The following is a 56,010-nucleotide window of genomic DNA, read 5'->3' on the forward strand; positions in this document are numbered from 1 at the left end:
CAGAAGTGAAACGCCGTAGCGCCGATGGTAGTGTGGGGTCTCCCCATGCGAGAGTAGGGAACTGCCAGGCATCAAATTAGTTCCTTTTCCCCTGACAAGGAAAATAACAGGAACAAACAGGTATCAGACGATTGCTGATACGTGTGAAAGAACCGGTGGAGCGGTAGTTCAGTTGGTTAGAATACCTGCCTGTCACGCAGGGGGTCGCGGGTTCGAGCCCCGTCCGTTCCGCCAATTATTGCATAGTCCCTGAATCGAAAGATTCAGGGACTTTTTGCATTTATTTTCCAGTGAAAATGCAAACCGGACTCCTTTCTTTCTCTGATATATTTATTATCTCACAGGCTCACGTTTATCTCATCGGCGTTTCTTACAGGATTTAATCCTGAGGAGTTAACTGATATTAAACTATTATCTTTAACTAAATAGAATGGTTATCAGTTTGAATTTATCAAAGAATAAGTATATCCAGACATCCAGGGAATACTTTGTATCAAATTGAAAAATTTGTGTGTTCAGATAAACCTGCAAAGTACTAATAAAGCTCATAATAAATGAGTACTAAAATTCTTAATCCAGTTCAATAAGTTGTCAGATTACAGATGCAAGTTCCAATAAAATACCATAAAGTCTCAATTTGGAATAATCACAAAGATCATCATTATGAAATTCTCATTGGATATACTGGACTGGCGGGCAGTGGCTCCGGGAGTCGATAGTTGTGAGCACTGGATCCAATGGGCTCAGTGCTCAGATATAAATACATTTTCCGGTGAGAACCCCAAAAGCCAGCAAATTCCAATGATGTCAGCACGTCGAATGAGTACCGGCAGTCGTTTTGCTGTTGATGCCGGGCTTGCATTGCTCGCCAATAACAACGTAGATGCGGCAATTTTTACCAGCCGCCATGGTGAGCTGGAGAATACAGGGCGCATTTTGCATTCTCTGGCAGAGGAAGACGCTTTATCTCCGACTGAATTCTCCATGTCAGTACATAATACCGCAGCAGGTTGGCTTACCATTATTAGCAAAAATCCGTTGCCGGTAACCTCATTAGCAGCCGGAAAAGACAGTTTTCAGCAAGGGATACTGGAAGCTCAGTCGATGCTGGCAACCGGTGCTTCCAGCGTCATGCTGGTCGATTTTGATGGTGAAATCCCAGATATATATAACGAATCGGTAAATTCTGAGTTTCTACCTTACGCTGTAGCAATAATATTAACTTCTGGCGATAGTTTGCAGTGCCAGCGTATTTCATTGCCGGGTGAGGATCTGAATTCAGAAATTCCGCAGAGTCTGCAATTTCTGCGAGGTTATCTTTCTTCCTCTTCTTTATTCAATGTCAGTGCAGATAGCCGCCATAGCTGGCAATGGGTTCGGGATTTGTGATGAGAGAAACGCTAGTACCCGAAGAAAAGTCTTCTCTGGTAAATCGCATCTGGCGATGGCTGGCAACTGGATTCTTTTTCGCACTTTTCGGAATTGGCGGGCTGTTGCTTTCTATTATCTGGTTTAATCTGTTGCGACTGATCATCCGGCAACCCGACAGATTGCACCGAATGACGCTAAACAGCATCCGTAATAGTTTTAGGTTTTTTCTGAGTGGATTACGGAGGGTGGGAGTGATGGATTACCGGTTTACCGGTGATGAAAAGTTTCAGCAAGATACCGGGTGTCTGATCGTGGCGAATCATCCCAGCCTTCTTGATTATGTGATCCTGGCATCCCGGATGCCGCGTTGTGACTGCATCGTCAAACAGGCTTTGTTGCAAAACCCATTCTTAAGCGGAGTGATAAAAGCGGCGGGCTACCTGATTAACTCTGGGTCTGACGCTCTGTTGCAGGCCTGTGAAACCCGGTTGCAAGCAGGCGGTACGCTGTTAATTTTCCCGGAAGGAACGCGCTCCTTACCTGAGAAACCGATGACGCTGCAGCGTGGTGCCGCTAACATTGCTCTGAGGGCGGGGTGTGATGTCAGGATTGTCCATATTTCATGTCAGCCACCCATGCTGACAAAAAATGGGAAGTGGTACGAAATTCCCCGTGTAAAACCTCAGTTTGTGATTACCGTTGCCGATAAGGTAAAGGCTGAAGACTTTTTAGATGAAAGCGATCTTTCACCTGCTTTGGCTGCACGGCGTCTGACGCAGTATTTGTGCACTGAGTTGATGCGCAGCAATATGCAAAATAATGAGAATTAAGTCATGGATTCATTAAGTAACGACATAAAAGCACTTATCATTGAGACGCTGAATCTGGAAGGAATGACGCCAGATGAGATAGAGACGCAGGCCCCACTTTTTGGTGACGGATTAGGGCTGGATTCTATTGATGCCCTTGAGCTTGGTCTGGCATTAAAGAAGCAATACGGTGTGATCCTTTCGGCGGAAAGTCAGGAAATGCGCGAGCACTTTTATTCTGTTGAAAGTTTGGCCAGATTTATATCAGTACAGCGTGGTTAAAGAGATTCCTATGCAGAAGCAAGAAATTTACCAGCAGATTAGCGCGTTATTAGTCAAGCTATTTGAAATCGATGAAGATGATATCCGCCCGGATGCAAAACTCTATGAGGATTTGGAATTAGACAGCATTGATGCTGTTGATCTGGTGGTTCATTTGCAGAAAATCACTGGCAGAAAAATTAAGCCTGAAATGTTTAAATCTGTTCGCACCGTTCAGGATGTTGTTGATGCCATAGATGAATTACTTAATTCCCCGGCGCCATAGTATGTGTGGGTATCTTTTTTGTGGATAAACCCCGGCGCTTCTCATTTTCTCTGGTTGCGAAGATTGCCCGCTGGGCGATGCCGGTGGCGGTTATTGTCTATCCGCTAACCGTATGGTGCGGTTTAAAAAGTTGGGGAATTAGCGTTCTGGCACCTGTGCTGATTGCTGTCTTTATTCTGCGATTACTGACTTTTCGCGGAAAATTATCCCAGTTAACTTTTTTTGGAAAAGCGATTGCGGCCTCAGGGATTGTGCTGGTCGCCAGCAGCCTTTTATTACGCGAAACCTCTATGCTGTTGTATTACCCGGTCGCGGTAAATGCTTTATTACTGGGGGTATTTTTCAGTTCCTTATACGCCCGGCAATCTTTGGTTGAACGTCTTGCGCGACTGAATGAACCCGATTTACCGCCCGAAGGTGTTGTTTATACACGCTGTGTCACCCAGGTCTGGTGCATTTTTTTTCTGTGGAATGGATCATTTGCTTTATATACCTGCCTGAAAGGCGATATGGCCCTATGGGCTCTTTACAACGGCGGGATCAGTTATCTGCTGATTGGCTTATTAATGGGTATTGAATGGATAGTCAGAAAGCGTCTGCGCCAGCCATGACGCTGCCAATGTGCAAATGGCTAAGCACGGAAAGAGCAGATGATTATCTGGTTGCCTGGAGCGAAAGCCGGGAATGGCGTCAGTGTGATTTCCGCCAGGACGTATTATCTCTGCTGACTCATATCAGCGCGACATCGCATACCCGCTGGGCATTGTGTTTTGAAGATAACTATTCATTTGCCGTGGCGCTGCTGGCAGTGCTTTACAGCGGTAACACGCCGGTTTTACCTGGACATTTTCGCCCGGCCGTTCTGGCTGAACAACGCGATGAATTTGATGCGTTAATAACCGATCTTGATTTGACGATTGATTGCCCTGTTCTGCGTTTGCCTTGCTCAGTGGATCAGCCATTGACTGTTTTACCCAACTGGCCAGAAAATCCCGCGCTTCACTTATTTACCTCCGGTTCGACCGGTAAACCGCAAAAAATAATCAAACCAATTACCTGTCTTGAACTGGAGAGCCAGTGGCTTTCAGCGCGATGGGGCGATCAATTCGCAGATGCACACTTTGTTGCCACCGTGGCGCCTCATCATATGTACGGCCTGAGTTTTGCTTTTATGTTGCCGCTGTCGCTTGGCCGGCCTTTTGCGACGAAAAGTGTGGAGTATCACGAACAGTTGCAGTCACTTGCCAGTAAAAATACTTTGGTGCTGACCAGCAGTCCGGCTTTTCTTAAACGCCTTGATCCGGCTTTGGAGCCAACCCACTGCCGGCATGTCTTTTCTGCCGGAGGCCCGCTAAGTAATGAGGCCGCCTTGCTGGTAGAAAATGTCTGTGGTTGTCTGCCGACAGAAATCTATGGCACCAGCGAAAGCGGCATTATTGCTTTTCGTACGCAACATCAGCCAGACGAAGCCTGGACGCTTTTTGAAAATATCCGATTCTCTTCCTGTGCTGATGGCAATATTTCCCTGATTTCTCCGCTGATCCCGCAGCCGGAAGGCATGATCCTCAGTGATAAAATCCAGCTATTGCCCGCCGGACAACGCCAGTTTGTTCTTTTAGGCCGTAAGGATCGGATCGTTAAGATTGCAGAGCAGCGGATCTCACTGACTGAAATTGAGCAGCGTTTGTGTGCGTTGGATCTTTTAAGCGACGCCAGCGTGCTGACACTCGAAAAACAGGGGCGGCTTTATATCGCAGCCGTACTGGTATTAAGTCACGGTGGAGAGCTGTTATTACAGGCGCAGGGGCAGGCCGCGCTGCTTGGGCAGATTCGCCTGACGCTGCACCAGTGGTTATCGCCGGTCTCTGTGCCGCGATACTGGCGTCTGGCGTCTGCCATTCCTCTTAACCAGCAAGGCAAACGCGCGACTGCTGAATTACAGGAACTGTTCTTATGATTTTGCCGCAAGTGCTGAACCAGCAACTCGTCAGCGACACCCGTCTGCTTCTCACGTTCCGGTTGTCTGCGGATTTATTCTGGTTTAAAGGCCATTTCCCGTCGTCTCCGATTTTGCCTGGCGTGACACAGGTGAACTGGGCCATGGGCTACGCCGAAGAACTTCTGGGGCTGGATAAAGCGTTTTCCGGCATGGAAGTGGTGAAATTCCAGCGACCACTTTTGCCTGAAGAAACCGTAGATTTGCACATCGACTGGCTGAAAGAAAAAAACCGGCTGGTATTCCGGTACAGCGTAGGTGATGCCGTCGCCAGCAGTGGAAAAATTACCTTATGTCCATAATGCTGTCAGTTTCTTTTTCTCCCTGCCTGATTATTCCCTGCTACAACCACGGGCCGATGATGGCCGGTGTACTGGAGAGTCTCCGGCCATTCGGTTTGCCCTGCATTGTGGTGGATGATGGCAGCGACGAGCAGACAGCAGAAGAGTTGCAACGCCTGGCCAGTGTGACGCCGTGGATGAGCCTGACGCGATTAACTGTAAATCAGGGGAAAGGTGGGGCTGTGATGGCGGCCCTGCGGCTGGCCGTTGAAAAAGGCTTTACGCACGCCTTACAGGTGGATGCCGACGGCCAGCATCAGCTTTCAGATGTTCCCGCGATGCTGTCTGAAGCCAGAAGTCATCCGGATTGTCTGATCTCCGGGCAGCCGGTTTACGATGACAGCGTGCCGAAATCGCGCCTGTATGGCCGCTATATCACCCATTTCTGGGTCTGGATTGAAACCCTGTCATTCTCAATCAAAGACAGTATGTGTGGATTTCGCGTGTATCCTCTCAAACCTTGTCTGCAACTGATGGCGGAAAAAACACTGGGTTTACGGATGGATTTCGATACGGAAATCATGGTGCGCCTTTACTGGCAGGGCACGCGCAGCCGTTTCCTGCCCACGCGGGTGACCTATCCCGAAGATGGCCTCTCGCATTTTGATGCAGTGAAGGACAATCTGCAGATTTCCTGGATGCACACGCGGCTGTTTTTTGGCATGTTGCCGCGTATTCCTTATTTGCTGCGTCAGCGAAGAAAATGTCCCCGGCACTGGTCTGCTACACAGGAACGCAAAGGATTGTGGGGTATTCGCCTGATGCTGGCGGTTTACCGGACACTGGGATATCAGGCTTTTCGTCTGCTGCTTTATCCGGTCATCACCTATTTTTGGCTTACCGGCCGCAAACAGCGCAATGCCTCTGCCAGCTGGCTGGAACGTGTCCGCGTAACGGCCGCACATCGCAATATTTCCCTGCCTTATCCGCTGAGCACTTTCCGGCATTTCATGCGGTTTGGTGAATCTATGCTGAGTAAACTGGCGAGCTGGCAGGGTGATAAAACCCTGACCGATGCGGTACTGGTCAATCCCGAAATTTGCGAATCGCATATTGCCTCGGGGCGTGGCACGGTGATCCTCGCCTCGCATTTAGGCGATATCGAATCCTGCCGCGCGATTGGCGCGCTCAATCACCGCATTACCGTTAATGCGCTGGTATTTACCGAACATGCCGAGCGGTTCAATCAGGTAATGAAAGAGATTAACCCGCAGGCCGTGGTTAACCTTATCCAGGTGAACAAGATGGGGCCGGAGACCGCCATTTTATTGCAGGAAAAACTGGATGCCGGTGAGTGGGTGGCGATTGTCGGCGACCGGACATCTGCCAGTCCTCATCAGCGTGGAGAGCATGCCCGCGTGATTTACAGCGAGTTTCTGGGTGAACCCGCCGCATTCCCGCAGGGGCCCTTTATTCTGGCTGCAGCGCTACGCGCGCCCGTCATGCTGATGTTTGGCATCATGCAGCGACAGCGTCTGCATATTTACTGCGAATCTTTTGCGGATCCTCTGATCCTGCCGCGTACCAGCCGCCTGTCTGCGTTACAGTCTGCCGTCGATCACTATGCCGCACGACTTGAGCATTACAGCCTGCTGGCGCCTCACGACTGGTTCAATTTTTATGATTTCTGGCAACATCCTGCGGATGTTGCCCCTGACAGGAAACCTGACTGATATGACTTCCAAACTTGATCCGCGTTTTAACGATCCGCGATTTTCTACCCGCGTTGAAATCACGGTTCCTTTCCACGACGCAGATGCAATGGGCGTGGTCTGGCATGGCAACTATTTCCGTTATCTGGAAGTCGCGCGCGAGCAGTTACTCAAGCAATTTGATTACGGTTATCGTCAGATGCAAGCGTCAGGTTATGTCTGGCCGATTGTTGATACCCGCGTGAAATATATCGCGCCGCTGCTCTTTGAACAGCGTATTGCCGTTCATGCGCAGCTTGAGGAAATCGAAAACCGTTTGCGCATCGGCTATCAGATTTACGACATCGAAACCGGTAAACGCACAACGACAGGTTACACGTTACAGGTCGCGGTAGACGCTGCCACCAAAGAAATGTGTTTTGTCTCGCCGCAGGTTCTTTTTGATAAAACAGGAGCCAGCCTGTGAAAGCCTTTTTGCTATTTGTACTGACGGTTTTCAGCGTAACGGCAAACGCTGTTACGCTGGAAGAATTACAACAGCGCTTCAGTCAGGTGCCGGTACTCCGTGCTGAATTTGCGCAGCAAAGAACCATCAGCGGGATGGCGCAACCGCTCAATTCCAGCGGAAATCTGCTGATTGCCCGGCAACAAGGGCTGTGGTGGCAGCAGGAAAAACCGTTCAGCCTGACATTATTACTGACTGAAAACCGCATGGTGCAAATCATGGCGGGGCAGCAGCCACAGGTGGTCACGGCGGAGACGAATCCGCAAATGTTCCAGTTTAATTCCTTGCTCAGCGCGCTGTTCCACGCAGACCGCAAGGTGCTGGAAGAGAATTTTTCGCTTGATTTTACCGATCACGGTAAAGGCGCCTGGACGCTGATTCTGACGCCGAAGGTCTCGCCGCTAAACCGTCTGTTCCGCAGTATTACGCTCAATGGCGAAACCTTTCTGAACAATATCGATATTAATGACATGCAGGGCGACGCCACGCATATTCGTTTCTTCAATCAGAAAACGACGCCAGCCATGCTGACTGACGCAGAGAAACGCCATTTTGCATCCTGACCTTCATCGAAAACTGGCGCAAAGCTGGCTGCTGATTATCGTGCTACTGGTCGCGGCGCTGTTCTGGTTACTGCCACGCAGCCAGATTAACAGCAGCGTTCTGGCGCTGTTGCCGCAGCAGCAGGAAACGGATATTCCGCAGGCTTTTTCTGACGGCTTTACTCAGCGTCTGGATCGCCAGCTTATGTGGCTGGTCAGTCCGCCGCCGGGAGCCGGTATTCAGCCCGCTGCTGACTGGCTGAAGCATTTGCAGACGCTGCCTGAACTGAGTCAGGTACAGGGCCCGATGGACGCACAGCGTCAGCAGGAGTGGGGCACTTTCTTCTTCAAACACCGTAATGCGTTGCTCGATGACGCCACACGCCAGCGTCTGACGGCAGGTGCTGAATCGCAAAGCCAGTGGATCCTCGGCCAGATCTATTCGGCATTTTCAGGCGTCAGTGGCAAAGAGCTGGCAAACGATCCGTTATTGCTGGTTCGTGCCTCGCAGATGGCGCAACAGCAGAGCAGCGGCGGTATGACGCTGGATCAGGGCTGGCTGATGGTCCGTGATAAAAAGGGGCGTAGCTGGTACATGGTGCATGGCGAGCTGAAGGCGTCTTCTTATGACATCACGTCGGCTAAACAAACCGTAGCGGCTCTTGGTGCGGTGAAAGAAGCTTTTGAGGCGCGCTGGCCGGGTGCAAAAGTGCTTGAGCGTGGCACGATTTTCTACAGCAATTATGCCAGCCAGCAGGCTGAGCACGATCTTTCCACGATTGGTGCGGCGTCAGTAACTGGCGTGTTTGTGCTGATTTTACTGATGTTTCGTTCGGTCCTGCCGATGCTGCTCAGCTTACTGTCAATCGCCATCGGCGCGCTGTCAGGCACGGTGTTTACCCTGTGGGTATTTGGTGAAATCCATGTGATGACATTGGTGCTGAGCACCAGCATTGTTGGTATTTCTGCCGATTACACGCTGTATTTCCTGACCGAACGGCGGGTGCATGGCGATTCCAGCACACCGCTGGAAAGTCTGAAAAAACTGTTCCCTGCGTTATCGGTGGCGCTGCTGACCACGGTGGTGGCCTATCTGATGTTGCTGATTGCGCCATTCCCCGGCTTGCGGCAGCTGGCAGTGTTTGCCGCCGCCGGGCTGAGTGCGGCCTGCATCACCGTGATGTGCTGGTATCCGTATTTGTCCAGGCGTTTGCCGACAGGGCCAGCGCCGGGGCTGACGCTGATCATGCGCTGGTTACTGGCCTGGCGTAGTCGCAAAGCTGTGCGCATTGGCCTGCCGTTACTGATTTTAGTGCTGGTGGTGGCAGGAATATCGCGGCTGAAAATCAATGATGACATTGCGGATTTGCAATCTCTTCCGGCTGGTTTGCAACTACAGGAACAGCAAATCGCCGCGCTGACCGGGCAGACGAACGATCAGAAATGGCTGGTGGTATACGGCGATAGCGCAGAGCAGACACTGCAACGTCTGGAAGCATTGCGGCCAAAGCTGGCGCAGGCCAAAGAGAAGAGGGTGATTGACGGATTCCGGGCGATCACTCTGCCTTCTCAGGCACAGCAGCAGCGGGATTTATCGCTGCTTCGCCAGCATGCACCGCAAATTATTGCGCAATTGCAGCAGGCGGGGATCCAGATGGCTAAGCCGGATCTCAGTGCGCAGACGGTTGATGTGCCGGAATGGCGCAACAGCGTGGTCAGTGAGGGCTGGCGTTTGTTGTGGCTGTCCCTGCCGGACAGGCGCAGCGCCGCACTGATCCCGGTGAATGGCGTTCATGACAGCGCAGCCATGGCGGCGCTGGCGGCATCCATGCCGGGAACCGGCTGGATCGATCGTAAAACTGAATTCAGCGAACTGTTTTCGCAATACCGTGTTTATCTGACCTGGCTACTGGCGCTCGCCGTTGCAGTCATTGCGGTCACTTATCTCTGGCGTTTTCGCCTGCCACACGGGCTTGTTTGCCTGGTTCCGACCTTACTTTCCCTTGGGATGGGCGTCGCTGCGCTGGGCTTCAGTGGCCATAATCTTAATTTGTTTTCCCTGCTGGCGCTGATTCTGGTGCTGGGGATCGGCATCAATTACACCCTGTTTTTCACCAATCCACGCGGCACGCCGACGACATCCATGTTTGCCATTTTTATGGCTGCGGTCACCACGTTGCTGACGTTCGGTATGCTGGTGTTCAGTTCCACGCAGGCGATCAGCAGTTTTGGCATCGTGCTGAGCTTTGGCATATTAACGGCATTTCTGTTGTCGCCACTGACCTTGCCAGCTAAAAAAAGAGGACGCAAAAAATGACCCGGTTTATGCTGCCAGCGCTGACACTTCTGATTTTTATTCTTGTCGGGTGCGCGACAAATCCCCCTTCAGATACGCAGCCGCAAGCCTGGCTGAAACGCGGCGTGCAGGTGAAATTACCCGCGCCCACCCTGGATAAACCGGTCAGCCAGCAGCAGTTGCTGACAGCCACGGTGAAAGGTAAACAACAGTCTTTGCTGGTGCTGCTCAATGCAGATGGAAAGTCGTTACAGCTTGCCGGGCTTTCCCCTCTGGGGATCCGCCTGTTCAAAGTGGTCTACGATCAAACGGGGATCCACACCGAACAGGCCATGAAGATCGACGGTTTACCTCCAGCAAATCAAGTTCTGGCCGATATTATGCTGAGCTACTGGCCAGCGCAGCGCTGGCAGCCGCTGTTGCCGGCGGGCTGGAAACTGGACGATCAGCCGCTGCGCCGCACGTTACTGGATAATCAGGGCAAAACGATCACCCGCATCGACTATCTGCCACAGGGCAGCGGACGTCAGCCGGTATCCATCACGCAGATGGCGTTCCACTACCAGATAACTATCCAGAATGTGGGTGACTAACATGATTTATTTTTCGGCCGTGGGCATGGTTAACGCGCTGGGAAACAGCAATGCGCAAATCGCTGCCAGCCTGACATCAGGTGCCGCGCCGGGAATGTCGTTGCAGGAAGGCTGGCTGACGGAAGAACGGCCGGTCTGGCTCGGCGCGGTGACCGGCGAACTGCCCGCGATCCCCGGCTCTCTGTCAGCGCACCGCAGCCGCAACAACCAGTTGTTGCTGGCTGCGCTGGCACAGATTGAGCCTCAGGTTCACGCGGCTGTCAGCCGGTACGGTAAAGATCGTGTCGCGGTCATTATGGGCACCAGTACCTCGGGCATTGCCGAAGGTGAAGAGGCGGTGCGCCATCTGCACCGGCATGGGCAATTTCCGTCGGGCTATGATTACCAGCAACAGGAACTGGGCGATCCTTCACTTTTTATGGCGGAGTTGCTGGATCTCTGTGGCCCGGCTTACACATTATCAACAGCCTGCTCATCCAGCGCGCGAGCGATTATCAGCGGGAAACGCCTGATTGACGCCGGGCTGGCCGACGCGGCGCTGGTGGGTGGCGCTGACAGCCTGTGCCGGATGCCGGTGAACGGCTTCAACAGCCTGGAATCTTTCTCCCGCGGACGCTGTACGCCGTTCGGGCAAGATCGCGATGGCATCAATATCGGTGAAGCCTCGGCGTTGATCCTGCTGACCCGTGAGCCCGCAGACGTCGCATTACTGGGGGCTGGCGAATCATCCGATGCGTGGCATATGTCTGCACCGCATCCGGAAGGTCTCGGCGCGGAACGGGCAATCCGCATGGCACTGGCGCAGGCCAGGCTGAGTGCGGCAGACGTGGGTTACATCAACGCACACGGTACCGCCACACCGCTCAATGATCAGGCAGAAGCCGCTGTCATACACCGGCTGTTTGGCAGCCAGACGCCGTGCAGTTCGACCAAGCATCTCACTGGCCATACGCTGGGCGCGGCGGGTGCGACAGAAGCGGCGCTGGGCTGGCTGATCCTGACGCAAAATCTTAACCTGCCGCCACAGGATTTCAGCGTGATGCCCCGTGATACCCGTCTGGCGGCGATCCGGCTGGTGGAAAAAGGCGAAGCGCTGGTGAAACCCGTTATTCTCTCCAACTCGTTTGCTTTTGGCGGTAATAACGCCTGCATTGTGATCGGGAGGCCGTCATGAGTAGGCTCAGCGCGGAGCATTATCTGCCGCATGAATCACCGATGGTTTTGCTGGATAAGGTACTTAGCGTCACAGAAGAGACTGCGCTGTGCAGCGTGGTGGTGTCCGAAAACAGCGTGCTGGCGCCGTTTCTCAATGTCCGTGGCGCGTTACCTGCGTGGTATGCCCTTGAGCTTATCGCGCAAACGGTCGGCGTCTGGAGCGGCTGGCACGGTGCACAAAGTGGCGAACCGCCTCAGGTTGGCATGTTGCTGGGCGGCAGGGCTTTGAAATGCAGCGTGCCGGAATTTGCGGCAGGCAGTGAATTATTCATCAGCGTCTCAATGGTGCTGCGCGATGAAAAACTCGCCAGCTTCGAAGGCGTGATCTGCATTAAACAAGAAAAAGACAACCTGCAGGTTGCAAAAGGACGGCTGAATACATACCAGCCAGACAAGGATGAACTTATTAAGTTAACTCAGGGGAAACAGGAATGATGCGTTCGGTATTAGTAACCGGTGCCAGCAAAGGGATCGGCAAAGCCATTGCCAGCCAGTTAGCCGGCGATGGTTTTTTGGTGGTCATTCACTACCACAGCGATAAAGCAGGGGCAGAAAGCACCCTGCAACAGATAACCGACAACGGCGGCAGCGGGCGAATTGTGCAGTTTGATATCAGCAACCGCCAGCAGTGCCGCGACGTTATTGAAGCCGATATTGAGGCGCATGGCGCGTACTACGGTGTGATCAATAATGCCGGGATTACCCGCGACGCGGCATTTCCGGCACTGACCGACGAAGACTGGGACGGCGTGATCCACACCAATCTCGACAGCTTCTACAATGTTTTACAGCCCTGCGTGATGCCGATGATTGGGCTGCGTCAGGGCGGGCGTATAATCGCGCTTTCCTCGGTTTCCGGTATTACGGGCAACCGCGGACAGGTCAACTACAGCGCGGCGAAAGCCGGAATTATCGGTGCCTGTAAAGCGCTGTCGCTGGAACTGGCGAAACGCAAAATCACTGTTAACTGTATTGCGCCGGGGCTGATCGACACTGGCATGCTGGATATGGAAAAAACGGCACTCGATGCCGCAATGGGTATGATCCCGCTCAAACGTATGGGCCGGGCAGAAGAAGTTGCCGGACTGGCAAGTTATCTGATGTCAGATATCGCCGGTTATGTGACCCGCCAGGTGATCTCCATCAACGGAGGCATGGTATGAGCCAGCGCGTAGTCATTACCGGTATGAAAGGCATAACGGCGTTCGGCAATCATTGGGACGAGATTTCCACCCGCCTGCAACAGGGTAAAAACGCTGTCCGCCACATGGACGAATGGCTGATTTACCAGGGGCTGAATACGCATCTGGGTGCGCCGGTGGATGATTTTGTTATCCCGGCGCATTACACCCGCAAGCGCATCCGTTCGATGGGCCGCGTCTCCCTGCTGTCAACCCGTGCGGTTGAACTGGCGCTGGAGCAGGCCGGTTTACTGGAAGATCCGGTGCTTACTGACGGCGAAACCGGTATTGCCTTCGGGTCATCCACTGGCAGCACGGGTCCGGTCAGCGAATTCGCGACCATGCTGACGGAAAAGCACACTAACAATATTACCGGTACGACTTACGTGCAGATGATGCCGCACACCACAGCGGTGAATGCAGGTTTGTTCTTTGGCCTGAAAGGACGGGTGATCCCAACCTCCAGCGCCTGCACCTCGGGCAGCCAGGCGATCGGTTATGCCTATGAAGCCATCAGACACGGTTACCAGACGGTGATGGTGGCAGGCGGCGCGGAAGAACTTTGCCCGTCAGAAGCTGCTGTGTTTGACACGCTGTTCGCCACCAGCCAGCAAAATGAGCACCCTGAACTGTCGCCGCGTCCGTTTGATACGCAGCGCGACGGACTGGTGATCGGCGAAGGTGCCGGGGCACTGATCCTCGAGTCACTGGAACATGCACAGGCGCGCGGTGCGAAAATTTACGCCGAGATCGTGGGTTTTGCCACTAACTGCGACGCGTCCCATATCACTCAGCCGCAGCAATCGACGATGCAGATTTGCATCGAAAAAGCGCTGAAAAATGCCGGTATACCTGCTTCTGAAATCGGTTATATCAGTGCACATGGCACGGCCACCGACCGCGGTGATATTGCCGAAAGTCATGCGACCGCTGCGGTGTTTGGCAATCAGACGCCAATCTCGTCACTGAAAAGCTACTTTGGTCATACACTCGGTGCCTGCGGTGCACTGGAAGCGTGGATGTCGCTGGAAATGATGCGCGAAGACCGGTTCGTGCCGACTATCAACCTGACGCAGCCGGATCCGCTTTGCGGCGAACTCGACTACGTAATGGGCGAATCACGTCATATTCAGACTGAATTTATCCAGTCGAATAACTTTGCATTCGGTGGAATTAATACCTCTTTAGTTTTCCGTCGCTGGCCGTAACGATGAATTTTGCGCGTGTCATTACTGCGTCGCTGGATGACAACTTTTCGTTGTCACGTTTGCCCGCAGAATGGCTCGAAAAAAGTGAAGGGATGAATCCTGCCCGCCGCCAGCAATGGTACGCGGGCAGGGCGCTTCTGGCCGAGGCCATGTCAGTTTTCAACGGCTGTGACAACTTACCCGTCCTGCAGATTTCCGCGCAGGGAAAACCGTCTTTTGCGGATGCTTCTCTGCCACATTTCTCCCTCAGCCACAGTAAAAATCATCTGCAACTGTTGTTATGTCCGGCGGGTGAAAGCGGCGGCGACGTGGAGCAAATCCGCCCGCGCCCACGTTATCTTGACGTGGCACGTGCCGCATTCAGTGATATCGAATGTCAGTGGCTGGTGGAGCAGGCTTGCCCGCAAACGGCGTTCTGGCAGCTGTGGTGTCTGCGTGAGGCGTGGCTGAAACAGCAGGGCGGCAGTGTGTGGCAGATGGACAGGCTTCGCCTGGATCCAGACAATCAGCGGTTTACTTCACAATCTGCCGCTGAAAGCCGGTTATGGTGCGCTGCGGATGAGTCCGTGATGCGCGCGCTGGCGTTGCCTGCCGGTGTCTCTGACGTTGATGAATATCGGTTTGATGCCGCGTCAGGCGGTTTTATCTGGCAGGTTTCACGGCACTGGACCCGTTTTTCCCTTTCCTGATTATTGCGCTCACATCAAAAGTCTTCTGGCAAAGCGGTCGTTTTTATCCATGAATGCGCAGTCCATACTCTCTCCAAGATTTATCTTCCTGAAACATTAAAAGAGAGAACACGATGAGTATTCCTGCATTCGGTCTGGGCACATTCCGCCTGAAAGATGACGTGGTCAAAGCGTCCGTAGCCACCGCCGTGGAACTGGGCTATCGCGCCATCGATACCGCACAGATTTATGACAACGAAGCGGCTGTCGGCGATGCACTGGCTGAAAGCGGTGTCTCGCGTGAAGAGTTTTACATCACCACCAAAATCTGGATTGAAAACCTTGCGGCTGACAAAGTCATCGACAGCCTGAAAGACAGTCTGCGCAAACTGAAAACCGATTATGTCGATCTGACGCTGATCCACTGGCCGTCACCGAATCAGGCCGTCAGCGTGGCAGAAACAATGCATGCGCTGGTTGAGGCGAAGAAAATGGGCCTGACCCGTGAAATTGGTATTTCCAACTTTACCGTTGCACTGATGCAGGAAGCGATCGACGCGGTGGGCGCGGATCAGATTGCGACTAACCAGATTGAACTTTCACCGTTCCTGCAAAACCAGACCGTAGTCGATTTTGCCCGCCAGAACGGTATTGCCGTGACGTCTTACATGACGCTGGCTTACGGCGACACGTTGAAAGATTCGACGATTATTGAGATTGCCGCCCGCCATAACGCAACACCTGCACAGATCGTTCTGGCCTGGGCATTGCAACTGGGTTACGCAGTGATCCCGTCATCGACCAAACGTGAAAACCTGCAAAGTAATCTGCTGGCGCAACAACTGACGCTGACAGATGCGGATATGCAGCAGATCGCTGCGCTTGAACGCAACGGGCGTCTGGTCAGCCCTGAAGGTCTGGCGCCTGCGTGGGATTGATCCACAACGCCTCCCCCTGCAAAGGGGGAGAAGCAGGCATTTAAGCTCTTCCAGCCCCAAGCTTCTCACTCAGAAAATCAATAAAACACCGGATACGTGTGCTGACGGTCTGATCGCTGTAATACACCGCGTGCAACGGCATGGCGATGCGCATAATGTCCGGCACCAGCAGTTTTACCAAATCACCCCGCGCCACATCTTCATCAGTCATAAAATCCGACAGACAGGCAATACCATTGCCCTGCAAACACAGCCTGCGCAGTGTTTCACCGCTTCCTGAACTGATAAATGGTGTGACCGTCAGTTGCTGACCGTCAGCGCACAGCAGCGGCCATTTATTCAGCGCAACCACTTCGTTAAAGCCCAGACAACGGTGTTTCAGTAAATCATCGGCGCTTTGCGGCGTTCCCCATTTTTTCAGGTAATCCGGCGAAGCCAGCACGCTGCGATAGCTCAGCATCAGTTTGCGCGCCCGCAGGCTGGAATCTTCCAGCTCACCGACGCGGATCGCCACATCCACTTTATGGTCGATCAGATTGATATTGCTCTCGGAGGAGAATAGTGCGAGCGACATCTTCGGGAAACGTTCAGTAAATTCGGCCACCAGCGGTGAAATGACATGCAAAATGACCGGGGTTGCGGCATCGATTCGCAACAGCCCCTGCGGATCGTCGCGGTTCTCCAGCAAATCATCTTCTGCAGCCGCCATCTCATGCAGGATTTTTTGTACCCGGACGAAATAGCGCTCGCCTTCGTGCGTCAGGCTGATCTGACGCGTGGTGCGGTTGAGCAGGGTGATCCCCAGCTTTTGTTCCAGACGTTTTAATGTCCGGCTGACCACTGAATTATCCTGACCCAGTTGTTCAGCGGCACGGCTGAAACTGCCACTTTCCACCACAGTCACAAACGTAATCAACTCTTCGGAACTGGCTCGCATTGTTGTTACTCCAGCATAAATAAATTGATACTTTGGTTATTTAAGTCATTTAAGCACAAGCTGATAATCGTCGCCATCAAATCGATATTCATGTGGAGTAAAGGTTATGCCGCTTGCACTATTAGCACTGACCATCAGTGCGTTTGCTATAGGAACAACAGAGTTTGTCATCGTCGGGCTGGTGCCGACTATCGCGCAGCAACTGGGGGTTTCGGTCCCGTCAGCCGGTTTGCTGGTGTCTATATACGCCCTCGGTGTGGCGATTGGCGCGCCGGTTCTGACGGCGCTGACCGGCCGCGTACCGCGCAAAGCGCTGCTGATTGGTTTGATGGTGTTGTTCACGCTGGGTAATCTGCTGGCGTGGCAGTCACCGAATTACAGCACGCTGGTGATGGCGCGTCTGCTGACCGGTCTGGCGCATGGCGTTTTCTTCTCTATTGGCTCGACGATCGCCACCAGTCTGGTGGCGAAAGAAAAAGCGGCTTCTGCGATTGCGCTGATGTTTGGCGGTCTGACCGTCGCGCTGGTGACCGGTGTGCCGCTCGGGACATTTATAGGTCAGCATTTTGGCTGGCGCGAAACCTTCCTCGCCGTGTCAGTTATTGGTGTCGTGGCGATTATTGCCAGCGCTATTCTGGTGCCCAATAACATCAAAAACAAACCTGCGTCACGCATTGTAGATCAGGTAAAAGTGCTGATGAATCCGCGACTGTTACTCATTTACGCCATTACCGCGCTGGGTTACGGTGGCGTATTCACTACCTTTACGTTCCTTGCTCCGATGATGCAGGAACAAGCCGGTTTCTCAGCCAGCATGGTGAGCTGGATCCTGCTGGCGTATGGCGTGTCGGTGGCCATCGGGAATATCTGGGGCGGCAAACTGGCTGACCGTCATGGCGCAGTCAAAGCGCTGACGATTATTTTTGCCGCACTCGCTGTGCTGCTCCTGATTTTCCAGTTCACTTCAGGTTTCGGTATTCCGGCGTTAATCACGCTGTTGGTGATGGGCATCTTTGCTTTCGGTAACGTACCGGGATTACAGGTTTATGTGGTGCAGAAAGCCGAAGAGGTGACGCCAAATGCGGTCGATGTTGCTTCCGGCCTGAACATTGCGGCCTTTAACGTCGGTATTGCCCTGGGGTCAGTGATTGGCGGGCAGGTGGTTTCCACCCTTGGCCTGGCGCAAACGCCATGGATTGGAGCGGTTATCGTCGCGGGTGCGCTGCTGCTTATCTGCCTGAGCGGCCATCTGGACCGAAAACCCAAAGCGGCGCTGGCCTGATTATCCTGTCATTCTGCGTCTGCGTCTGCACGGCTCGCCTCTGGCGGGCCGTTTTTATTTTTATGCTAGCCTATAGATGTGACCAGGTTGTATACCAATGTAAACAGATTTGGCCTGAGCGCTTGCGGGCGTATACTGAGCTTTCGCTGTGAGAATCTCTCTCATATAGCAACGATATAACGGGTAAACAGGCGATTAGCGTGCGGAAAAAAACATATGCAATGAGGTATGTCGCAGGTCAGCCCGCAGAGCAAATCTTTCCGGGAGTCCTCGCACATTTAGGACCAGATTTGCCGCCGGGTGCTGCACTGCCCAATTCGAATATTTTGCGCGTGATGGTGTGGAATATCTTCAAACAACAGCGGGCTGACTGGTTGTCAGTTCTGCGTGATTATGGCAAAGATGCGCAACTGGTCTTGCTTCAGGAAGCCCAGACAACCCCTGAACTGATCCGTTACGCGACCTCAAATTATCTGGCCGCCGATCAGGTGCCTGCCTTTATGCTGCCTCAGCACCCCTCTGGCGTGATGACACTCTCTGCGGCACATCCGGTTTATTGTTGCCCGCTGCGTGAGCGTGAGCCGCTTCTGAGGCTGTCTAAATCGGCTTTAGTTACGGTGTATCCGCTTGTAGATGGTCGTTTATTGATGGTGGTGAACATTCATGCGGTCAATTTCAGCATTGGCATCGACGTTTACAGCAAGCAGTTGGATCCGATTGGTGAGCAGATTGCTAATCACAAAGGGCCGGTGATCATGGCCGGGGATTTTAATGCGTGGAGCAAACAGCGTATCAATGCCTTGTTTGGCTTTGCGGGAAATATCCATCTGGAGGAAGTCCGTTTTCCTTCTGATTACCGCAAGCGGGCGTTCGGCAGACCGCTGGACTTCATTTTCTACCGGGATCTCAGCGTCACCAGCGCATCGGTGATGGAAACACGAGCCTCTGACCATAACCCGTTGCGGGTAGAATTTATGGCGGGAAAACCGCTGACGCAATAACGCTTAATTCGTCCGCTAAAAAACGCAGACATAAAAAAAGCACCCGGAATATTCAGGGTGCTTTTTTATTACCGGTACCTTTCGAATCAGGTATCAGGACTCATTTTGTTGCTGACGAACAACGTTAACTTGTTGCCCGGTTGCAGGTTGTCGGCATTGGTGTTCCAGCGCATCACATCCTTGATGTTGACGCCGTGACGCTTAGCAATGCTCGACAATGAATCACCTTTACGTACCTGATAAGTGATACTGCCGCGATTGGCACTGGTATTGCTGACGCTGTTATCCGCCACCTGCAGTGTTTGCCCAACTTTTAACGCGCCTGCTGAGCGCAAATTGTTCCAACGCTGTAAATCACGGGTCTTCACATTCAGCCGGGCTGCAATGCCAGACAAGCTGTCGCCGGAGCGAACCTTGTACTGTTTTGCACCTGACGGAGTGTTGCTGGCCAGTTTGGTTTCCTGTACTGCGGCAATATCGCCATCAGCCAGTGAATCTTTTAACTGGTCGGCATGCGCCTTCGGCAGAACAATGTAATGCGGGCCATTCGGCGCGGTTACATTTTTCTTGTAGCCAGTGTTAAACGACTTAAGCTTGGTCAGGGACATGCCCGCCATCTCAGCCGCCTGGGTCAGTTGCATCTGCTGTCCGACTTCAACACGCGCAAGAGCACGGTCTTCACTCGGTTTCGGCAGATTGATACCGTATTTCTTGCTGTGCTTGAGAATGTCGCTAAGGGCTAACATTTTCGGCACATAAATCGATGTTTCACGTGGCAGCGCCAGTGCCCAGAAATCCGTGGAACGGCCTCTGGCTTTGTTCGCTTTCACCGCTTGCATGACACGGCCTTCACCGCTGTTATACGCAGCAACGGTCAGTAACCAGTCGCCACCAAACATCTTGTTCAGACGTTGCATCATATCAAGCGCAGCAGTTGTCGAAGCCACAACATCACGGCGTCCGTCATACCACTGGTTTTGTTTCAAACCATAGTTTCGACCCGTCTGCGGCACAATTTGCCACAACCCTGCAGCGTTAGCTGATGAGGTTGCTTTGGGGTCAAAAGCGCTCTCCACTATGGGTAGCAGTACCAGTTCCATCGGCATATTACGTTTCTTAATCTGCTCGGTGATCCAGTACATGTACGGCTCTGCCCGTAATGTTACATCGTGGAGATAGCTCTTATTTTTTAAATATTTAACTCTTTGCTCGCGGATCCGGGGATTATCCGGAACCTTCATCTTCAGCTCGTCGCCTATGAAGTTCCACAGATTTTGTTGGGAGACGGTGTCGTTTCCATCCAACCATCCCCCAGAGGCCGCTCGGCCATCACCTGTGAACTGTCCTGCTTCTTCACTTTGACTTGCTGAAGACAAACTCTGTGCATGTTGTTCCGGTACCTTCACGCCCTGCCTGGACGCCTGGCAACCTGTGAGCAACATGGAGGCGATTATTAGGATCGCGTTTGCCTTCATGTGTGTGTCATAGTTGCTTAAAAGACGAGCGATAATACTTTGCTTCGGAAAAAAACACAACCTTTGGGTCTAGTAGCTATCCTTGAGTGCCCTTAAATAGGCAAAAACCTGCCAGTCAGGCTTTAAGGGATCGTTAAGGTTTAATTTGTTTTGTAAATCAACGTCATCGCATCGTAAAAAGAGGTTGATTTTACGCTCAAGACCGAGGGTTGAAGGCAGGGAAGATTGTCCCTTTTCACGCATTTGTTGCACTTTGTGCTCATGAGAAAGAATATCATCATCCTCCGGTAAAATAGAGCGCGCAAACTTAAGATTTGAAAGAGTGTACTCATGTGCTGCGCAGACTAATGTTTCGTCAGACAACGCCGCTAACCGTTGAAACGACTGGTACATTTGCTCCGGCGTCCCTTCGAACAAGCGACCGCATCCGGCGGAAAACATCGTGTCTCCACAGAAAAGATAAGGCGCGCTATAGTATGAAATATGACCAAGTGTATGACCGGGCGTAGCAAAGATCTGCCATTCCAGACCGCCAATTACCCTTTTTTCACCATTTTTAAGACTAGTCTGACTAAATTTATTCTCAGTTTCGTGAGGTCCGTATACTTTTAGACCCGGAAAATGGCTCGAAATCTCATCAACGCCCCCCACATGATCGTGATGATGATGTGTCAGAAGGATGGCTGTCGGGGTTAAATTGGCCTTTTTCAACGCGGCCAAAACTGGCGCTGCTTCGCCGGGATCGACGATCAGGCAATGCCCCTGCTGGTCATCGAGCATCCAAATGTAATTGTCCTGCAACGCCGGAATACTGATAAGATTCATGGCAACCTCTCTTTGGCAACTGCTTGAAAGAAGATAATAAACTATGCGACCAGCCCGCATCCGCAAGACCATTGTTGCTCCGGCTTCCTGGGATGAGATCCCGTGCGGCGGCTACTACCGTGCCGCGCTTGAGCAACAACTGCAACCCTGGTGGGGGAAACTTTACGGTTTCCACCTGCTGAAAATCGGCGCATTAAGTGCCGAAATCGACGCCCGGGCATGCCCGATCTCGCATCAGGTAAACTTTGCCCAGGAAGGCGAGGGGCTGCATGTTCGGGGTGATCCGTACCATTTACCTTTCGCAGCAAAATCAGTGGATGCCTGCCTGCTCAGCCATACGCTGGCCTACGCGGATGACCCGCACCGCATTCTGCGCGAAGTGGACCGCGTGCTGATTGATGATGGCTGGATGGTGCTCAGTAGCTTTAATCCGCTCAGCCTGCTGGGCATTGGCAAACTGATGCCGCTTTTTCGCAAACGTCAGCCGTACAGCAGCCGCTTGTTTACCCAAATGCGTCTGCTCGACTGGCTGTCGTTGCTTAATTATGAAGTGATGGTGCACCGGCGTTTTCACGTGCTGCCGTGGAAAAAGAATGGCGGAAAATTGCTGAGTACGCACCTTCCCGCGCTGGGGTGCATGACGCTGATTATTGCCCGTAAACGGACTTTCCCGCTGACGCCAACCGCGAAAAAAGTTCTTGCGCAGAAACAGAAAATACCGCAGGCGGTGGGCGCAACGAAGAGTTACCGGAAGGAGCATCGGGACTGAAGTCTTGCACCTTCCCCTTTCACAAGGGGAAGGTTGGGATGGGCTGTGGGGCCTGCGGAATTAATTCTCCGCCTGATAGCCTAAATCGTCCAGCGTCGGATTCCCTGCGGCTTCTTTCGCCAGCACATCACAGCGTTCATTTTCAGGGTGTCCGGCATGGCCTTTCACCCACATCCAGTTCAGTTCATGCGTCTGGATCGCGGCATCAAGACGCTTCCACAAATCGACGTTTTTCACCGGTTTTTTATCGGCAGTTTTCCAGCCACGTTTTTTCCAGTTGTGGATCCACAATGTGATCCCCTGACGAACATACTGGCTGTCGGTGCTCAGCGTCACTTCGCATGGTGTGCTCAGAGCTTCAAGCGCCACAATCGCCGCCATCATTTCCATGCGGTTATTGGTGGTCAGACGAAAACCCGCGCTGAACTCTTTTTCGTGTTGCTTATAGCGTAAAATCGCGCCGAAACCGCCGGGGCCGGGATTACCCAGGCAGGAGCCGTCGGTGAAAATTTCTACCTGTTTGGTCATATCTGGCAGGCTCTTTCATCAAATGTAAAAACCAAGTCTGACATAAACCGCCGTGCCGGGCACAGCAATATCTTGAGGTGTAACTGTCTGAAAGCGGGGGGATGTAACAGGTTGCCCGGGCATTCATCACTCTTTTGGCTGGAGAGCGCTGTCTTTTGCAATATAATAGGAAAATGCAGAGTGCCAGTTCAAAACTCTGAGCGAGTTGAGCCTTTCATGGTTTTTTCACTGCCAATTTTTCAATGCTTTAAGGATGTCTGATGAGAAATGTAACGGTTTCTGCAACACAAATGAGCTGCAGCTGGGATCTGGAAAATAATATTGTTAACGCCGAAAAGCTGGTTCGCCAGGCACATGCCAAAGGCGCGCAAGTTATTCTGATTCAGGAACTTTTTGCTGCACCTTACTTCTGTATTGATCAGAGCCCTGAGCATTACAGCCTGGCACAGGAGCTGGACAACAGCGCGCTTATCCGCCATTTCTCTGCGCTGGCGAAAGAACTGGAAGTGGTGCTTCCTCTGAGCTTCTTTGAGAAGTGCAATAACGCCTATTATAACTCGCTGGTCATGATTGATGCTGACGGCAGTGTGCTGGATGTCTATCGCAAAACTCACATTCCGAACGGCCCGGCCTATCAGGAAAAACAATTCTTCATTCCTGGTGATACCGGCTTCAAAGTGTGGAATACCCGTTACGCGAAAATCGGCGTGGGTATCTGCTGGGATCAGTGGTTCCCGGAAACTGCCCGCTGTCTGGCATTACAGGGCGCGGAAATTATCTTCTATCCGACAGCGATTGGTTCCGAACCGGCCTATCCGGAAATTGACAGCCAGCCACACTGGACCCGTGTTCAGCAGGGCCACGCTGCGGCAAATCTGGTGCCGGTGATCGCCTCAAACCGCATTGGTACTGAAAAAAGCAAATTCATTCCTGATTATGAAATGACCTTCTACGGCTCTTCCTTCATTGCTGATCAGACCGGTGCGCTGGTTGAGCAGGCCAACAAAACGGAAGAAGCCGTGCTGGTTCATACCTTTGATCTGGATGCTATCGCTGCACAGCGCGCATCCTGGGGTCTGTTCCGCGACCGCCGTCCTGAAATGTATGGCGCAATCGCGACGTCCGACGGTTCAACAAGGAAATAACTGATGTCTTCTATTGATATCAATCCTCAGGCTGAAGGTTTTGCGATGCCCGCTGAATGGGCTGCGCAGCAGGCTGTCTGGATGATCTGGCCTTATCGCACCGATAACTGGCGCTCAAACGGGCGTCCGGCCCAACTGGCTTTTGCTAACGTAGCGGCAGCGATTGCGACCAAAACGCCGGTATTTATGGCGGTTCCGGCAGCAGAAATGGCAAATGCACGCGAAGTGATGCCAGCACAAATTACGCTGGTGGAAATGGAAAGCGATGATGCGTGGATGCGTGATACCGGCCCGACCATTGTGGTCAATCCGCAAGGTGAACGTCTGGCTATCGACTGGACATTCAACGCATGGGGCGGCTTGCACGGTGGCCTTTACTCAAGCTGGGAGCGTGATCAGCGGGTGGCGCGTCAGGTGGCGAACTATCATCACATTCCTTATGTTTCAACGGATCTGGTACTGGAAGGTGGCTCCATTCATGTTGATGGTGAAGGCACTTTGCTGACCACCGCTGAATGTTTGCTCAATCCTAACCGCAATCCTGATTTGTCGAAGGCAGAGATTGAGGCGAAATTGCGGGAACTCCTCGGTGTTAAGCAATTCATCTGGCTGGAAGACGGCGTATTTAACGACGAAACAGACGGTCACATTGATAACATGTGCTGCTTCGTGCGTCCGGGAGAAGTTGCATTGCACTGGACTGACGATCAGCAGGACCCGCAGTACGCGCGTTCGGCGGCAGCGTTGAAAGTGCTGGAAGCGGCGAAAGATGCCAAAGGGCGCAGCCTGAAAATCTGGAAAATGCCCTCACCTCCGGTTATGCATGCCACTGCGGAAGAAACGATCGGGGTGTTGCCGGGCACAGCCATTGAGCGTGTGGAAGGTAACCGTCTGGCGGCGTCTTACGTCAATTACCTGATCAGCAACAACCACATTATCTTCCCGCTGCTCGACGCTAAAACGGATAAGCAAGCTGAGAAGTTGCTGGGTGAAATGTATCCTGAGTACAAAATCACGGGTATTCCTGCCCGTGAAATTCTGCTGGGTGGTGGTAACATCCACTGCATTACACAGCAAATCCCTGCGTAAGAAAAAGTGCCCGGCGCGTCACCCTGTCTCGCGCCGGGCAGATCGTTTCTGTAATTGACTGTCAGCGTTGGATAAAAAGCCATGGATTTACAAAACACCTCTAACAGGATCGTCGTTCTCGATACTGAAACCACCGGTATGAATAAACTCGGCGTCCATTATGAAGGGCACCGGATTATCGAAATCGGTGCTGTTGAAGTGGTTAACCGCCGCCTGACAGGGCGCAATTTCCATGTTTATCTCAAACCCGATCGTCTGGTGGATCCGGAAGCCTTTGGCGTTCACGGTATCAGCGACGAATTCCTCGCTGATAAACCGACGTTTGCCGACGTGGCCGACGACTTCATTGAATACATTCGCGGCGGCGAATTAGTCATTCATAACGCGACGTTCGACATCGGCTTTATGGATTACGAGTTCGACATGCTCGGCCGTAATCTGCCGAAAACCGAGACGTTCTGCAAAATTACCGACAGCCTGGCCATGGCGCGCAAGCTGTTCCCGGGCAAGCGTAATAACCTCGATGCCCTGAGCGATCGCTACCTGATCGACAACAGCAAGCGTACGCTCCATGGCGCGTTGCTTGACTCCGAGATTCTTGCCGAAGTCTATCTGATGATGACCGGCGGCCAGACCAGCATTAAATTCACCCACGAAGGCGAGCAAAATACTGGCGCTGACGGCTTGGGGATCCAGCGTGTTGCGCGGCCAGCCTCCGGGTTAAAAGTCATCGCCGCCACTGATCAGGAACTGGCGTGGCATGAAGAGCGTTTAGATTTAGTGGTGAAAAAGGGCGGTAGCTGTTTGTGGCGTTCGTAAGCCGTTTTTCTGACTTTTGGATTGAAATTGTCCAGCCTGCGGAAAAACTGTGCGGTTGATTGAAAATATCAGGAAAAGCATTGACGTAACGGCGGCCATTCCTTAATATCCGCTCCGTTCTTAACCAGAACACAACGCGGAGCGGTAGTTCAGTTGGTTAGAATACCTGCCTGTCACGCAGGGGGTCGCGGGTTCGAGCCCCGTCCGTTCCGCCACTATTCAGAAGCCCTGAGTGAGAAATCACTCAGGGCTTCGTCGTTTCAGCCGTCCTGGCTATTTCCTTCCTGTTATTCCGCTTCGGTTTTCATATAGCCAATTGCACCGCTGGTCGCACGATCATGACGGGCGATGTAACGATAGAAACCGCCAGCCAGGAAGGCACCAATAAACCAGCTGAAGTTCGCTACCTGATGCAGGCTCGGCGTAAAGCTTATCACCAGACCAATCACCACCGCCGGCACCAGCGCGGCAATCGCTTTCGGGTTGAACCCGTTGCGGTACCAGTAACGGCCGGAAGGCGTGGCGTTAAACAGCGCATCCACATCCATATGACCGCGTTTAATCAGGTAATAATCCGCCAGTAAAATCCCGAACAGTGGCCCGATAAAGGATCCCAGCACGTCCAGCGTATAGTGGATAATTTCCGGTGACTGGAACAGGTTCCACGGTGTCAGCAGAACAGAACCGACTGCGGCGATCATCCCGCCGGTACGGAAACTGATTTTCTGCGGCGAACAGTTAGAGAAGTCGAACGCAGGAGACACGAAGTTCGCCACGATATTGATACCGATGGTCGCGATGATCATGGTCAGCAGGCCGAGCGCCACAGCCACGCTGTTACCCACACGGCTGACGGTTTCGATAGGATCGGTGATCATCTGCCCGAACAGTGATTGTGTCCCTGAAACGATCACTACGGTCACAATCGAGAACAGCAGGAAGTTAAACGGCAGGCCCCAGCGGTTACCACGACGGATTTCGCCCATGCTTTTCCCGTAACGTGAGAAGTCGCCGAAGTTCAGCAGCGGACCGGAGAAGTAAGACACCACCAGCGCCGTGGCGGTCAGCATTTCCCAGCCTTGCTGGCCGACCGTCAGGGTTTTGGTGGATAACGTAAAGGAGATATTGCTCAGCCCGGTTTTATACAAAATCCAGCCCGCCAGCATCAGCATAACGACATATACCGCCGGACCCGCCACATCGATAAAACGCTTAATCGCGCTCATCCCGTGCCAGAACACCATCGCCTGCAACACCCACATAATGCCGAAACACACCCATCCCAGCGCCGACAATCCCAGCCAGTGCGGAAGGGTCATAGGTGTCAGCGATGGGAAGAATTTGAGCAGCACCAGCATTAACGCATTAGCCGCCAGATAGGTCTGAATGCCGTACCAGGCGAAAGCGATCAGCCCGCGGATCACTGCCGGTATATTCGCTCCGAATACGCCAAATGCCTGACGGCAAATGACCGCGTAAGGCACACCGGCCTGCTGGCTCGGTTTCGCCACCAGGTTGGCACAAATCTGCACGATACAAATCCCGCACAACAAACACAGCAGAACCTGCCAGCTGGTCAGGCCGAGCGTAAAGAAGCTCGCGGCCACCACATAGCCGCCCATACTGTGTACATCGGACATCCAGAAAGAAAATATGTTGTACCAGCTCCAGTTTTGGTCACGGGTGGGCGCTAAATCATCGTTACACAGCTTCGGGCTGTAATAAGGTTTGATGATCCCGGCGCTCTGTTCTGATGACGCCGTGGCGGAGGTGATTTCCTGATTTGGCATAAATCGTGCTCCTGTCATAAACAACATGTGAAAGTCGGAAGCCGGATGCCGGCTGCCAAAAGTTAAAAAGCAGTCACAGGAGCACTGCATGAATCAGGCCAAATTTCATTTTTTGTATACAAAAATTAACTTTCATGTATACGATTAAATTCTCGAACGGTATACGGAGTAACGGCAATGACCAGTTGGAACGGGCTTAATACGGCCTATTTTACCGAGGATAAGGACGACCATATTTATAACGCGCTGGTGAAATCTATTGTGGAACACCAGCTTTTGCCGGGCAGTAAATTGCCGGAAGAAGCGCTGGCTGAGGTGTTTTCAGTCAGCCGCACGGGGATTCGCCGCGTCCTGCAGCGCCTTGCCGCAGTGCAACTGGTGACGTTATTGCCCAAGCGTGGTGCGCATGTCACCACGCCGGACGCTGAAGAATCGCGCGATGTCTTCGCAACCCGTAAAATCCTGGAGTGCGCCAACCTGCCGCTGGTGATTGCGCATTGCCAGTCGCCACATCTGGTGGCGCTGAAAAAACTGGTGCAGGAAGAAAAGCGTGCGCACGATGAACGTGACGGTGCCGCTGCGATCCGCCTTTCCGCCGCCTTCCATGTTCAGCTTCAGGCTATTTCCGGCAATAAAGTGCTGACTGAGTCTGTCTCGCAACTGACCCTGCGTTCCTCGCTGGCGATTGCTGCCTGGGGCGCACCGTGGCAACAGGGCTGCCGTTGCCATGATCACGACGACCTTATTGAGTTGCTGAAAAAGCGCGACGTCGCCGGGCTGACGGCAAGCATGGCGCATCATTTCGACACCATCGTCGCCAGTCTGCGTTTTGAGCAACATAACGGGCAGACCCCCGATTTTGCGCAGATATTTGCGGTTCAGAAGCCGGTTGCAGGTAAGGAGCCAGGCTGATGGTCAAATCACTTTGTATACAACTGATCAATCCGAACACCAGCCAGGCGATGACCGAAGTGATGGCGCAAACTGCCCGCTCGGTTGCGGGGATGGATACACAAATTCTGGCCGTTTGCCCTGAAGAAGGTGCGCCGTCAATTGAAGGCCATTTCGATGAAGCGATTGCCGCGTTGGGCGTGTTGCAGCAGATAAAAGCCGGACGCGATGCCGGTGTCGACGGCCATATTATTGCCTGTTTCGGTGACCCCGGATTACTGGCTGCCCGCGAGCTGGCGCATGCGCCGGTTATCGGTATTGCGGAAGCGGCAATGCATCTGGCGACGATGCTGGCGACGCGATTTTCTATCGTGACGACCTTGCCGCGTACACTGACGATCGCCCGGCATTTACTGCATCAGTACGGGTTCGAACGCCATTGCGCGGCCTTGCACGCCATCGATCTGCCGGTGTTATCACTGGAAGACGGCAGCGGGCTGGCGCAGGAAAAAGTGCGCGAGCAGTGTATCGCGGCGAAAAAATCTGACGGCAGCGGGGCGATCGTGCTCGGTTGTGGCGGAATGGCCGATCTGGCGCAGGAACTGACGCGCGAGCTGCGTATACCGGTGATCGATGGCGTCAGCGCGGCGGTCAAAATGGTCGAGTCACTGGCAGCTCTTCGCCTGACGACCAGTAAACACGGTGATCTGGATTATCCGCTGGAAAAACCCTTGTCTGGCCGTTTTGCCGGGCTGAATCTGAGAGAACACTATGTCTGATACTGAATACGGTTTTACTGATGCTTACCCGCGCGATTTAATCGGTTACGCCGGACGCCCGCCCCACGCTAACTGGCCGGGCAACGCGCGCATTGCGGTACAGTTTGTGCTCAATTATGAAGAGGGCGCAGAGAATAACGTTCTGCATGGTGATGCCGGTTCTGAACAATTTTTATCGGACATTATCGGTGCCGCCAGTTTCCCCGACCGCCACATGTCGATGGATTCGCTGTACGAATACGGTTCGCGTGCTGGTTTCTGGCGCATCCACAATGAGTTTCAGAAACGCGGCTTACCGCTGACCGTTTTCGGCGTGGCAATGGCACTGGCTCGCAATCCGGAAATCGTCAGTGCGATCAAAGCAGCAGATTACGATGTTGTCAGCCACGGCTGGCGCTGGATCCATTATCAGGACATGAGCAAAACCGAAGAGGCGGAGCACATGCAAAAAGCCATCACCGTGCTGCGTGACCTGTTCGGCAAAGCGCCGTCCGGCTGGTATACCGGACGCGACAGCCCGAACACCCGTCAGCTGGTGGTGGAATCGGGCGGGTTGCAGTATGACAGCGATTATTATGGCGATGACCTGCCGTTCTGGACGCCGGTAAAACTGGAAAATGGCGAAACCAGGCAGCATCTGGTCATCCCTTACACGCTGGAAACCAACGACATGCGGTTTGCCTCTCCGCAGGGTTTCAACACCGGCGAACAGTTTTATACCTATCTGAAAGACACATTTGACGTGTTGTACGCCGAGGGCGAAACCTCACCGAAAATGATGTCGATTGGGATGCATTGTCGGATCCTGGGACGCCCGGGGAGATTTCGCGCTTTACAGCGGTTTCTCGATTACGTCGAATCGCATGATCGCGTGTGGGTGTGTAAGCGGCAGGAAATTGCGGAACATTGGGTTAAACATTTCGGTGTTTAATCTCGAAATTCAAATTCAAATTCAAATTCAAATTCAAAACCTTGGGCTCGCCGCCCAAACTGGCCTTAAGGGGCGCCTATCGCCGCACCCCTTAAGAATCCCAGGCTCTTTCACTGCGCGCTCTGCTCGTTGGCTATGTTTCATAAGCCATAGTGATAGCCGCAAAATCCCGCCGCTCCGCGGTGCCCTCCGTTCGGGTTACAACCCGCGCAAAAAGACGCGCGGTTTTCCACCTCTCCTCCGGCGCGATTTTGGAACCGGCCTCAGGCTTCAACTTCACAACCTCACTATATTTTTTTAAAAAGCCCACGGGCGATTCAGAAATCTTGCTGAACGGAGCGGCTTCGAGACCTATGGCTCGAAGACCGAGAGAAGGAACCGCAGAGCGGCAAGATTTCCAGCCTGTCATGGTGGTAACTGGAACATAGCCAGCGAGCGAAGCGCGTGTTGTAACAGCGAGGGGAAATCCAAAAGGGGAAAAGCACTTTCCCCTTTTGGGCGGTTTCGGCGCAGCGCGATAAGTGATCGCTGTTATTGAGAAACCGAAATTATCACCGTTCAGATTTCCCCTCGGTGGGAACCGAAATTGTCACCGTCCATTCCTGGAAAAGAACAGTTTCCTCAGCTTTCCAAAGCTGAACCGCCCATTGGTTCGGTCAAACCATCAGACTCACATGCGCCGCCACAATCTTCCATCCACTCGCCATCTTCACCCACGTTTGCTGCTGACGACCAATCTTGTCGCTGCCTTCCCGGCGGAATTCTGTGCTGGCGACCGCCATGTCATCGCCAAACGTGGTGATAGTCGTGTTGACCAGTTCCCGGTCTAACCCTTGTGACGATCGCGCTGTGCGGAATGCGCGGATGGCGTCAATGCCGTAAAGATTTTCTCCCGCGCCGTAGCGCACGGTACGCGGGTCGTGCCAGAACAGTTCGTCGAGTACGGCGGTATCGTTGGTGATCAGCGCCTGTTCATAGCGATAAAACGCCGCATTCATTTCGGCGAGGATCGCCGGGCGGTCGATATGTTCAGTTTTCATAGTGACTCTCTTTACTCTTTTCACTTCACCCTGGGAAAACGGGGATGCGGGTTGTTACGCGGGCATCACCGGAGAACTGCTGACATTCACTATTCCCTGTTGCTCAAGTGCCCAGGCGGCACGCAGGCAGAGATCTTCGCGCCACGGTGGCGCAATCAATTGTAATCCTATCGGCAGGCCGGTCGACGTGGTGACCGGCACCGTCACCACCGGCAAGCCGAGGAACGAAATTGGCTGTGTCAGCATGCCCATGTTGGCGCGTGTCGGCAGATCCTGACCGTTGATGCGGATGGTTTCCTGACCAAGCAACGTTGCCGGACACGGCGTGGCAGGGGCGATCAGAATGTCCCAATGATCGAACAAGGGCAAGATTTGCTGCTGAAATTGCTGACGGAAACGCTGCGCCTGAACATACCATGCCGCCGGGATCATTGCGCCAGCGAGCAGACGCTCACGTGAAAGTGGCTCAAACTGTTCCGGAATGCTGCGCAGTTTTGGCAGGTACTGATTGCCGCCTTCCGACGCGCTGATGATAAACGCGGCGGATCGTGCCAGCCCGGCCTGTGGCATTTCAATTTCTTCCTGGGCTGCCAGTGCCTGCGCTATCCGGTGTACGGCTGCTTTGGCGTGGTCGTCACACCAGAGAGAAAAGTATCCGCCCAGTACGGCGCTGCGCAGGCCCTGTTGCCCGCGCTTAAGCTGGGAAAATGTTTCTGTGACAGGTTTGTCAGCCTGAAAGTGATCCTGCGGATCCGTGCCCTGTATGGCGTCATAGACCTGCGACAAATCTTCGCTGCAACGTGCCATCGGGCCGATGTGATCGAGGCTGGCGACAAACGGCTGGCTGCCGCGACGTGAAATCCGCCCGAAGGTCGGTTTCAGGCCGAGAATACCACTTAATGAGGACGGCACGCGGATCGAGCCGTTGGTATCACTGCCGAGGGTGAAATGCACCAGCCCGGCAGCCACGGCGGCGGCCGAACCACCGGAAGAGCCTCCGGCTACCCGCGCCAGATCCCGCGGGTTACGGGTGGCACCGTAATGGCTGTTTTCTGTGGTGAAACCGTACGCATAAGCATCCATATTCAGCATGCCGGAAAGCATCGCGCCCTGAGAAGCCAGGCGTGAAACCGTCCAGGCGTCATGGCGTGCAGCGGCGTTGCTGCTGTTGAGGCTGGCACCGGCCAGCGTCACTTCACCGGCCACGTCCAGCAGGTTTTTCACCGCATAAGGAATGCCCGCCAGCGGCGGAAGTACGGCACCGCTGGCGCGGCTTTTATCCACTTTCGCTGCTTCACTCAGCATGCGATCGCCGGTGATCTGCGTCCAGGCGTTGATGACCGGATTGGCCTGTTCAACGGCGTCAAGCGTAGAGGTGGCGATTTCTGTGGCCGAGATTTCGCCCTGCGCAATCGCCTGATGTAACTGGCTGATGGTAAAGCTATCAAACGATTTCATGCGCGGTACACCCCGGCAATTTCCAGACGCGGATCCAGCGGTAAATCCATCAGCGGTTGTGCCATTTGGGCAATGCGGCTGAACTGCACCAGCAATTCCTGACGGCGTGCGTCGTCGAGTTCCAGCGCCAGAACGGATTCCATCTGGCGGATATAGGCGGCCCAGTCGGTCGCTGCGGAGGTATTTTTCATTCTGCTTCCTTATCCATTCTGTTATGCAAACCCTGATCAAAAACCGGCGGCGCTGCCGTTGCTGCGCGGGTCGGAGGCACCTTCAAACATGCCGTTGGTGTGACGAACGATGGCACCGGCGTGACCGACGGCTTCACTGAAATCCGGCAACAGTTCGACGTCGTGACCACGCTGCCTCAGCCCGGCCAGCGTCGGATAGGCAAAACGGCCTTCGAGTTTCAGTGAATCCGAACTCTCGCCCCAGGTACGGCCAAGCAGCCAGCGCGGGCCGCTGATCGCCTGTTGCAAAGATTGCCCCTGTACTACATGGCGGATAAACACGGCGGCCTGCGTTTGCGGCTGGCCGTCACCCCCCATTGAGCCGTAAACCATGGTGCGCCCGTCGTATAAGCGTGCGGCGGCAGGGTTGAGGGTATGGAACGGTTGCTTGCCCGGTGCCAGCGCCAGTAAATGACCGGCATCAAGGCTGAAGGACGCGCCGCGGTTTTGCCACAACACGCCGCTGCCCGGCAGCACCACGCCACTGCCGAACTCGTGATAAATGCTCTGGATAAAAGAAACCGCCAGCCCGCTGCTGTCCATCACGCCCATCCAGACGGTATCGCCCGGCCCTTTACCTTTACCCCAGTCGGCGGCGCTGTGTGGTTTGATGCGGGTCGCAAGAGCATCGAGATACTGTGGATCCAGCAGTTCCTGTGCATCCTGCGTCATCATGCGCGGATCGGTGATAAAGCGATCGCGCAGACCGAACGCCAGTTTGGTGGCTTCCACCACGCTGTGAATGGTGGCACTTTCGTCCATGGTTTCCAGCGGCAAACGGTCAGTCAGGCCGAGGATCGCCAGCGAAACCAGTCCCTGCGTCGGGGGTGTCAGGTTGTAGATTTCGCCTTTACTGTGTTTGAGCCGCAACGGCACACGGCGCTGTGGCTTGTAAGCGGCGAGATCGGCGCGGGTCACCGGCATGCCGAGCTTTTCCATGTCGGCGGCCATATTGTCGGCCAGCTCACCGCGATAGAAACTGTTCAGCCCGTCCTCGCACAGCATCGATAACGTCTGCGCCAGTTGCGGCTGAGTGAAGCGGTTTCCGGCGCGGGGCACATCGCCGTTAGGCAGAAAAACATCGGCAAAGCTGCGGAAATCTTTCAGTTCGTGTTGCTTGGCGCGGGTCGCCGCTTCCTGCGATGCTGTCACCGGAATACCATCAGCGGCATAACGGATGGCGTCACGCAGCAGGCGGGAGAGCGGTTTTTGCTCGCCGCCAAATTCAGCCGACACATTCAGCGCTTCCTGCCAGCCGCCGACGGTGCCCGCTACCGTCAGCGCGGCTTTCGGGCCACGGTGCGGAATGTGCGTTTCACCGGCGTAGAAATCGAGAGAGGCGAGGGAGCCTGCGGCACCGCTGGCGTCTATCGCCACCGGATTGCCCTGCGGCGGCACGATCAGCCAGAAGCCATCGCCCCCCAGCCCGTTCATGTGCGGATAGACCACGGCAATCGTCGCGGCCGCAGCCACCATGGCCTCGATGGCATTGCCGCCTTCACGCAATACCGCAAGCGCACTCTGGCTCGCCAGATGATGAGGTGTGACCGCCATGCCCAGCGGTGCGCTGTTACTGTTAATCATGCGATGTCCTTTTTAGAAACGCTTTTTTATGCTGCCCGTGCTTGCAGGGTTGTGGGCGCGTAGGGATAAAGTTAAGCAAGAGGTGTTCCACATCGGCAAAACCTTGCAGCTTTAGCGCTAATTTCTCTTGCATTGGCAAGCATAGTGCATGGTATGTTCCGCTGATTTACTGAAACATTGGTTACAAAAGGGCCAGAGATGAAACAGATTGATGAGCGTCTGCGTGACCATTACGCAGAACTGACGCCGCAGGAACAGCGGGTGGCCGACTTTATTTTTGCCAGTATTGACGACCTGATGAGCTATAACAGCGCCGAACTGGCGCGGCTTAGCGGCGTATCGAAAGCCACGGTCAGCCGCCTGTTCAAACGCCTCGGTTACCCGAGCTACCGCGATATGCGCGATGAAATGCGCACCCTGCGCCAGAGCGGGATGCCGCTGACCGACAGCCGCGACGCAGTGCAAGGTAACACCTTGTTATCACGGCACTATAAACAGGAAATGGCCAACCTGACGCAGTGGATTAACCAGATTGATGGCACCCAGTTCGGTGCGCTGATCGCCGCCCTGAATCAGGCGCGGCAAGTACGTTTGCTGGGTTTTCGTAACAGTTACCCGGTGGCGCTGCACCTGCGTCAGCAACTGATTCAGGTGCGCGCTGGCGTGATGATAATGCCGCAGCCGGGGCAAACGCTGGCGGAAGAACTGGTGGATCTTACCGCGCAGGACGTGGTGATATTCGTCGCTTTCCGCCGCAGGCCGCGCATGGCGAAGGCAATTCTGATGCAGTTACAGTCACTTGGCGTGCCGGTGTTGCTGATTTGCGAGCCGCAGGCGCAGACACTTATCCCGCTGGCAACCTGGCATCTGGCTGCTCCGCTCGACAGCGTATCGGCGTTCGACAGTTATTCTTCTGCCATGAGTCTGGCGAATTTGCTCAGCAATGCATTGCTGCACGATATGCTCGCTTCAGGCCGCCAGCGTATTCATCAGATAAGCGATTTGTATAACGATCTGGATGAGCTGGAGCAGCGCTGATTCCCGTTTGAAGAACAAATCGGGCGCTTTTCTGGTGCTTGCGCACAATTTCAGTGCATCATATTTTTCATTGGTTCACGCTTTTTGCCCTGATTCAGGGCAAAAAAACCTCTTCTGATCGCGCCTCTCATTGTCTAATTCCTTGTCATACCGTGACTTTGCGCACAATTTTTCTGCTGCACGGCTTTTGGCACATTCGTTGCAAAGCTATAAACATAAGAATCTATCGTTCCAAAAACCTTTCACCGGAGATAATCTATGAACATGAACAAACGGCTGTTGGCATGGGCAGGTGCGGCAATGCTGGTGCTTCAGGCATCCAGCGTAATGGCGGATCAGTTGCAGGATATTCAGAAACGTGGCGTGCTGCGTGTGGCTGTTCCTCAGGATTTCCCGCCGTTTGGTTCGGTGAGCAAGGATTTGCAGCCGGAAGGTTATGACATCGATATGGCGCATTATCTGGCCGATAAGATGAAACTTAAGTTGCAACTGGTGCCGGTCACCAGCGCCAACCGCGTGCCTTATCTGCAAACGGATAAAGTCGATCTGGTGATTTCAAGCCTGGGTAAAAACGCTGAGCGCGAAAAAGTCATCGACTTCAGCAACGCTTACGCACCGTTCTTCCTCGGCGTGTTTGGTGCCCAGGGTGACAAACTGTCCGACCTGAAAGAACTGTCCGGTAAAACCATCGGCGTGACCCGTGGCGCGGTGGAAGATCTGGCACTGACCGGCGTGGCACCGAAAGATGCCAAAATTCAGCGGTATGAAGACAACAACACCACGCTGTCTGCATACCTTTCCGGCCAGGTGGAATACATCGCTACCGGCAACCTGGTGGTCGCCGCGATTGCCCGCATGAACCCGGCCAAAGCACCGGTTTCGAAAGTCATGCTGAAAGATTCACCATGCTACGTCGGTCTGCGTAAAGACGAACCCGCGCTGAAAGACAAAGTGAATGAACTGATCGCCGAAGGCATCAAAGACAAGACGCTGAATACACTGTCTGAAAAATGGATGAAGGCACCGCTGCCAGCGTCCATCGGCGCGTGATCAGAGGCCTGACGGAGATCTTTCATGACCTATCAGCTTAACTTTAGCGCGCTATGGCCTTATATGCCGGAACTGCTGGCCGGTTTATGGACCACCATTGAGCTGACGGTAATGGCAACGGTTGGCGGTGTCGCAATAGGGATTTGCGGCGCGGCCATCCGCTGCGGCAACCATAAAACCCTGCGTGCGGTCTGGGGCGTGTATGTCGAAGCCATCCGTAATACGCCGTTTGTGGTGCAGCTGTTTTTCATTGTCTTTGGCCTGCCAGCCATTGGCCTGAAAATGACTGCCGGTGAAGCGGCGCTGCTGGCGATGCTGATTAACCTCGGCGCCTACAGCACGGAGATTATCCGCGCCGGTATTCAGGTGACGCCGAAAGGTCAGTGGGAAGCCGGGCGCGTGCTGGGATTAACCCGCAGTCAGACGTTTCTGCGCATCGTGCTGCCGCCGTCGCTGAAACGCATTTATCCGTCGCTGGTCAGCCAGTGCATTATCGTGATGCTCGGATCTTCCGTGGTATCGCAGGTGTCCTATGAAGAACTGACGTTTGCCGCGAACTTAATTCAGTCGCGCACCTTCCTCAGTTTTGAAGTGTATCTGGTCACCACGTTGTTTTATTTATTGCTGTCGGTTGCGATGCGTCAGTTGTTGCTGCTGGCCGGACGCCGTGTCTTTGGGAGTGAAAACTGATGATGACCTTCACCGACTGGGACATTGTGCGCAATCTCCTGCTGGCGGCGCGCTGGACGTTATTGTTGTCGCTGACCGCTTTTATCGGCGGCACGCTGGTGACGTTGCCGTTGCTGTTACTGCGTCTCACCAAACGCCGCTGGCCGACACGATTTGTGCGTTTATATTCCGAACTGTTTCAGGGCACGCCGCTGCTGATGCAGCTGTTCCTGGCCTTCTTCGGGCTTGGCCTGTTTGGAATTAATGTCAGCCCGTGGACCGCCGCCGCGCTGGCGCTGACGCTGTATACCAGCGCTTATCTGGTGGATATCTGGAGCGGCAGTATTGCCGCATTACCGAAAGGCCAGTGGGAAGCGTCGCGCTGTCTCGGCCTGAATTTCGGTCAGACGTTATGGCGGGTGATCACCCCGCAGGCGCTGCGCATTGCTATCGCGCCGACTGTCGGGTTTTCCGTGCAGGTGGTGAAGGGGACCGCGCTGGCCTCGATTATCGGTTTTGTCGAACTGACCAAAGCCGGAACGATGCTGAACAACGTGACGTATGAGCCGTTCAAAGTGTTTGGATTAGTGGCGCTGGGCTACTTCCTGATGTGCTATCCGCTGTCCCGTTACAGCCAGCATTTAGAAAAATCATTGCGTGGAGAGAAACAGTAATGCCACTGATCACCATCAACCAGGTTCAGAAATTTTACGGTCAGAACCACGTACTGAAAGGCGTGGATCTGGATATTGACAGCGGCGAAGTGATTTCGATCATCGGCCGCAGCGGTTCAGGGAAAAGTACGCTGTTGCGCTGCATGAACGGGCTGGAAGGCTATCAGGAAGGCAGCATCAAACTCGGCGGGATGACCATTACCGACCGCGATTCTCAGGCGCGTGACATCAGCCGTTCCGTGGGCATGGTGTTCCAGAGTTTCAATCTTTTCCCGCACATGACCGCGCTGGAAAACGTCATGCTGGCGCCACGCCGCGTGCTGAAAAAGTCCGCTGCCGAATGCCGTGAACTGGCCGCGCAGATGCTGGCGAAAGTCGGTCTGGCGGATCGCATGGATTATTACCCGTCGAATCTTTCCGGCGGCCAGCAGCAACGCGTGGCGATTGCCCGTGCGCTGGCCATGAACCCGAAAGTGCTGCTGTGTGATGAAATCACCTCGGCGCTGGATCCGGAATTAGTCGGCGAAGTATTGAAAGTGCTCGAGCAACTGGCGAAAGAAGGCATGACGCTGGTGCTGGTGACACACGAAATGAATTTTGCCCGCGAAGTGGGTGACCGCGTGGTGTTTATGCATCAGGGCACCGTGTGGGAACAGGGCGAAAGCCGGGCGCTGTTTGCCAATCCGCAAACGCCGGAGTTAAAACAATTTATAGCATCCGTACGCGGCCTTACTGAGGCTGCCGCAAGCTAACATCGTAAAGGATTAACTATGTCAGATTTCATCTCTCCCGGACAAATCAACCCGCCAACCCGTCTGCTGATGGGGCCGGGACCCATCAATGCCGATCCGCGCGTACTGCGGGCGATGGCGAGTCAACTGGTCGGGCAATATGATCCGGTGATGACCGGCTACATGAACGAAGTGATGGCGCTGTACCGCGCCTTGTACAAAACCGACAATCAGTGGACGTTCCTGATCGACGGCACCTCGCGCGCCGGTATCGAAGCCGTGCTGCTTTCCGGTATCCGTCCGGGCGACAAAGTGCTGGTGCCGGTGTTTGGTCGTTTCGGTCATCTGCTGTGCGAAATTGCCCGTCGCTGTCGTGCGGAAGTTCATACCCTCGAAGTGCCGTGGGGCGAAGTGTTTGATCCGCAGCAAATCGAAGATGCGATTAAATCCGTTAAACCGCGCTGGTTGCTGACCGTGCAGGGCGATACCTCCACCACCATGTTGCAGCCGCTGGAGCAACTGGGTGAAATCTGCCACCGTCACGGCGTGCTGTTCTACTCCGATGCCACGGCGTCCTTTGGCGGTAACCCGCTGGAAACCGACGCATGGGATTTAGACGCCGTATCTGCCGGTTTGCAAAAATGCCTCGGCGGTCCGTCAGGCAGTTCGCCAGTGACCATCAGCCCGCGCTTTGAAGAACAAATCCGCCGCCGTAAATGTGTCGAGCAAGGTATCCGTACCGCCGACCATGCCGACGGCGACGACGAGATGATCTACTCCAACTATTTCGATCTGGGGATGATCATGGATTACTGGGGGCCGGAGCGTCTTAACCACCATACCGAAGCCACCAGCATGTTGTTTGCGGCGCGTGAATGTGCGCGCATCATTCTGGAAGAAGGGCTGGATACCGGCATCGCCCGTCATAAATTACACGGCGGCGCATTACTGGCAGGCATTCAGGGCATGGGGCTGGAAGTGTTCGGTGACCTGAATAACCGCATGAGCAATGTACTCGGCGTAGTCATTCCACCGGGCATCCACGGCGAACAGGTTCGCCAGATGATGCTTAATGATTTCAGCATTGAAATCGGCACCTCATTTGGTCCGCTGGCCGGGAAAATCTGGCGTATCGGCACCATGGGTTACAACGCGCGTAAAGACTGCGTGTTGCAAACGCTGGTGGCGCTTGAAGCGGTGCTCAACCGTCTCGGCTTTGCATCGAAATACGGCGCAGGGGCGCAGGGTGCCTGGGATCATTACGCGGGAGGTCAGTAATGGCTGAAGCTTTTACGCTGGCTGCGGTTTCAGAAAGCGCAAAGCTTGCCGCTGAACGGGTGATGGCGCGTTGCGACGCACTCGCCGCCATCAGCGAAACGCCGGGACAACTGACCCGCGTCTATCTCTCGCCGGAACATTTGCAGGCTAACCGACAGGTGGGCGAGTGGATGACTGCCGCCGGGATGCGTGTCTGGCAGGACAGCGTCGGCAATATCTGCGGGCGCTATGACGGGCTGGATGCGACATCGCCGGCCATTTTGCTGGGATCACATCTCGACAGCGTGCGTAATGCCGGGCGTTACGACGGCCCGCTGGGCGTGCTGACCGCGCTGGAAGTGGTGGCGCATTTGCATCAGAACGGCATTCGTTTGCCGATGGCGGTGGAAATTGTCGGGTTCTGCGATGAGGAAGGCACACGTTTTGGCATCACGCTGCTCGGCAGTCGTGGACTGACCGGTACCTGGCCTGCGGACTGGCTGGAACGTCAGGACGCGCAGGGGATTTCGGTCGCCCAGGCGATGCGTGATGTCGGGCTGGATCCGCTGAGAATCGGCGCATCACAGCGTGCGGTCAGCGACTTTTGCGCTTACCTGGAATTGCACATCGAGCAGGGGCCGTGCCTGCAAACGGCGGATGTGCCGCTCGGCGTGGTCACGGCGATTAACGGCGCGCGTCGCCTGAATTGTGAATTTACCGGTCATGCCGGTCATGCCGGCACCGTGCCGATGGGGCAGCGTCAGGACGCGCTGACCGCCGCCGCTGAATGGACGTTGGCCATTGAAAGCATCACCACGGCCACCGGCCGCAATCTGGTGGCGACAGTGGGCACGCTGGAATGCCTGCCGGGTGCGGTGAATGTCATTCCGGGACAGGTGAAATTGTCGCTGGATGTACGCGGACCGCGTGATGATGATTTATCGGCACTGCTGGAAACGCTGCTGGCGAAGGGCCGCGATATTGCTGCACGTCGCGGGCTGACGTTTGCCGCCGAACAGTTTTATGGCATCAGCGCGACTGAATGTAACGACGGTTTGCAGCATCGTCTCAGTCAGAGTGTTTTGCATTTACAGGGGCAGGCGATGTCACTGCCAAGCGGCGCAGGGCACGACGCGATTGCTATCGCTGAATGCTGGCCGGTCGGCATGTTGTTTGTGCGCTGCAAGGACGGCATCAGCCATCATCCCGATGAATCGGTCACCACCGGCGATGTAGCTTACGCGGTGCAGGCGTATATCAATACGGTGCTGAGTTTTGCTGAGGGACATTTATGACCTTTGAAGAATTCAACGCATTATCCGAATTCGAAGCGGTAGCCCTGTTACGCCCGCTGGTGAATATCCCGTCGTGGGCGAAAACCGTCAGCGATGCGCGACCTTATGCTTCTGTGCAAGACGTATTGCACAGCGCCGGAGCGGCCTGCGAAAACTGGCAACCTGAAGATATTACTCAGGCGCTGTCGGCGCACCCGCGTATCGGTGAACGCGCCGCCGGTGCCAGTAAAGAAGCGCAGCTTTCCCGTGGCGAACAGGCGACGCTCAATATCAGCCAGCAGGCAGTGATTGATGCACTGCACGAGGGGAATCTGCGTTATGAGCAGCGTTTCGGGCGGGTGTTTCTGATCCGCGCTAAAGGGCGCAGTTCAGGGGAGATCCTTGATAATCTGCAACGGCGGCTACAGAATTCGCCGGAGGCTGAAGATCAGGAAACGGCGCAACAACTCAAAGAAATTACCCTGCTGCGTTTAAAGGAGATATTTCAATAATGACCCGCATCACTACCCATATTCTCGATACGTCTTTAGGGCAGCCCGCGGCGAATGTGCGCGTCTGGCTGGAATGTATTGAAGGGCAGAACGTCACGATCATCAGTGAAATCCAAACCGATGCCGATGGCCGCGCCGCAAAATTAACGCCGGAACCGGTCACCTCCGGGCATTACCGGTTGTGTGCGGATATCGGCGCGTATTTCACCGCCACCGGTCGTGAGACGCTGTATCACTCGGCGATCATTGATGTGGTGATCGACGGTGATCAGGATCATTACCATCTGCCGCTGCTGATCAGTCCGTATTCTTATTCAACGTATCGCGGCAGTTAGATCTTTCTGGCAGTCAGCCCATCAGCAGGTGCGGATGTTTAAGCCGCACGCTTTGGGTCAGCGCGGCGTGGCTGACATCGCGGTCACGGTTGCCCTGACGGACCTGTTGCAGGAACGCCATCAGCAGCGGATTTGGCCGCTCGCGGCGTGACATCAGCTCCGGCTGCCCCTGCACACCCATAAAGAACGGATGATTGTTCAGCTCAATTGCCTGCGCCTGTTCGCCACTTTCGTCATACCCTGAAACGATCAGCCCGGCGTTTTCCAGCTCAGCCAGCAAATGCGGATTCAGATAGCGGCGCTGGTTGTAGCGCAGCATAAATTCATCCCCCGTTTTATTGGCCAGCAGGCTGCCGTTGCGGGTAATGACCGGATGATTCCCCACACGCGGCTGCACGTGCTCGGCCAGCGGCAACGCGGTTTGCAGGCTGCCGAGCGTCGACGGCCCGTGCATCACCACGCGTTCCTGCCCGAGCACTTTCTGCCCCAGCGCAGTGATCATCTGATGCATACCCTGATTAATCCCTAATACCGGCGTCTGGTTTTCCAGAGCCCAGGTGGCGGTCGCCAGTTGTCCGGCCTGCGTGTCGCTGCGGGTGAGTGTCGCGCCCGGCAACATAATGCCGTCAACCTCAAACAGCGTGCAATCAAGCTGGCTGCCCAGTAACGTCGATGGCACATAGATCACATCAATGTTCATTGCCAGTGCATCGGCGGCGTCTCCCAGTGCAGCCAGCATCGCCGGATAACTGTCACGCTGCTCGGTAAAATCCCCGACCAGTGCCACGCGCAGGGTTTTTCCTGCCCGCATGACCGGTTGTGAAACCGGGCCTAATGCCCAGCGGCCAAAGGCATCACGCCCCCAGCCGTTGCTGCGAATTTTGCCGGTGATGCCGTCTTCCAGCTGGAATTTATCCTGATTACGCACCACGGTTAATGATTCAATTTCAATACCCTGTTCCGCGATTTGCACTGCCAGTTCTGCGGATAACGGTTCACGCAACGGTACGACGATATCTTCTTTAAGTGCCCGATAAATCAGGGATTCAACACCGGATTCTTCACCCGCACCGCGCCCGGTCAGGCGCTCAAGCCACAGCAGTCCGCTGGTCAGTGCATGCCCTTGCGCCGTCACGTGCTGGCGGGCATTCGGGTAACGTTGCGCATCATGGCTGACGGGAAAGTGACACAGCGGCAAAGCGCGTAGCTCAGCAAGTATCGCTGCCATCGCGCCGTACAACGCAGGTTCGGGCGTGGAGTGGGCAATAAAGGTGATAGTCATCAGTGATCCTCTGTCAGATGTTTTTGCGGGGGTATTGAATGCAAGAAGTGATCCACACCGGGATGTTTTTACATGCGCTGACAAAAAGACAGGGGCAGCTCGCAAAGCGGATTTTTCGTCACACTTCATTGCTATAAAACGGCGCGCTGTTCAGACCATAACGCGCTAAGGTAGCGCCAGTTGTTCTAACCCATCATTCATTAAGGAAGCATCATGTCAGCATCGCTTTATGGCAGTACGGCGGCACAATTTGTTCGTGGTTTACAAAATCTTTCAGCCTTGCTGGAAAAAGGCGCGGCATGGGCAAAGGAAAACGGAAAATCAGAAGAAGAAGTCCTGAATACCCGTCTGGCAGAAGATATGTATCCACTGGCGCGACAGGTGCAAATCACCAGTGATATGTCAAAAGGCGCAATTGCCCGTCTGGCCGGTATCGCCGCGCCTGCAATGGAAGACAGTGAAGTGACATTCGCCCAGTTGCAGGAGCGCATCGCCAAAACGCTGCGTTTTATCGAAAGTGTGGATGTACAACAACTGGAAGGCGATGAATCCCGTGAGATCGTGGTGAAAGGCAGAAATCGTGAAATGAAATTTACTGCGCACAGCTATGTTACCGTGTTTGCCGTGCCGAACTTCTATTTCCACATCACCACCGCCTACAATATTCTGCGCCATCTGGGCGTGAACATCGGTAAAATGGACTTTATTGGTGGGAACTAAACAGACAGGCAGGAATTAAACATGCCCCGGCTGAAAAGTCCGGGGCATTTTTTTAGTCATGTAACAAATAGGTATCGGCATCGCGCCAGGCGGGGAAGGTTTCGCGGTAATCCTGTAACGCTTCCAGCGACAACTCTGCGTCGATAATCATCGCCGAACCCGGCTCAGCACGCGCCAGCTCTTCCCCCTGCGGATTAATAATCAGGCTGTCACCGCTGTAGTAGTGGCCGTTGTCATCGGTGCCGACGCGGTTGCATCCGGCGACATAAGCCTGATTTTCAATCGCCCGGGCGGCGAGCAGGGTCTGCCAGTGGCGGCTGCGCGGGGCAGGCCAGTTGGCGACGTAAAGCGCCAGGTCATAATCCTGCCGGTTGCGGGAATACACCGGAAAACGCAGGTCGTAACAGACTTGCGGCAGAATGCGCCAGCCGCGCCATTCGACGATTTCACGGCGTTTGCCCGCTACATAATAATTGTGCTCACCGGCCATGCGGAACAGGTGACGTTTATCGTAAAAATGCACCTTGCCCTGCGGTTCAACCAGCAGGAAACGGTTCACGGCGCCTTCCGTAGTGCTTAACGCCACACTGCCGCCAATCATTGCCCCGAGTTGTTTCGCCCACTGTTGCAGCCATTGCACGACACGCGATTCAGGCAGCGCACTGCCCGGTGCCTGCATGGCGAAACCGGTGGTAAACATTTCAGGAAGAACAATCAGGTCGCGGCCGGTCAGCGCACTGAGCAGGCCGTCGAAATGTGCGAGGTTCGCCTCGCCATCCAGCCACACCAGCGGCTGTTGCAATACGGACAGTTTTAAAGTTGACACAGGCGCTCCGAAGCAGCGTCCAGCGTGGCTTCCTGTTTGGCGAAGCACAGCCGGATCAGTTTATGTGGGAAAGGCGCGGCGCAGAAGACCGACATCGGAATGGCCGCTACGCCCACATGTTCAGTCAGCCAGTGGCAGAATGCAACATCGTCTAAACCGGACACCTCGCTGTAATCGACCAGCAGAAAATAGGTTCCCTGGCTCGGTAAAACTTTCAGGCGGCTGTTCGCCAGCCCTTGCGCCAGACGGTCGCGCTTGGCCTGATAAAAGGCCGGTAATTCCTGCCAGTGTTCCGGCGCTTCACGCAGCATATCCGCCAGCGCCAGTTGAACCGGCGTGGTGACGGAGAAGGTCAGATACTGGTGCACCTTGCGCAGTTCGGCGCTGATAACCGCCGGTGCGATGCAATATCCCACGCGCCAGCCGGTCATGTGGTAAGTCTTGCCGAACGACGATACGGCAATGGCGCGCTGACGCAGCTGCGGATGTCGCAACACGCTGGCGTGACCTTCCGGCGCAAAACAAATGTGCTCGTACACTTCATCGCTCAGCACGAAAATGTGTTTATCCGCAATGATCTGCCAAAGCTGCCCGACGTCGCTGTGGCTCCAGACGGTAGCCGACGGGTTATGCGGCGTGTTGATGATCACAAGCTTTGTGCGGTCGGTAATCTGATCGGCGAATTCCGCCCAGTTCACTTTGAATTCCGGTGGCTGCAACTGAATGCGTTTCATCACGCCGCCTGCCAGTTCTACCGCCGGGGCGTAACAGTCATAGCTCGGGTCGAAAGCAATCACTTCGTCGCCTTTCGACACCAGCGCGGTGATGGCGATATACAGCGATTCTGTCGCGCCCGCCGTGATGGTGATGTCGGTGTTGGCGTCCGGTGCATAGCCGTAAATCTGTTCGGTTTTGGTGGCAATCGCTTCACGTAGCTGCGCCGTGCCGGTCATCGGTGCGTACTGGTTCGCGCCCTGACTGACGTGATACGCCAGACGATCCCTCAGATATTGCGGGCCGTCGAAATCAGGAAACCCCTGCGACAGGTTAATGGCATTGTGTTTCTGCGCCAGCGCACTCATTTGGGTGAAAATCGTGGTGCCTAATGCAGGAAGTTTACTTTCGGGGATCAATGCTGCTGTGCTCATGGCGGGTCAATACTCCTGGACCGTTGACCTGACAGGCGTCAGGTGTGCAAATAGCGATGTTGCTCACAATATAACACGATGTTAATATTTGGCAATCGAGACGCTTAGATGGCTAAATGCCAATTCGATCTAAGCCGCAACACATTGAATATATCGCGGTAAATAGCGTCAATTTCATTCCGAACTCCGTCCCTCAACGCACAGCTTTTCAGGAATACGATGACAGAGAATTTGCAACTGGGCGCGCTGCTGGCAGCCTGTCACTGGATTGGTCAGAAGGGCTGGAGCCCGGCAACGGGCGGCAATATGTCCGTCCGCGAAGGCGATGCTCATTGCCTGATCACCGAATCGGGAAAAGATAAAGGATCACTCACCGCAGACGATTTCCTGCTGGTGGAACTGGAAAGCGGCCTTGCGCCCAGCGGACGTCGTCCTTCTGCGGAAACCGGGCTGCACACCATGCTGTATTCCCGCTATCCTGAAACAGGCGCGGTGCTGCATACCCATTCGGTCAATTCGACAGTGTTATCGCGGGTAGAACGCAGTGGTGCGCTGGTGCTGGAAGGCTATGAGATGCAGAAATCGCTCAGCGGCCAGACCTCGCACCTTGATCAGGTGGTGATCCCGATTTTCGACAACAGTCAGGATATTCCCGCGCTGGCGCAGAAGATCATCGCATCAGCGGAGCACGCGCCGTTGCAGTATGGTTTTCTGCTGCGCGGTCATGGGCTGACCTGCTGGGGACGGGATGTGGCCGAAGCGCGCCGCCATCTGGAAGGGCTGGAATTTTTATTCCAGTGTGAACTGCAACGTCGCCTGCTGGAGGCTAAATGATCCGCGCCATTGTGACTGATATTGAAGGTACCACCACGGATATCCGTTTTGTGCATCAGGTGTTGTTCCCGTATGCCCGTCAGCGTCTTGCTGAATTCCTGCGCCATGAGCATGAACAGCCGGACGTTGCGGCGGCACTGGATGCCTTACGCGCAGAAATCGACCGGCCACAGGCCAGCGTCGAGGCGCTGATTGAACAACTCTTTACTTACATGGATAACGACGTGAAATCGACGTCGCTGAAAGTGTTGCAGGGCATCATCTGGCGTACCGGCTATGAAAACGGCGATTTTCGCGGGCATCTGTATGCTGACGTCGAGCCGCAACTGGAAGCGTGGAAAGCTGAAGGTCTGCAACTTTGCGTGTATTCCTCGGGGTCGGTGGACGCGCAAAAGCTGTTGTTTGGTTACAGCGATGCCGGTGATTTAACCTCGCTGTTCAGCGGATATTTCGATACCCGCGTCGGTGCTAAGCGTGAAACCGAGTCATATCAGAACATCGCTGAGCAACTGATCCTGCCGCCGCAGGATTTACTGTTTTTATCGGACATCCGTCAGGAGCTGGACGCCGCGCGCTTAGCGGGCTGGCATACCTGTCAGCTGATCCGCGATGACGCGGACGAACTCAGCGATCACCTGCAAGTTAATCGTTTTGATCAGATAGCCTTAGAAACATTCTTATAAGAGGGTTGACCATGAGTGCATTAACGATTTTTAGTGACCAGGATCCTTCCGCACCGTTGTGGGAAAGCCGCGACGGGGACGCGATCGCTGCTGAACTGAGCAAAATTGATGTGCGTTTCGAACGCTGGCAGGCTGACCGCGATTTAGGCGAGAACCCGCAGCCGCAGGACGTGATTGCCGCCTATCAGCATGAAATCGACAAACTGGTCGAAGAGAAGGGCTATCAGAGCTGGGATGTGATCAGCATGCGCCCGGACAACGAACAGCGTGAGGTGCTGCGCACCAAATTTCTCTCTGAACATACACATGGCGAAGACGAAGTGCGTTTCTTCGTCGAAGGTGCCGGGCTGTTTTGCCTGCATCTGAACGGCAAGATTTTTCAGATCCTGTGCGAGAAAAACGATCTGATTTCCGTACCGGCTAATACCCGCCACTGGTTTGATATGGGCGGATCCCCGTCGTTTACCGCGATCCGTGTATTCGATAATCCGGAAGGCTGGGTGGCGCATTTCACCGGCGATAAGATTGCGGATGCGTATCCGCGGATGGGGGAGTAAGCTTTGACTCCCTCCCCTGCGAAGGGGAGGGTTGGGGTGGGGTTTTAAAGCAAAATCAAGATGTTGAAGTGTGCTTTAACTGAGGTGTTAGCCCTTAAAACCCCCTCCCAGCCTCCCCCTTCGCAGGGGGAGGAGTCAAACCGAGTTGTTTGCCACAGTTTGCCGGGAGGAGAAAAGATTACTTCAACGCCTTCGCAAACACACCATCCCGAACCTGCTCCGGCGTCACCACCCCCACATCCAGCACCCATCCGCTGATCAACTCCGCCGGTGTGACATCAAACGCCGGGTTATAAACCTGCGCACCGAGCGGCGCCCATTGTACGGAACCAAAGCTGCCGGAAACGCCGGTCACTTCATTTGCCGCGCGCTGTTCGATAGGGATGGCGGCACCGTTCGGGCAGTGCGGGTCATGGGTGGTATGCGGCGCGGCAACATAGAACGGAATACCGTGATATTTCGCCAGCACCGCCAGGTTGTAAGTGCCGATTTTGTTGGCGACATCGCCATTCGCAGCAATGCGGTCAGCGCCGACCCAGATGGCATCAACGCGTTTTTGCGCCATCAGGCTGGCGGCCATCGAATCACAAATCAGCTGATAAGGAATGCCCAGCTCGCCTAGTTCCCACGCGGTCAGGCGCCCCCCTTGCAACAACGGACGGGTTTCATCCACCCAAACCTGTTCTACATTGCCCTGTTCATGGGCACGACGGATCACGCCGATGGCCGTGCCGACGCCCGCTGTTGCCAGGCCGCCGGTGTTGCAGTGGGTGAGCAGACGGCTGCCGGGCGTGACCAGTTTTGCGCCGTGAGTGGCAATGCTGTCGCACAATGTCTGATCTTCATCCACCAGCCGCAATGCTTCTTCCACCAGCGCTTTCACGTAATCAGCTTGTTGCAACGCGGCCTTCATACGGTCGAGATTGTTCATCAGATTCACTGCGGTCGGGCGCGAGGCACGCAATGTCTCCAGAGCCTGATGCAATTCATCCTGCGCCATTCCCTGCTCGGCCAGCAGCGCCAGCAACAGACTGGCGGACAAACCAATCAGCGGCGCACCGCGTACGCGCAGGGTGCGGATGTGATCCACCAGTTCGCTGACATCACGGCATTCGCGCCAGTCTGAACGTTGCGGCAGAGCTTGCTGGTCGAGGATCCACAGCTGGTTTTCACGAATACGTAAACTGGTGGTTGTGAGGCTTTGCATTGTTAGTTAAATCCTTGTTGCCCGGTTGCATCTGTTCACTTATTCTGCCAACATGCTTCACGGATGTATAGACGTCTAAACGCTTTAAAGGCTAAAAAAAGAATTCGAGAGGTCAGGATGCCACGCTACTACACATTTACCGCCAACGATGCCGTTGAATATGCCCGTCAGTTTGGTGGCGTGGCGGATCCGCAATCTCTTGTCACGGCCGATGAAATCGGTGACGGAAACCTGAACCTGGTGTTTAAGATCCGCGATACTGCGGGGAAAAGCCGGGTGATTGTCAAACAGGCGCTGCCGTACGTGCGGTGTGTGGGGGAATCCTGGCCGCTGACGTTAGATCGTGCGCGCATTGAAGCCGAAACCCTGATTATCCACGGCCAGTATTGTCCGCAGCACACGGTTAATGTGTTGCATCACGACGCTGAACTGGCGGTGATGGTGCAGGAAGATTTATCGGATCATCAGATCTGGCGCAGTGAACTGGTACTGGGGAAACATTACCCGCAGGCGGCAGCCCAACTGGGTGAGTATCTGGCACAAACACTGTTTCATACTTCCGATTTCTACCAGAATGCGCAGGCCAAAAAAGCCGAAGTCTCGCGTTTTACCAACCCTGAATTGTGTCAGATCACCGAAGATCTGTTCTTCACCGATCCGTATGTTGACCATGAGCGCAATAATTTTGAGCCGGTATTGCAGCCGGCGGTGGATGCACTGCGTCAGGACAAACCGCTGCGTCTGGCTGTGGCCGCGCTCAAACATCGTTTCCTGAGCAAGGCCGAAGCGCTGTTGCACGGTGATATTCACAGTGGTTCGATTTTTGTTGCTGAAGGCAAACTGAAAGCCATTGACGCGGAGTTCGGTTATTACGGCCCGATGGGCTTTGATCCCGGTTCTGCTATCGGCAACCTGTTGCTGAACTATTGTGGTCTGCCGGGGCTGGTGGGTGTGCGCGAGGCGGCGGACGGCCGCGAGCAGCGCCTGAAAGATGTGCGTGAACTGTGGATGAGTTTCTCAGAGCGTTTCCTGCAACTGGCGCGGGATAAATCTCAGGATCCGACGCTGGCGGAAACCGGCTATGCCGGACTCTTTTTGCAGGAAGTCTGGCACGATGCCGTCGGTTACTGCGGCGCGGAGTTAATCCGTCGCACCATCGGCCTGGCACATGTTGCTGATCTCGATACCATTAAAGATGATGCGATGCGCGCCGACTGCCAGCGCCATGCGCTGAGCCTTGGGCAAAAACTGATCCTCACTGCACAACAAATCGGCGATGTGGAGTCACTTATTGCGCGGATACGTCAGTTCAGCTAATCCTGTAAGTTTCTTGTATAATGCCCGCCTTCGAGGTGCGTAGGGGTAAACCCGGTGGCATTTCCTCGGTTTACTTTTAACAGGAATACAGAATTATGATGCATAACCATGTCTTACGCAGCGTGCGCTACATGTTGGATTTAAGCGAAGGCCAGCTGATCGAGATCCTTAAAACCACCGGTACGCCCGTCAGCCCTGACGTGATGTCGCGTTATCTGAAAAAAGAAGACGAAGAAGGTTACATGGAAGTGCCTGACGAAGTGATGGCGAACTTCCTCAATGGCCTGATTACCTTCAAACGCGGTAAAGACGATCGCTTCCCGGCACCGGAAGTGGAAAAACGCCTGACCAATAACATCATGCTGAAAAAACTGCGTGTGGCGTTTGAGCTGAAAACCGAAGACATGATTTCTGTACTGACGGCGGCTGATTTCAAAGTGTCTGAAGGTGAACTGAGCGCATTCTTCCGCAAAGAAGGCCACAAAAATTATCGTCCGTGCGGCGATCAGGTGATGCGTTATTTCCTGAAAGGGCTGACGGCGAAAGTGCGTCCTAAAAAAAGCTGAATATAAAGTATTCATGAAATAAATATTTATATACTGAATACTTTAATAGTGAATAATAAGCGGGAGCCTTTTTTAAAAGGCTCCCGCTTTACGTTTATTTACTCTGTAATGACGAAATTTCGTTATTTTACTTCCCACATCACGTTTCTCTAGTTTATTTTTGACAGCATATTAATTCGGAAACTATCTTCATCCTTCGCCGTAATACCTCAGGGCACTATTTCAAAAAATAAAACACCGCTGTTAATTGACTGGCAGCGGGTAATTTTTATAGTGAAAAGGATATCTTATTATGACAAAAATTAAGCTATTGGCCTTATTCGTCGGATTCGCCATTTCGGGTTCTGCGGTTGCCGCCACGTCTGGAAGCAGCCTTGAAGCCCGTATGGCACAGCTTGAGCAGCGTCTTCAGCAGGCGGAAACACGGGCTGAAACTGCCGAAAAACAAATCCAGCAGTTGAAGCATCAGGATATTAAGCGCGAGCAGGAAATTGCCCGCGTGAAAGAAGCCAGTCCGGTAGAAGTTAAAAAGGATGGCATATCGGAAGACAAATTATTAACACTTAATGGATTCGATAATTTAAAACTGTACGGTGATGTGGAATTTAACGTTGACGGTGCGAGCCGCAGCGGGCAATTAACCTCCGTCAGAACCAGTGACAATAAAAACTGGAAACCGGGGAATAATGAGCGTTGGGATGTTAACGGACGGTTATTAATCGGTCTTGATGGTTATCGTCGAAATGATAATGGTCAGTTCTCCGGTTTCTCTGTGCAGCCAACGGCTGACCTGAACGGTTCAATGAATCTTGATGATGCCGCTTTCTTCTTCGGTGAAGAAAAAAACTGGATGGCAAAAATCGGCCGCTTCGAAGCTTACGATATGTTCCCGCTTAATCAGGACACCTTCGTCGAATACTCCGGGAATACCGCCAATGATCTGTACGCCGACGGCTACGGTTATGTCTACATGATGAAAGAAGGGCGCGGTCGCAGTGACAGCGGCGGCAACATCATGCTGAATAAGAATATCGGCAACTGGTATTTCGAGCTGAACACCCTGCTGGAAAACGGCACCTCACTGTTTGCTGAGCAAAACTACCACGGCAACCAACTTGAGAATGATAAAAACGTCGCGTACCTGCGTCCGGTCATTGCCTGGAAAGGGGATGCGTTCTCTGTGGCGGCGGCAATGGAAACCAACGTGGTGAACAATGCGTATGGCTACACCGGTGAAAATGGCGAATTCGTTGATCAGTCCAAACGTAATGGTTATGGCATGACCATGACCTGGGACGGGCAGAAAGCTGACCCTGAGAACGGCGTGGTGGCTAACCTGAGCACGGCCTATATGGATGCATCGGATGAAAAAGACTTCACCGTCGGTGCCAATGCCTTATGGAAACGCTTCGAGCTGGGCTACATCTATGCGCACAACAAAATCGAAGACTTCAGCATCAATGGCGTCCGCGCATCCGATTACGACGATGACTGGTTTGATGAACCGGGCAGCTACGACATTCATACCGTTCACGCCAGTTACCTGATCCCGAACGTGATGGATATGGAAAACTTCAACGTGTATCTGGGCGCTTATGTCTCCATGCAGGAAGCAGATAAAACCTACAGCGGCGATGATGACAGCGATGAGCGGTATGGGGCGCGGGTACGCTTTAAATACTACTTCTGATTACCCGTCATATTTCGCGTCACAGATGCGTTGGCTGCACTCCCAGGGTGAGTGAGCTTACCGCCTTTCTGCAACACGAACTATTTAGGGTAATATGTATGTATCTTCATAAATAATAAAAGCCTGAGTGCGTAAACACTCAGGTTTTTTTATGGATTAACAGTTAAATCAGGCAGCTTCGGTGTGGCGGGGTTTCGCCTCAGCCTTTTTTACGCTGTCTTTCTCCGCTTCTGGTTTTTGTGCGGCCAGCGCGTCGGGTTCAAACTCATCGACGTTGATTGAACGCAGACGGCTTTCTTCCGCACGGCTCAGGATACGCGCATCGTCGGCGCTCAGATGACCGGCATCCAGACCTTTTTGCGCCAGAATATCCAGACGGGTAAACGGCAGTTTTTTGCCCATCGCTTCACAGAGACGCTTGTGAACAGGCTCAGCGGCCAGAATATCCTGCAAGGCTTCTTCCAGCAGACCGACCGGGTTGTGCTCGCCGGGTGTCAGATACTGACCACGACCGATGCGGCTGCGTGTCGCTGAAGGCACCTGCAGAATACGCGCCAGTTGGTGATCCAGACGATCAGACGGTGCGGAGTGCGAACGGCCCAACGGGAAAATCACCAGGCGCATCACGCCAGCCACAAAACGGTTCGGGAAGTTACGCAGCAAATCGTCGATAGCGACTTCGGCCTGATGCAGACAATCCTGCACGCCCCAGTGCACCAGCGGTAAATCCGCTTCGTGACAGCCTTCTTCGTCATAACGTTTCAGCGTCGCCGTCGCCAGATACATCTGGCTGAGGATATCACCGAGGCGGGCGGAAATGCGTTCGCGACGTTTCAGGCTGCCGCCGAGCACGCCCATCGACACATCAGCCAGCAATGCCAGGTTAGCGCTCAGACGGTTGATGTGCTGATAGTAACGGGCGGTTTTATCATTGACCGGCGTATCACTGGTGCGGCCGTTAGTCAGACCGAGCCAGAAACTGCGCATTTTGTTACTGCCGACGTGGCCGATATGCCCGAAGAGTGCACGGTCGAAATCAACCAGATCGTTTTTCTCCGCCGCTGCCATTTCACGAAGAACATAAGGATGACAGCGGATCGCACCCTGACCAAAGATGATCATGCTGCGGGTGAGAATGTTGGCACCTTCCACGGTAATCGCAATCGGCGCACCCTGATAAGCGCGGGCCACGAAGTTGCTGCTGCCGAGCATAATGCCTTTACCACCGGTGATATCCATCGCATCCATCACGGCGCGCTGGCCGCGGTGAGTACAGTGGTATTTGACGATAGCGGACAGCACCGCTGGTTTTTCACCCAGCATAATGCCGTTCGTGATAAGCGTTGCGGCGGCATCCATCACGTAAGCGTTACCGGCAATGCGCGCCAGCGGTTCTTCGATACCTTCCATTTTACCGATAGGCAGTTTGAACTGACGGCGGATATAGGCATAAGCCCCGGTCGCCAGCGCCAGAGATTTCAGGCTGCCGGTAGAGTTAGACGGCAGCGTGATGCCACGGCCGACAGACAGACATTCCACCAGCATACGCCAGCCCTGACCGGCCATTTTCGGGCCGCCAATGATGTAATCGATCGGTACAAAAATATCGCTGCCGCGCGTCGGGCCGTTCTGGAATGGCACGTTCAGCGGGAAGTGGCGGTGACCAATTTCAACACCGGCGGTGTCGGTTGGGATCAGCGCACAGGTAATGCCCAGATCCGTTTCGTTGCCGAGCAGGTGATCGGGATCTTTCAGTTTAAACGCCAGGCCCAGCACGGTGGCGATAGGTGCCAGCGTGATGTAACGCTTGTTCCAGGTCAGGCGCATGCCAAGCACTTCCTTACCCTGCCACTGGCCTTTACACACGATACCAAAGTCCGGGATGGCACCGGCATCAGAACCCGCTTCCGGGCTGGTCAGGGCGAAACAGGGAATTTCCAGACCTTCGGCCAGACGCGGCAGATAGTGATCTTTCTGCTCCGTGGTGCCGTAATGTTGCAGTAATTCGCCTGGCCCGAGGGAGTTCGGCACACCGACGGTGATCGCCAGAATGCCTGACACACCGGCCAGTTTTTGCAGCACACGCGCCTGCGCATAAGCCGAGAATTCCAGACCGCCGTACTCTTTCTTAATGATCATCGCGAAGAAGCGGTGTTCTTTCAGATACGCCCACAGTTCCGGCGGCAAATCAGCCAGTTCATGGGTGATCTGGAAGTCATTCGCCATACGGCAGGCTTCTTCAACCGGCCCGTCAATAAAGCGCTGCTCTTCCTCTGTCAGTTGCTGCTCAGGATAATCCTGCAGTTTCTTCCAGTCTGGCTTGCCGCCAAACAAGTCACCTTCCCACCAGGTGGTGCCTGCTTCAATCGCTTCTTTTTCCGTGCGCGACATTGCGGGCATCACTTTACGGAAGGTGCGAAGCGCCGGGCCGGAGAACAATGAACGGCGCATGACAGGGATATTGAAGGGCAGGAGAATGATCGCCAGCGGCAATAACAGCCAAAGTGTCCACAGATTAATGGCACCCATAACCGCCGTAAACGCCAGTAAAATCAGGCTGCTCAGGGCGAGATTGACCTTGTGATAGAACAACGCACCAAGGATCACGATAAATGCAACAATGCTAAGAACCATCATAGTAAAGCTCCTGAGTAGTAGGAGGTCTGACCTGTTGTAGGGATATAATGGTTTTAGTTCATGCCCATTTCTTTATCAATGTGTTTACATACTAATTACAACGCAGCTCACAAACCGGCCGCACGAAGCGTCAAAAACAGAAACTATCGGAATCATTACCGCTTCATGGCTTCTCGCTGTTTCGGCTTTCCGTTAAACTGCACAGCGGAACGTTTTATTGCTATCGGCCGTGCTGAAACCGGCTGCAAATGGACATAAAAGAGGCTGCTATGTACCAGGATATTATCCGTACTGAACTGAACGAAGCTGCTGACACGCTGAATAAATTCATCAGCGATCCGGCAAATATTGAGTCTATTCAACGTGCAGCGGTGCTGCTGGCCGATTCATTCAAAGCGGGTGGGAAAGTGATTTCCTGTGGTAACGGGGGTTCACACTGCGATGCCATGCATTTCGCCGAAGAACTGACAGGCCGCTATCGTGAAAACCGTCCGGGCTATCCGGCAATTGCGATTTCTGACGTCAGCCACATCTCTTGCGTCGGCAACGATTTCGGTTACGAATACAT

At 54.1% G+C, this 56,010-nt stretch carries 58 protein-coding genes and 2 tRNA genes (1 of these 60 only partly in view); 46 read left to right on the forward strand and 14 right to left on the reverse strand.

Annotated features, from left to right (window positions below):
• The first annotated feature begins 157 nt into the window (after positions 1–157).
• The 19 genes from HGO41_RS00005 to dkgB all read left to right on the forward strand — a co-directional run bounded on the left by HGO41_RS00005 (position 158) and on the right by dkgB (position 15,862).
• A tRNA-Asp gene (locus tag HGO41_RS00005) sits at positions 158–234 on the forward strand.
• Between the two features lie 429 nt (positions 235–663).
• Entirely contained in the window at positions 664–1,389 is a 726-nt protein-coding gene (locus HGO41_RS00010) for a beta-ketoacyl synthase chain length factor (RefSeq protein WP_013574226.1), read from the forward strand.
• Entirely contained in the window at positions 1,389–2,201 is an 813-nt protein-coding gene (locus HGO41_RS00015) for a lysophospholipid acyltransferase family protein (RefSeq protein ID WP_013574227.1), read from the forward strand. Before HGO41_RS00010 ends, HGO41_RS00015 begins: the two co-directional genes overlap by 1 nt.
• Positions 2,202–2,204: 3 nt before the next feature.
• The gene (locus HGO41_RS00020) at positions 2,205–2,462 is read left to right on the forward strand and encodes a phosphopantetheine-binding protein (protein WP_013574228.1); all 258 of its coding nucleotides are present in this window, start codon (positions 2,205–2,207) and stop codon (positions 2,460–2,462) included.
• Between the two features lie 10 nt (positions 2,463–2,472).
• Positions 2,473–2,727, forward strand: coding sequence for an acyl carrier protein (locus tag HGO41_RS00025; RefSeq protein WP_037036563.1), 255 nt, complete (start codon positions 2,473–2,475; stop codon positions 2,725–2,727).
• Between the two features lie 5 nt (positions 2,728–2,732).
• A complete protein-coding gene (locus tag HGO41_RS00030) occupies positions 2,733–3,338 on the forward strand; it encodes a COG4648 family protein (protein WP_112151341.1) in 606 nt (201 codons plus the stop codon).
• A complete protein-coding gene (locus HGO41_RS00035; RefSeq protein WP_225444878.1) occupies positions 3,305–4,684 on the forward strand; it encodes an AMP-binding protein in 1,380 nt (459 codons plus the stop codon). Before HGO41_RS00030 ends, HGO41_RS00035 begins: the two co-directional genes overlap by 34 nt.
• The gene (locus HGO41_RS00040; protein WP_013574232.1) at positions 4,681–5,025 is read left to right on the forward strand and encodes a 3-hydroxyacyl-ACP dehydratase FabZ family protein; all 345 of its coding nucleotides are present in this window, start codon (positions 4,681–4,683) and stop codon (positions 5,023–5,025) included. Before HGO41_RS00035 ends, HGO41_RS00040 begins: the two co-directional genes overlap by 4 nt.
• Complete coding sequence (locus tag HGO41_RS00045; RefSeq protein ID WP_447868582.1) at positions 5,025–6,737, forward strand: glycosyltransferase family 2 protein; 1,713 nt, start codon at positions 5,025–5,027, stop codon at positions 6,735–6,737. The genes HGO41_RS00040 and HGO41_RS00045 overlap by 1 nt, the downstream gene beginning before the upstream one ends.
• A gap of 1 nt (position 6,738) precedes the next feature.
• Positions 6,739–7,182, forward strand: a complete 444-nt coding sequence (locus tag HGO41_RS00050; RefSeq protein ID WP_250980660.1) for an acyl-CoA thioesterase — start codon at positions 6,739–6,741, stop codon at positions 7,180–7,182.
• On the forward strand, positions 7,179–7,784 hold the full coding sequence (locus tag HGO41_RS00055) for a LolA family protein (protein WP_013574235.1): 606 nt from the start codon (positions 7,179–7,181) through the stop codon (positions 7,782–7,784). Before HGO41_RS00050 ends, HGO41_RS00055 begins: the two co-directional genes overlap by 4 nt.
• The gene (locus tag HGO41_RS00060; RefSeq protein WP_250980661.1) at positions 7,774–10,080 is read left to right on the forward strand and encodes an MMPL family transporter; all 2,307 of its coding nucleotides are present in this window, start codon (positions 7,774–7,776) and stop codon (positions 10,078–10,080) included. Before HGO41_RS00055 ends, HGO41_RS00060 begins: the two co-directional genes overlap by 11 nt.
• Complete coding sequence (locus tag HGO41_RS00065) at positions 10,077–10,652, forward strand: DUF3261 domain-containing protein (protein ID WP_250980662.1); 576 nt, start codon at positions 10,077–10,079, stop codon at positions 10,650–10,652. The genes HGO41_RS00060 and HGO41_RS00065 overlap by 4 nt, the downstream gene beginning before the upstream one ends.
• A 1-nt stretch (position 10,653) precedes the next feature.
• Entirely contained in the window at positions 10,654–11,826 is a 1,173-nt protein-coding gene (locus tag HGO41_RS00070; protein WP_250980663.1) for a beta-ketoacyl-[acyl-carrier-protein] synthase family protein, read from the forward strand.
• Positions 11,823–12,302 carry a hotdog family protein gene (locus HGO41_RS00075; protein ID WP_112151336.1) on the forward strand — a complete coding sequence of 160 codons (480 nt, stop codon included), beginning with the start codon at positions 11,823–11,825 and terminating at the stop codon, positions 12,300–12,302. Before HGO41_RS00070 ends, HGO41_RS00075 begins: the two co-directional genes overlap by 4 nt.
• Positions 12,299–13,030, forward strand: coding sequence for a 3-ketoacyl-ACP reductase FabG2 (locus tag HGO41_RS00080; protein WP_013574240.1), 732 nt, complete (start codon positions 12,299–12,301; stop codon positions 13,028–13,030). Before HGO41_RS00075 ends, HGO41_RS00080 begins: the two co-directional genes overlap by 4 nt.
• Entirely contained in the window at positions 13,027–14,256 is a 1,230-nt protein-coding gene (locus HGO41_RS00085) for a beta-ketoacyl-ACP synthase (protein ID WP_013574241.1), read from the forward strand. The genes HGO41_RS00080 and HGO41_RS00085 overlap by 4 nt, the downstream gene beginning before the upstream one ends.
• 2 nt (positions 14,257–14,258) lie before the next feature.
• The gene (locus HGO41_RS00090) at positions 14,259–14,945 is read left to right on the forward strand and encodes a 4'-phosphopantetheinyl transferase superfamily protein (RefSeq protein WP_250980664.1); all 687 of its coding nucleotides are present in this window, start codon (positions 14,259–14,261) and stop codon (positions 14,943–14,945) included.
• Between the two features lie 113 nt (positions 14,946–15,058).
• Entirely contained in the window at positions 15,059–15,862 is an 804-nt protein-coding gene (dkgB, locus tag HGO41_RS00095; RefSeq protein ID WP_131638672.1) for a 2,5-didehydrogluconate reductase DkgB, read from the forward strand.
• A 40-nt stretch (positions 15,863–15,902) separates the two neighbouring features.
• On the opposite strand, the gene yafC is transcribed toward dkgB, so the two are convergent.
• Positions 15,903–16,799, reverse strand: a complete 897-nt coding sequence (gene yafC, locus HGO41_RS00100) for a DNA-binding transcriptional regulator YafC (protein ID WP_013574244.1) — start codon at positions 16,797–16,799, stop codon at positions 15,903–15,905.
• A 106-nt stretch (positions 16,800–16,905) separates the two neighbouring features.
• Between yafC and HGO41_RS00105 the strand changes: the two genes are divergently transcribed.
• On the forward strand, positions 16,906–18,081 hold the full coding sequence (locus HGO41_RS00105) for an MFS transporter (protein ID WP_013574245.1): 1,176 nt from the start codon (positions 16,906–16,908) through the stop codon (positions 18,079–18,081).
• Between the two features lie 200 nt (positions 18,082–18,281).
• Positions 18,282–19,082 carry an endonuclease/exonuclease/phosphatase family protein gene (locus HGO41_RS00110; RefSeq protein WP_013574246.1) on the forward strand — a complete coding sequence of 267 codons (801 nt, stop codon included), beginning with the start codon at positions 18,282–18,284 and terminating at the stop codon, positions 19,080–19,082.
• An 86-nt stretch (positions 19,083–19,168) separates the two neighbouring features.
• Here HGO41_RS00110 and mltD read toward each other — a convergent pair whose 3' ends face one another.
• On the reverse strand, positions 19,169–20,557 hold the full coding sequence (gene mltD / locus HGO41_RS00115; RefSeq protein ID WP_013574247.1) for a murein transglycosylase D: 1,389 nt from the start codon (positions 20,555–20,557) through the stop codon (positions 19,169–19,171).
• A 69-nt stretch (positions 20,558–20,626) separates the two neighbouring features.
• A complete protein-coding gene (gloB, locus tag HGO41_RS00120) occupies positions 20,627–21,382 on the reverse strand; it encodes a hydroxyacylglutathione hydrolase (RefSeq protein ID WP_250980665.1) in 756 nt (251 codons plus the stop codon).
• A gap of 43 nt (positions 21,383–21,425) precedes the next feature.
• Here gloB and HGO41_RS00125 point away from each other — a divergent pair, with 43 nt between their 5' ends.
• Positions 21,426–22,151: a class I SAM-dependent methyltransferase gene (locus HGO41_RS00125; RefSeq protein WP_013574249.1), complete on the forward strand. Its 726-nt coding sequence runs from the start codon at positions 21,426–21,428 to the stop codon at positions 22,149–22,151.
• A gap of 60 nt (positions 22,152–22,211) precedes the next feature.
• Here HGO41_RS00125 and rnhA read toward each other — a convergent pair whose 3' ends face one another.
• Entirely contained in the window at positions 22,212–22,679 is a 468-nt protein-coding gene (gene rnhA / locus HGO41_RS00130) for a ribonuclease HI (RefSeq protein WP_013574250.1), read from the reverse strand.
• Positions 22,680–22,939: 260 nt separating this feature from the next.
• Here rnhA and aguB point away from each other — a divergent pair, with 260 nt between their 5' ends.
• The 4 genes from aguB to HGO41_RS00150 all read left to right on the forward strand — a co-directional run bounded on the left by aguB (position 22,940) and on the right by HGO41_RS00150 (position 25,947).
• A complete protein-coding gene (gene aguB / locus HGO41_RS00135) occupies positions 22,940–23,824 on the forward strand; it encodes an N-carbamoylputrescine amidase (protein ID WP_013574251.1) in 885 nt (294 codons plus the stop codon).
• A 3-nt stretch (positions 23,825–23,827) separates the two neighbouring features.
• Positions 23,828–24,913: an agmatine deiminase gene (aguA, locus tag HGO41_RS00140; RefSeq protein WP_013574252.1), complete on the forward strand. Its 1,086-nt coding sequence runs from the start codon at positions 23,828–23,830 to the stop codon at positions 24,911–24,913.
• Positions 24,914–24,994: 81 nt separating this feature from the next.
• Positions 24,995–25,732, forward strand: coding sequence for a DNA polymerase III subunit epsilon (dnaQ, locus tag HGO41_RS00145; RefSeq protein WP_013574253.1), 738 nt, complete (start codon positions 24,995–24,997; stop codon positions 25,730–25,732).
• Positions 25,733–25,870: 138 nt separating this feature from the next.
• Positions 25,871–25,947: transfer RNA gene (locus HGO41_RS00150), tRNA-Asp, on the forward strand.
• Between the two features lie 72 nt (positions 25,948–26,019).
• Here the strand turns inward: HGO41_RS00150 and HGO41_RS00155 are convergent.
• The gene (locus HGO41_RS00155; RefSeq protein WP_013574254.1) at positions 26,020–27,522 is read right to left on the reverse strand and encodes an NCS1 family nucleobase:cation symporter-1; all 1,503 of its coding nucleotides are present in this window, start codon (positions 27,520–27,522) and stop codon (positions 26,020–26,022) included.
• A gap of 177 nt (positions 27,523–27,699) precedes the next feature.
• Between HGO41_RS00155 and HGO41_RS00160 the strand changes: the two genes are divergently transcribed.
• The 3 genes from HGO41_RS00160 to puuE are packed head-to-tail and all read left to right on the forward strand — an operon-like array spanning position 27,700 to position 30,123.
• Complete coding sequence (locus HGO41_RS00160; protein WP_013574255.1) at positions 27,700–28,434, forward strand: GntR family transcriptional regulator; 735 nt, start codon at positions 27,700–27,702, stop codon at positions 28,432–28,434.
• Complete coding sequence (locus HGO41_RS00165) at positions 28,434–29,192, forward strand: aspartate/glutamate racemase family protein (protein WP_112197226.1); 759 nt, start codon at positions 28,434–28,436, stop codon at positions 29,190–29,192. Before HGO41_RS00160 ends, HGO41_RS00165 begins: the two co-directional genes overlap by 1 nt.
• Positions 29,185–30,123, forward strand: a complete 939-nt coding sequence (puuE, locus tag HGO41_RS00170) for an allantoinase PuuE (protein ID WP_013574257.1) — start codon at positions 29,185–29,187, stop codon at positions 30,121–30,123. The genes HGO41_RS00165 and puuE overlap by 8 nt, the downstream gene beginning before the upstream one ends.
• A 656-nt stretch (positions 30,124–30,779) precedes the next feature.
• Here the strand turns inward: puuE and hpxZ are convergent.
• The 4 genes from hpxZ to HGO41_RS00190 are packed head-to-tail and all read right to left on the reverse strand — an operon-like array spanning position 30,780 to position 34,435.
• The gene (hpxZ, locus tag HGO41_RS00175; RefSeq protein WP_013574258.1) at positions 30,780–31,163 is read right to left on the reverse strand and encodes an oxalurate catabolism protein HpxZ; all 384 of its coding nucleotides are present in this window, start codon (positions 31,161–31,163) and stop codon (positions 30,780–30,782) included.
• A 54-nt stretch (positions 31,164–31,217) separates the two neighbouring features.
• Positions 31,218–32,621, reverse strand: a complete 1,404-nt coding sequence (locus HGO41_RS00180) for an AtzE family amidohydrolase (protein WP_250980666.1) — start codon at positions 32,619–32,621, stop codon at positions 31,218–31,220.
• The gene (hpxX, locus tag HGO41_RS00185; RefSeq protein ID WP_013574260.1) at positions 32,618–32,812 is read right to left on the reverse strand and encodes an oxalurate catabolism protein HpxX; all 195 of its coding nucleotides are present in this window, start codon (positions 32,810–32,812) and stop codon (positions 32,618–32,620) included. Before hpxX ends, HGO41_RS00180 begins: the two co-directional genes overlap by 4 nt.
• 36 nt (positions 32,813–32,848) lie before the next feature.
• Positions 32,849–34,435, reverse strand: coding sequence for a gamma-glutamyltransferase family protein (locus HGO41_RS00190; RefSeq protein WP_112151327.1), 1,587 nt, complete (start codon positions 34,433–34,435; stop codon positions 32,849–32,851).
• Positions 34,436–34,633: 198 nt separating this feature from the next.
• Between HGO41_RS00190 and HGO41_RS00195 the strand changes: the two genes are divergently transcribed.
• The 9 genes from HGO41_RS00195 to uraH all read left to right on the forward strand — a co-directional run bounded on the left by HGO41_RS00195 (position 34,634) and on the right by uraH (position 41,975).
• On the forward strand, positions 34,634–35,473 hold the full coding sequence (locus HGO41_RS00195; protein ID WP_037036543.1) for a MurR/RpiR family transcriptional regulator: 840 nt from the start codon (positions 34,634–34,636) through the stop codon (positions 35,471–35,473).
• Between the two features lie 258 nt (positions 35,474–35,731).
• Positions 35,732–36,523, forward strand: coding sequence for a transporter substrate-binding domain-containing protein (locus tag HGO41_RS00200; RefSeq protein WP_037036542.1), 792 nt, complete (start codon positions 35,732–35,734; stop codon positions 36,521–36,523).
• A gap of 24 nt (positions 36,524–36,547) precedes the next feature.
• The gene (locus HGO41_RS00205; protein ID WP_013574264.1) at positions 36,548–37,213 is read left to right on the forward strand and encodes an amino acid ABC transporter permease; all 666 of its coding nucleotides are present in this window, start codon (positions 36,548–36,550) and stop codon (positions 37,211–37,213) included.
• Between the two features lie 2 nt (positions 37,214–37,215).
• Positions 37,216–37,866 (forward strand): amino acid ABC transporter permease, encoded by a 651-nt coding sequence (locus tag HGO41_RS00210; RefSeq protein ID WP_191996181.1) that lies wholly within the window; start codon positions 37,216–37,218, stop codon positions 37,864–37,866.
• Positions 37,866–38,618 (forward strand): amino acid ABC transporter ATP-binding protein, encoded by a 753-nt coding sequence (locus HGO41_RS00215; RefSeq protein WP_037036540.1) that lies wholly within the window; start codon positions 37,866–37,868, stop codon positions 38,616–38,618. Before HGO41_RS00210 ends, HGO41_RS00215 begins: the two co-directional genes overlap by 1 nt.
• 18 nt (positions 38,619–38,636) lie before the next feature.
• Positions 38,637–39,875, forward strand: coding sequence for a pyridoxal-phosphate-dependent aminotransferase family protein (locus tag HGO41_RS00220; protein ID WP_217147216.1), 1,239 nt, complete (start codon positions 38,637–38,639; stop codon positions 39,873–39,875).
• On the forward strand, positions 39,875–41,149 hold the full coding sequence (gene hpxK, locus HGO41_RS00225) for an allantoate amidohydrolase (RefSeq protein WP_013574268.1): 1,275 nt from the start codon (positions 39,875–39,877) through the stop codon (positions 41,147–41,149). Before HGO41_RS00220 ends, hpxK begins: the two co-directional genes overlap by 1 nt.
• Positions 41,146–41,640 (forward strand): 2-oxo-4-hydroxy-4-carboxy-5-ureidoimidazoline decarboxylase, encoded by a 495-nt coding sequence (gene uraD / locus HGO41_RS00230; protein ID WP_112151326.1) that lies wholly within the window; start codon positions 41,146–41,148, stop codon positions 41,638–41,640. Before hpxK ends, uraD begins: the two co-directional genes overlap by 4 nt.
• On the forward strand, positions 41,640–41,975 hold the full coding sequence (gene uraH, locus HGO41_RS00235; protein WP_112197222.1) for a hydroxyisourate hydrolase: 336 nt from the start codon (positions 41,640–41,642) through the stop codon (positions 41,973–41,975). Before uraD ends, uraH begins: the two co-directional genes overlap by 1 nt.
• Before the next feature lie 13 nt (positions 41,976–41,988).
• On the opposite strand, the gene HGO41_RS00240 is transcribed toward uraH, so the two are convergent.
• On the reverse strand, positions 41,989–43,257 hold the full coding sequence (locus tag HGO41_RS00240; RefSeq protein ID WP_013574271.1) for a glutamine amidotransferase-related protein: 1,269 nt from the start codon (positions 43,255–43,257) through the stop codon (positions 41,989–41,991).
• Between the two features lie 213 nt (positions 43,258–43,470).
• On the opposite strand from HGO41_RS00240, the gene HGO41_RS00245 reads away from it, so the two are divergent.
• Positions 43,471–43,977: a DUF1993 domain-containing protein gene (locus tag HGO41_RS00245; protein WP_015689449.1), complete on the forward strand. Its 507-nt coding sequence runs from the start codon at positions 43,471–43,473 to the stop codon at positions 43,975–43,977.
• A gap of 52 nt (positions 43,978–44,029) precedes the next feature.
• Here HGO41_RS00245 and HGO41_RS00250 read toward each other — a convergent pair whose 3' ends face one another.
• A complete protein-coding gene (locus tag HGO41_RS00250; protein WP_112151324.1) occupies positions 44,030–44,803 on the reverse strand; it encodes an amidohydrolase in 774 nt (257 codons plus the stop codon).
• The gene (locus HGO41_RS00255) at positions 44,791–45,951 is read right to left on the reverse strand and encodes a pyridoxal phosphate-dependent aminotransferase (protein ID WP_013574274.1); all 1,161 of its coding nucleotides are present in this window, start codon (positions 45,949–45,951) and stop codon (positions 44,791–44,793) included. The genes HGO41_RS00250 and HGO41_RS00255 overlap by 13 nt, the downstream gene beginning before the upstream one ends.
• A gap of 219 nt (positions 45,952–46,170) precedes the next feature.
• Between HGO41_RS00255 and HGO41_RS00260 the strand changes: the two genes are divergently transcribed.
• The 3 genes from HGO41_RS00260 to HGO41_RS00270 are packed head-to-tail and all read left to right on the forward strand — an operon-like array spanning position 46,171 to position 48,025.
• Entirely contained in the window at positions 46,171–46,785 is a 615-nt protein-coding gene (locus HGO41_RS00260) for a methylthioribulose 1-phosphate dehydratase (RefSeq protein WP_013574275.1), read from the forward strand.
• Positions 46,782–47,468 carry an acireductone synthase gene (mtnC, locus tag HGO41_RS00265; protein ID WP_250980667.1) on the forward strand — a complete coding sequence of 229 codons (687 nt, stop codon included), beginning with the start codon at positions 46,782–46,784 and terminating at the stop codon, positions 47,466–47,468. The genes HGO41_RS00260 and mtnC overlap by 4 nt, the downstream gene beginning before the upstream one ends.
• A gap of 11 nt (positions 47,469–47,479) precedes the next feature.
• Entirely contained in the window at positions 47,480–48,025 is a 546-nt protein-coding gene (locus tag HGO41_RS00270; RefSeq protein WP_013574277.1) for a 1,2-dihydroxy-3-keto-5-methylthiopentene dioxygenase, read from the forward strand.
• Between the two features lie 178 nt (positions 48,026–48,203).
• Here HGO41_RS00270 and mtnA read toward each other — a convergent pair whose 3' ends face one another.
• On the reverse strand, positions 48,204–49,232 hold the full coding sequence (gene mtnA, locus HGO41_RS00275) for an S-methyl-5-thioribose-1-phosphate isomerase (RefSeq protein ID WP_217147217.1): 1,029 nt from the start codon (positions 49,230–49,232) through the stop codon (positions 48,204–48,206).
• Between the two features lie 117 nt (positions 49,233–49,349).
• Between mtnA and mtnK the strand changes: the two genes are divergently transcribed.
• From mtnK to HGO41_RS00290, 3 genes are all read left to right on the forward strand, one after another.
• Entirely contained in the window at positions 49,350–50,549 is a 1,200-nt protein-coding gene (mtnK, locus tag HGO41_RS00280) for an S-methyl-5-thioribose kinase (protein WP_250980668.1), read from the forward strand.
• 95 nt (positions 50,550–50,644) lie between these two features.
• Positions 50,645–51,115, forward strand: coding sequence for a YehS family protein (locus tag HGO41_RS00285; protein WP_013574280.1), 471 nt, complete (start codon positions 50,645–50,647; stop codon positions 51,113–51,115).
• 292 nt (positions 51,116–51,407) lie between these two features.
• On the forward strand, positions 51,408–52,805 hold the full coding sequence (locus tag HGO41_RS00290; RefSeq protein ID WP_250980669.1) for a carbohydrate porin: 1,398 nt from the start codon (positions 51,408–51,410) through the stop codon (positions 52,803–52,805).
• A 168-nt stretch (positions 52,806–52,973) separates the two neighbouring features.
• On the opposite strand, the gene fadE is transcribed toward HGO41_RS00290, so the two are convergent.
• On the reverse strand, positions 52,974–55,442 hold the full coding sequence (gene fadE / locus HGO41_RS00295) for an acyl-CoA dehydrogenase FadE (RefSeq protein ID WP_126124652.1): 2,469 nt from the start codon (positions 55,440–55,442) through the stop codon (positions 52,974–52,976).
• A gap of 269 nt (positions 55,443–55,711) precedes the next feature.
• On the opposite strand from fadE, the gene lpcA reads away from it, so the two are divergent.
• Positions 55,712–56,010, forward strand: partial view of a D-sedoheptulose 7-phosphate isomerase gene (gene lpcA / locus HGO41_RS00300; RefSeq protein ID WP_013574283.1) — the 5' portion only. 283 nt of this gene lie beyond the right edge of the window; only the first 299 of its 582 coding nucleotides appear in the window; it begins with the start codon at positions 55,712–55,714; its stop codon lies off the right edge, out of view.

The organism is Rahnella sp. CG8, from assembly GCF_023701875.1.
Taxonomy (GTDB): Bacteria; Pseudomonadota; Gammaproteobacteria; order Enterobacterales; family Enterobacteriaceae; genus Rahnella; species Rahnella aceris.

Coding starts and splice junctions, on each gene's coding strand:
- HGO41_RS00010 (WP_013574226.1), top strand. CDS start 664: ATGAAATTCTCATTGGATATACTGGACTGGCGGGCAGTGGCTCCGGGA.
- HGO41_RS00015 (WP_013574227.1), top strand. CDS start 1,389: ATGAGAGAAACGCTAGTACCCGAAGAAAAGTCTTCTCTGGTAAATCGC.
- HGO41_RS00020 (WP_013574228.1), top strand. CDS start 2,205: ATGGATTCATTAAGTAACGACATAAAAGCACTTATCATTGAGACGCTG.
- HGO41_RS00025 (WP_037036563.1), top strand. CDS start 2,473: ATGCAGAAGCAAGAAATTTACCAGCAGATTAGCGCGTTATTAGTCAAG.
- HGO41_RS00035 (WP_225444878.1), top strand. CDS start 3,305: ATGGATAGTCAGAAAGCGTCTGCGCCAGCCATGACGCTGCCAATGTGC.
- HGO41_RS00040 (WP_013574232.1), top strand. CDS start 4,681: ATGATTTTGCCGCAAGTGCTGAACCAGCAACTCGTCAGCGACACCCGT.
- HGO41_RS00045 (WP_447868582.1), top strand. CDS start 5,025: ATGCTGTCAGTTTCTTTTTCTCCCTGCCTGATTATTCCCTGCTACAAC.
- HGO41_RS00050 (WP_250980660.1), top strand. CDS start 6,739: ATGACTTCCAAACTTGATCCGCGTTTTAACGATCCGCGATTTTCTACC.
- HGO41_RS00065 (WP_250980662.1), top strand. CDS start 10,077: ATGACCCGGTTTATGCTGCCAGCGCTGACACTTCTGATTTTTATTCTT.
- HGO41_RS00070 (WP_250980663.1), top strand. CDS start 10,654: ATGATTTATTTTTCGGCCGTGGGCATGGTTAACGCGCTGGGAAACAGC.
- HGO41_RS00075 (WP_112151336.1), top strand. CDS start 11,823: ATGAGTAGGCTCAGCGCGGAGCATTATCTGCCGCATGAATCACCGATG.
- HGO41_RS00080 (WP_013574240.1), top strand. CDS start 12,299: ATGATGCGTTCGGTATTAGTAACCGGTGCCAGCAAAGGGATCGGCAAA.
- HGO41_RS00085 (WP_013574241.1), top strand. CDS start 13,027: ATGAGCCAGCGCGTAGTCATTACCGGTATGAAAGGCATAACGGCGTTC.
- HGO41_RS00090 (WP_250980664.1), top strand. CDS start 14,259: ATGAATTTTGCGCGTGTCATTACTGCGTCGCTGGATGACAACTTTTCG.
- dkgB (WP_131638672.1), top strand. CDS start 15,059: ATGAGTATTCCTGCATTCGGTCTGGGCACATTCCGCCTGAAAGATGAC.
- yafC (WP_013574244.1), bottom strand. CDS start 16,799: ATGCGAGCCAGTTCCGAAGAGTTGATTACGTTTGTGACTGTGGTGGAA.
- HGO41_RS00105 (WP_013574245.1), top strand. CDS start 16,906: ATGCCGCTTGCACTATTAGCACTGACCATCAGTGCGTTTGCTATAGGA.
- mltD (WP_013574247.1), bottom strand. CDS start 20,557: ATGAAGGCAAACGCGATCCTAATAATCGCCTCCATGTTGCTCACAGGT.
- gloB (WP_250980665.1), bottom strand. CDS start 21,382: ATGAATCTTATCAGTATTCCGGCGTTGCAGGACAATTACATTTGGATG.
- HGO41_RS00125 (WP_013574249.1), top strand. CDS start 21,426: ATGCGACCAGCCCGCATCCGCAAGACCATTGTTGCTCCGGCTTCCTGG.
- rnhA (WP_013574250.1), bottom strand. CDS start 22,679: ATGACCAAACAGGTAGAAATTTTCACCGACGGCTCCTGCCTGGGTAAT.
- aguB (WP_013574251.1), top strand. CDS start 22,940: ATGAGAAATGTAACGGTTTCTGCAACACAAATGAGCTGCAGCTGGGAT.
- aguA (WP_013574252.1), top strand. CDS start 23,828: ATGTCTTCTATTGATATCAATCCTCAGGCTGAAGGTTTTGCGATGCCC.
- dnaQ (WP_013574253.1), top strand. CDS start 24,995: ATGGATTTACAAAACACCTCTAACAGGATCGTCGTTCTCGATACTGAA.
- HGO41_RS00155 (WP_013574254.1), bottom strand. CDS start 27,522: ATGCCAAATCAGGAAATCACCTCCGCCACGGCGTCATCAGAACAGAGC.
- HGO41_RS00160 (WP_013574255.1), top strand. CDS start 27,700: ATGACCAGTTGGAACGGGCTTAATACGGCCTATTTTACCGAGGATAAG.
- HGO41_RS00165 (WP_112197226.1), top strand. CDS start 28,434: ATGGTCAAATCACTTTGTATACAACTGATCAATCCGAACACCAGCCAG.
- puuE (WP_013574257.1), top strand. CDS start 29,185: ATGTCTGATACTGAATACGGTTTTACTGATGCTTACCCGCGCGATTTA.
- hpxZ (WP_013574258.1), bottom strand. CDS start 31,163: ATGAAAACTGAACATATCGACCGCCCGGCGATCCTCGCCGAAATGAAT.
- HGO41_RS00180 (WP_250980666.1), bottom strand. CDS start 32,621: ATGAAATCGTTTGATAGCTTTACCATCAGCCAGTTACATCAGGCGATT.
- hpxX (WP_013574260.1), bottom strand. CDS start 32,812: ATGAAAAATACCTCCGCAGCGACCGACTGGGCCGCCTATATCCGCCAG.
- HGO41_RS00190 (WP_112151327.1), bottom strand. CDS start 34,435: ATGATTAACAGTAACAGCGCACCGCTGGGCATGGCGGTCACACCTCAT.
- HGO41_RS00195 (WP_037036543.1), top strand. CDS start 34,634: ATGAAACAGATTGATGAGCGTCTGCGTGACCATTACGCAGAACTGACG.
- HGO41_RS00200 (WP_037036542.1), top strand. CDS start 35,732: ATGAACATGAACAAACGGCTGTTGGCATGGGCAGGTGCGGCAATGCTG.
- HGO41_RS00205 (WP_013574264.1), top strand. CDS start 36,548: ATGACCTATCAGCTTAACTTTAGCGCGCTATGGCCTTATATGCCGGAA.
- HGO41_RS00210 (WP_191996181.1), top strand. CDS start 37,216: ATGACCTTCACCGACTGGGACATTGTGCGCAATCTCCTGCTGGCGGCG.
- HGO41_RS00215 (WP_037036540.1), top strand. CDS start 37,866: ATGCCACTGATCACCATCAACCAGGTTCAGAAATTTTACGGTCAGAAC.
- HGO41_RS00220 (WP_217147216.1), top strand. CDS start 38,637: ATGTCAGATTTCATCTCTCCCGGACAAATCAACCCGCCAACCCGTCTG.
- hpxK (WP_013574268.1), top strand. CDS start 39,875: ATGGCTGAAGCTTTTACGCTGGCTGCGGTTTCAGAAAGCGCAAAGCTT.
- uraD (WP_112151326.1), top strand. CDS start 41,146: ATGACCTTTGAAGAATTCAACGCATTATCCGAATTCGAAGCGGTAGCC.
- uraH (WP_112197222.1), top strand. CDS start 41,640: ATGACCCGCATCACTACCCATATTCTCGATACGTCTTTAGGGCAGCCC.
- HGO41_RS00240 (WP_013574271.1), bottom strand. CDS start 43,257: ATGACTATCACCTTTATTGCCCACTCCACGCCCGAACCTGCGTTGTAC.
- HGO41_RS00245 (WP_015689449.1), top strand. CDS start 43,471: ATGTCAGCATCGCTTTATGGCAGTACGGCGGCACAATTTGTTCGTGGT.
- HGO41_RS00255 (WP_013574274.1), bottom strand. CDS start 45,951: ATGAGCACAGCAGCATTGATCCCCGAAAGTAAACTTCCTGCATTAGGC.
- HGO41_RS00260 (WP_013574275.1), top strand. CDS start 46,171: ATGACAGAGAATTTGCAACTGGGCGCGCTGCTGGCAGCCTGTCACTGG.
- mtnC (WP_250980667.1), top strand. CDS start 46,782: ATGATCCGCGCCATTGTGACTGATATTGAAGGTACCACCACGGATATC.
- HGO41_RS00270 (WP_013574277.1), top strand. CDS start 47,480: ATGAGTGCATTAACGATTTTTAGTGACCAGGATCCTTCCGCACCGTTG.
- mtnA (WP_217147217.1), bottom strand. CDS start 49,232: ATGCAAAGCCTCACAACCACCAGTTTACGTATTCGTGAAAACCAGCTG.
- mtnK (WP_250980668.1), top strand. CDS start 49,350: ATGCCACGCTACTACACATTTACCGCCAACGATGCCGTTGAATATGCC.
- HGO41_RS00285 (WP_013574280.1), top strand. CDS start 50,645: ATGATGCATAACCATGTCTTACGCAGCGTGCGCTACATGTTGGATTTA.
- HGO41_RS00290 (WP_250980669.1), top strand. CDS start 51,408: ATGACAAAAATTAAGCTATTGGCCTTATTCGTCGGATTCGCCATTTCG.
- fadE (WP_126124652.1), bottom strand. CDS start 55,442: ATGATGGTTCTTAGCATTGTTGCATTTATCGTGATCCTTGGTGCGTTG.